The following is a 50,891-nucleotide window of genomic DNA, read 5'->3' as shown; positions in this document are numbered from 1 at the left end:
GGTGTTATCATCGCCATCGAAACCTTTGGCCGCCTGAAGAGGAGGAGCACTATCAACACCACGAAGACGGTTCCGTAGGTCGAGATGCGGTTTATCTCAACCTTCGTGAGCTGGTCGAGAACGTAGTTCAGGTATATATCCCCCGTGAGGGACAGCCTCGTACCCGGTGGGAATTCAGTATCCTGTGCCCTCTCGGTTTCCTCCTCAAAATAATGCATTATCCGCCTGAAATCATCCATGCTGGCCCCTCCAAAGTCGCCTTTGAACTTGAGGATGGTCATGGAGTAGTCACTTGAGACCATGTTTGCCCCACGATAGTCGTTGAGGGCCTCCTTTATCTTTCCCTCGTCGTTTGGTATGTACCCGTACTCGCGATGGACGACGTCTGCGATGCTATCCGAGTCGAAGACGCCGTTGTAGTATGAGTCCGCCTTTATCTGATTCTCGAAGCGGTAGATGCCCCTGACGATGGCAGGATTTCTGACGTCGTCGGCTTTGATCAGGACGTACAGCTCGTCCTGGCCTCCGAAGTCGCTCCTGATATCCATCAGGGCCTCTATTTCAGGCATCCCCTTGGGAACAAACTTTTCGAGTCTGACCTCAGTGGTTACCTGCGTTATACCGTAGCCGAAGAAAAGGGTTATCAGGAACACAGCGGCCAGGAACGCCACGGGCTTTCTCCTGATGGCCTCTCCGAGGCTGTGGAATGCCCTTCCCACGAATCCGGAGTGTGAACGAACCTCCGGAACCACGTAGTGGCCCTTCAGCCGTTTCATTATGTCCTCCTCAAGGATTATGACGGCGGGAGTTATCACCACGGCGTTGAGGGCCGCGAGACTTAGGCCGAGGACGAGGGCTGTCGCCAGGTGGTGGAGCATTGGCAGGCTTGACAGGTACATCGCCGCGAATCCCGCTATGGTGGTGAGCGCCGCACCGAGGAGGGCTTTTCCGGTTTCAGCGACAGCTTCTTCCGCGGCTTCCTCTATGCTTCTTCCCTTGCCGCGCTCCTCGTAGTAGCGGTTTGTCACGTGGATTCCGTAGTCTATCCCCATCCCGATGAGCATCGCGCCTATGGTGGTCGTGGCCAGGTCGAGGGGGATGTTCATCAACCCCATGAAGCCGAGCGTCATCGTGACGCCGAAGATGAGGGGAATGAGCGGGATGGCGGCCTTAACGGGTGAGCGGTAAAAGTACAGGAGCAGGGCTATGACGAGTATGAAGGAGATGGCCATCGTCTTGTTGAGGTCGCTCTGGAGGAGTTCGAGTATGCGGTAGGTTATGCCAATGTTCCCGGTCTGGATGACCTCGACGTTCTTCGGAAACTTGACGTCGTTTATGTCCTCCTCTATGCCCTTGTAGACCCTCACGAGGGTCTCCGTCTTCTTCTCCCGGCTTATCGTCACGGCTATTATCGTGGTCGTGTAGTCCCTGCTGACGAGCTGGTACCTCTCCTCTGGAGGGAGCATATCGAGGACGAACTTCGCCTCTTCCTCGTTCTTGGGGAGCCTTCCGAGAACCTGCATGTAGATATCGGCGATGCTCATGGTGTCGGTTACGTACTCCCTCTGCCTGAGCCTCTGTTCAAGTTCGTAAACCGCCTCTATGACCTTCGGATCGCGGATGTCATAAACTCCTCCTGGCTCTATCGAGTCCACCTTGACAACTATCAGCGTGCTGTCGCCGCTCTGAAACTCGTTCTGAAGGGTGGTATAGTCTGCTATGGCCGGATGGTTCTCCGGCAGCATGGTTCTGAGGTCGCTCTCAAAGCGGAGGTTCTGGATGCCGTATATCGAAACGACTAACAGGAATATGGCGATTAGGGCAAAGGCCACCCTGTACCTCACGATGACCCTCGCGGCGCCCCTCAGTAGCTTCATGCTTTCTCCCCCAACTTTCGGAAACTTCCGAAAGTTTTAAATATGCGAAACCTTAAAAACCTTTTGTCAGTTGATTGATACACCCCACTTCGGCGATGGTATAAATCGAGGTGTTGGTTATGGGTGTGGAGGAAGCCAAGAGGATAATCATGAATCACTTTGCCCAGGCCGCGAGAAGGTTTGGCTTCAGCGAGCTCTACGGCTACATCTACGGGGTTCTCTTTCTTGCCAGGGAGCCGATGAGCCTGGCCGAAATTGCTGAGGCCACAGGCTATTCTCTCTCCCACGTCAGCACAGCACTCAAATTCATGGAGCGCATAGGGCTGGTAGTGAGGATTAAAAAGCCCGGCGACAAGAAGGCGTATTTCCGCGCCACCAAGCTCCTCAAGGACTGGCGCCAGGCGGCATACTACGGCAAGATAATGGAGGACATACAGCAGACGCGGGCCAACCTTGAAAGGGCCTTGAGGGAGCTGGAAGGCGAGGAAGGTGAGGAGGCTGAGTCAATACGCGAGAGTATAACCTTCGCAATGAAGAGAAATGCCCTCGCCGAGAGGATTCTGAGGTTCCTTATCGAGCACGAGGACGAGGAGGTCATGGAGAGGTTGCTCGATTGCCTTGAATCCGGCGGAAAGCGGTAGCTTTAAAACCGTCCTTCGGTAATCAAATCGGGTGAAATTATGATGGCGTCACTCTCATCTCTCCTGTGGGCTTTCTGGTACATACTGCCAGCCTACGTCGCCAACGGTTCGCCGGTCTTGGTCGGGGGCGGGAGGCCCATAGACGGTGGCAGGAACTGGAGAGACGGGCGTAGACTTCTCGGAGACGGAAAGACCTGGAGGGGCTTCTTTGGAGGCCTTGCCTTTGGCACGCTGACGGGGGTCGTGCAGTACTTTCTCACCCCGGGGTTTTACGGAGACCTGAGGACGGCGGCCCTTCTTGCGTTTCTCTTGTCTCTCGGTGCCCTCCTCGGGGACCTCATCGGGAGCTTCCTCAAGAGGCGCGCGAACCTGCCGCGCGGGGCCCCGGCAATAGGCCTGGATCAGCTGGGTTTCCTCATAGCCGCCCTTGCACTGGCGTACCCCGTCAAAACCCTGAGCTCCGGTCAGATAATCCTTCTTCTAATCGTCTCGCCGTTTATTCACTGGGGGGCAAACTACTTCGCCTATAAGATGGGCTGGAAGAGCGTGCCGTGGTAGCAGAACCGTCCAGCAACCCTTTTTAACTCCCCCTCCAACTCTTTTCGGTGGTGGGCATGAGGATTAAGGTTCGCTATTTCGCCAGGTTCCGCTCCATCGTTGGTACCGGCGAGGAGGAGCTGGAGGTTCCCGAGGGCATAACTGTCAGGGAGCTCATAGAACTGCTGAAGGAGAGGCATCCGGTTCTGAAAACTGAGGTCTTCGCCGAGGACGATGATCTGGCCGATGTCAACGTCTCCAGAAACGGCCGCTACGTGGGGTTTGATGACGTGCTGCAGGATGGAGACGTGGTGGCCCTGTTCCCGCCGGTGAGTGGTGGTTGATATGCTGAGCGATAGGGAGCTTGAGCGCTACGATAGGCAGATAATGATCTTCGGTACGGAAGGGCAGGAGAAGCTTAAAAGCTCAAAAGTGGCCGTCGTTGGAGTCGGCGGCCTCGGAAGCCCTGTGGCCTATTACCTGGCCGCGGCAGGGATAGGCACCATCCTCCTTGTGGACGAACAAACGCCAGAGCTGAGCAACCTCAACAGGCAGATACTTCACTGGGAGGAGGACATCGGAAAGAACCCCAAGCCCCTCTCCGCGAAGTGGAAGCTGGAGCGCTTCAACCCTGACATAAAGATAGAGACCTTTGTAGGGCGGCTGACGGAGGAGAACATCGAAGAGGTTCTGGAGGGTGTTGATGTAATCGTGGACTGCCTCGACAACTTTGAAACGAGGTTTCTGCTCGATGACTACGCGCAAAAGGCCAGGATACCCCTGGTTCACGGAGCGGTCGAGGGAACATTCGGACAGGTCACCACGGTGGTGCCGGGGTTCACAAAGAGCCTGAGGGGGATATTTCCAAACGTGAGGGGAAAAAGCGGAAAGTTCCCGATACTCGGGGCGACCGCCGGGGTCATCGGAGCGATTCAGGCGATGGAGGTCGTGAAGCTCCTCACCGGAATCGGCGAGCCGCTCCTCAACAGGCTGCTCATAGTCGACCTCGCCTTCAACACCTTCGACGTCGTTGAGCTCAGGTAGAGGGCTCCGTGACCTTTCTCTTTTCGTTCACCGAGGTTATGGCTATGGTCTCGCTCCACGAGCCGTCCTGGGTTATCGTCATCTTCCCTATAGTTGGGTCGTCTATCGAGGTCACGGTGCTGACAGAGAAGCTTATCCGCCCCCCGATTAGATTGCCACCGTCGAAGTACAGCTCAAGGAGACCGTTCTCTACGCTCACCTGGGTATCCTGGGTTGCGGCGAAGTACATCATGGCCAGGGGGACAACCTCCTGGTCGCTCAGATAATACCTGAGCACGAGCGTCTTGCCCTCCTCCCTCTCGTCCGGGGTTCTTCGGAGGTACTTCTTCGCCAGGCTCACCAGGTTGTACCTCCACATGAAATCCGCCGTTGCGGGATCGCTGGTCTTTATCCATCCCATAGGAGTTTGGATGTACGTCACGTTGCCGACCACGATGCGGGAGGTGTTGGTGGAGGCGTTGTCCGGAACGCTGATGGTGGTGGTGTTTATCCAGGCACTCCACGATTCGAAGTCCATGTAACCAGTTTCCCTTATTGCGAGCGTTACGTTGTCCCTTTGCGTTAGGTTTGCCTGCTTCACAACAACGAGCATGGAAATCTCAGCGTTGGCCGTGTAGGTGAACTGCTCTATTCCCGAAACTCCAGCGAGGAGCTCGTCCGTTGTGATTTTGGTGGGTGTTTCGGTTGGAGACTGCTCCGTTGTGGTTGAGGAAATGCTTTCCGTCGTGGTCGTGGATGGGGTGTGCTCCGTTTGCTGAGATGTCGTCTGGCTCGACGTCGTCGAGTCATTGCTCCCGATACAGCCGGCCGTAAGTCCAGTGACGAGGATTAGAATGAGAATTACGGAATATTTTTTCATTTCAACCACCCACAGTTTCTGGAGGCCAAATCACTTAAACCTTTTTGTTAACCCGGCATCTTTTAATTTGGTAGGCCGTAGTTTTCATGGGGATGGGAATGAAGGTCCGGATTACCAAAGAGGCGTTCGACCTGAACGAGGCGCTGGGATACATAACCCTCCCGGAGGCCGGTGCCTACGTCTTCTTCCTGGGTAAGGTGCGTAACGAGAGCCATGGCCGGCGGGTTAAGAAGCTCATCTATGAAGCCTACGAGGATATGGCGGAAGCCGAGATGGAAAGAATCAGGAGGGAGGCCCTTGAGAGGTTCCCAATCCTGGACATGCTGATATGGCATCGCCACGGGGAGCTTGAAGTCGGTGAGGACACGATACTCATCATCGCCAGCGGAAGGCACAGGAAGGAGGCGTTTGAGGCATGCATCTGGGCCATAGATGAGGTTAAGAAACGTGTGCCCGTCTGGAAGAGGGAGGTCACGGATGAGGGGACCTTCTGGATAGAGGGGGACAGGCCGGTGCCCGATAGATAACCCGGAAATTTTCCATTTTTTGCAGACTACTTCCAGTAGTGTGCAAAATCGGAATAGAAAAAGTATATATATGATTTCGGCGTTTCTTTCCACGGTGAGGGCCGATGGAGAAGGTAGCTTACGATGCATCTCATGCCGTTGAGGTGGGAACCGCTCTCAACATAGCTTCCATTGGAAAGCCCCCCTGGAGCCACAGGGCCCACAACGGGAAGCTTGAGCGTCTCATCGTTCAGCTCGGTGCAGGGATGGGAAGATTCTCGGAGATTACTGGGATACCCCGTTCTGTGGGCTGCATAGGAAACAACTCGTTCATACTCCGCCGCGAGCCGCTGAGTCTGGAGCGGGTTAAGGAGCTGATACGGGAGTTTAAAGAGCTCGGCGGTGAAGAGCTGTGGCTGACCAACTACGACCGGGTTAAATACATGACCAGCGTTGCCTCGTACGCGGTTGAAATAGGCGTTCCTGAGGTTTATGCCGTCGTTAGGCTTGAGGATGTGGATTCAATCGAACCCATTGACGGTGTTCGCTTCATAGCCGAGTTCGAGTACTCGCCCGAGAACTTCCACCGGCTTGAGGCCCACAGCTGGCTCCATGGTGCACTAGTGGTGGTGCAGGGCTCACACCTGGATGAGCTTAGGGGCCTCAAGACCACCTTTCCCGGGGAAATATACGTTGACGTGCTCTTCCCCGGCTCGGCGAGAAGGCTTGACTTCAACGTCATCGAGGTCAAGAGGATACTCAATCCAAGCGTTGAGAAGTACCACGACTGTCTCGCCGGCACGCTGGCAATAACCGCCGACGGTTACGCCCTTCCCTGCCCGCTCCTGAGGAACTACGTGGTCGGGGACGTGAAGGAACTGGGCATAAAAAAAGTGCTCAGGAAGAAGAGGCTCAAAGCCTTCTGGAAGATGACGAAGGACAGCATTGAGGCCTGTAGCTCCTGTCCTTTCAGGTACATATGCCATGACTGCAGGGCGCTGGAGTACCAGGCCACTGGTGAGATCGATGGTCTCGAATACTGTCAGATAGCCTTTTAGAATTCAAGAATGGAGCGATAGCCGCTTCCATCCTTTTTAACCATTCTGGCGTACCGGGTTCGGGCGTTTTTATCGTTGAGCTCCTTAAAGGTCGGTTCAAAGTACTCTATCAGGAGTTTCTCAACATACCCGCTGAACTCAAGGACTTTGCTCCCCAGGTCTTCCTTGGAGGAGAAGTACCATTCGAAGATGTAGCCGTAACCCGGTAGAACACCGACCATGATTTCATACTCCTTAAACCGTTCAAGAACACTCTCGTCGAGCTCCTTCGTGAGCCCGATAACTGCCCTGTCGTGGACGTTCATGTCTATCATCGGTACGAATTCGAGGAGTATGTCTTCCTCCCTGAGCCGGTTTATCATGTACCTAACCGTGGGCCTGCTTTTTCCAAGCTCCCTGGCTATTTCCGTTATGGGTGTTCTTGCGTTCCACTTGAGTATGTCGAGAAGAGGAGCGTAATCGTAGCTTAGATCCCAGTTCCCAAAGTTGTCATCGCCGTCGTATGGATAAGCCCTGGCCTCGTAGTATTCATAATCGTCCGCATACTGTGAGAGGAACTCGTCTATCTTATCCCTCTGGTCGTCGGGAGTGTAGAAGATTATAGACAGACCGTTCTTGAATCCGTAGCCCGGGTTCATGTAGCCTATGAAGGGGTTCTGACTCATTCGAACCCCGACTTCCAGAAGCCTGTCGGGAGGAACGGTAAGGAATGCAACGTACGTTCGCAGACCAAGGCGCTTGAGACTTATGATTGCCGACACGGTGAGGTACTTTCCGTAGTACTTGTCGTACAGCCTTTTAAGCCTGTAGTAGTCTATCCCTTCCTCCTCGGCTATTTTTTTGAGACTGTCGAGAGGGTGTTTCTCCAGGATTTCAACGAGGAATTCGAGCTCTTCCATGATGGGTTCGCCCATTTCACCTCACCATGCCTCTGCACGAAAAGGTTATATCATCATTGGATATTAAACCCTTCCGGTGGTGAACATGGTAAAGATAGATGTCGTGGACATAGAGAAGCCCGAAGGGGTGGAAGTGATAATCGGCCAGGGGAACTTCTCCATCTTCACCGTGGACGACCTCGCCAAGACCCTTCTCACGACAGTTCCAGGCATAAAGTTTGGTGTGGCTATGAACGAAGCCAAGCCGCAGCTGACGCGCTTCACCGGCAACGACGAGGAGCTTGAGAAGCTGGCCGCCAAAAACGCCCTCAAGATTGGTGCCGGCCACGTCTTCGTGATACTCATGAAGAACGCCTTCCCGATAAACGTCCTCAACGCCGTCAAGAACCACCCAGCCGTTGCGATGGTCTACGGTGCCAGCGAAAATCCGTTCCAGGTGATAGTGGCAGAGACCGACCTCGGGCGAAGCGTTATCGGCATAGTGGATGGAAAGGCCGCCAACAGGATCGAGGACGAGGAGCTCAAGAAGGAGCGCAGGGAGCTGGTCGAGAAGATTGGCTATCGGATAGACTGAAACCTTTTTATTTCCAGTTTCCACTTCTTCCCGGTGGTTCGATGAGGCTGGCCTTTATCACTTCTAACCCAGGGAAGGTCGAGGAGGCGAGGAAATACTTTGAACCCCTCGGCGTTGAGGTTTATCAGCTCAGGATGGAGTATCCGGAGATACAGGCCGATGCGCTGGAGGATGTCGCCCTCTTCGGCGTCGAATGGCTGAGCAGTAAAATCAAGGAACCCTTCTTTCTCGATGACTCTGGGCTTTTCATAGATGCCTTGGGTGGCTTCCCCGGTGTCTATTCCGCCTACGTTTACAGAACGCTCGGGATAGAGGGAATCCTCAAACTGATGAGGGACGTAGCGAACAGGAGGGCCCACTTTAGGAGCGTCATCGCATACTGGGACGGAGATGCCCATCTCTTCACGGGCAGGGTCGATGGTGAGATAACGACCTCTCCCAGGGGGAGTGGCGGCTTCGGCTTTGATCCGATATTCAAACCTCTGGGATTCGGGAAGACTTTCGCCGAAATGACAACGGATGAGAAGAACCTCGTATCCCACAGGGGACGTGCCCTCCGGGCTTTCGCTGAGTGGCTAAAGGAAAACCTTAAATAAGGCTATCGTTCCAAAGTTAACAGTTATAGTTGAACGAATGACGAAGGGGGTCGCGATGGTAGCCTCGCTGGATGGCACAGATTTAAGGTTGTTGAGGGAACTCAAGGAGAACGCCAGGGAAAACATAGCGAGTCTAAGCAAAAAGCTGGGGATACCCAGGACTACCGTTCACTACCGCATCAAGAAGCTGGTTGAGGAGGGCGTGATAGAGAAGTTCACGGTTAAGCCAAACTACAAGAAGCTCAACCTTGGAACCACCGCATTCATACTCGCCCGATACGAGCCGGATTCAGGTTTAAGCCAGAGGGAAGTGGCCGAGAGGATAGCGGCCCTCGAGGGCGTCTATGAGGTCCACATAATAGCCGGTGAATGGGATCTGCTCATAAAGGTCCGCGCCCCAAGCTCCGAGGAGGTCGGAAAGATAGTCGTGGACAGGCTCAGGGAGATAAAGGGTGTCGGACAGACTGTTACGATGGTGTCCTTCGTTACAGTCAAGGAGGAGCTGTGAAGGCCGGGGCGATGATCGGCGTTCTCCTTTCTGATTTTCATGATGACGCGAGGAAAGGTGAGCCCTACATCACGCAGCACTCGTAGATTATCTCGACTTCCTTCACCGTCTTCGCCCATTCGATAACCTTTCTTGGAGGGTTCGTCAGCCTGTCAACACCTGCCAGAACTGCCCCCCTGTCGAAGTCAAGCCTCCACTTCCCCATGGGCCTCATGCAACCTATGCTCAGCTCGCCGTCGAAGCGCTCGCGTGCGTATTCAACTACCCTCAGGCTCTCCTCAACTGAAGGCTTCGAAACGTTCTCCATCTCGGTTCCCTTCGTTGGAATGAGAACGTCCAGAACGAGGACGTCTATTGGGTATTCCGTGAGCAGGTCTATCGCCCTGTACTCCCAGCCGATTCTGCCGAAGTCAAGGCCTATCGTTATGTGAGGCGCCACCCTCACCCCGGTTTCTGTGAGCAGGTCGAGGATTCGAAGGTAGTCCCTGACGGTCTTGTCTATCCTGTAAACGCGCCTTATCACGTCATCGTCGCCCACGAAGTCGAGGGAAACAACGTCAACGTATCTCAGCCACTCTAAATCGCTCTCGTCTATGAAGCCGACGTGGGCGTTGAGCTTTAGGTTCGTCCGTTTCTTTATCTCCCTCAGTTCGTCGAGGTACTTATCAATGGGAACCTTGAGCCTGGAGTCCATCCCTCCGCTGAGGAGACATCCCAGTCCACCCGAGCGCTCCAGGTTAACGCAGAAATCCAGGAGTTCCCTCTTGGTCGGCTTTTTCATTCCCTCAAGGTAGTGTCTTCCGCAGTGGGCGCAGTTCAGCGCGCAGTAGTTGCCCGTGAGTGAGATAGAGGGGAATTTGATGCCCGGGATGTAGATTTTGAGTTTTTTGGGCATTCAGTTCCCTCCCTGGGGGTTGTAGGGGGCCGAGATTTTGAGCTTTTTTCGTTCTGTCATTCAGTCTCACTCCCGCCTTGGAAGTCCGCCCTCCCTCTTAAAACCCTGACTGGACGTTTCTGTTTCATCGAAGGTCAGGAGGAACCTGAGGTAGAACAGCTTCCCAAGTATCGCGAGAACCGTGAAGGAACCCAGTATGGGCATGGCCAGAATTGCCAGAAGCCACGTTAGCTCCCCGGCGTTTGCGAGGGCCGGTAGAAACGGCACGGCCGCCATGAGGAACAGCACGATGGAGTTAAGCCTTGACATCCAGAGGCTCATCTTCAACCCCCTGATCTTCCAGAGGACGCTGTTCCTTATTCCGACAGCAAGGTAGTTTATCCCGGCCCCAACGAGCGCCACCACGGAGGTTACCACGAACTCCTGCGGGCCGAAGGGGAAGATGTTCTTTATGACGGCGGAATAGGTGTAGAAGGCGGAGGCGAGCATTAGAACCCACGAAAGGGCCCTGAGGAGGTAGGCAATGGTGAACCTCTTCACAGCCCACCGTCCCAGCCTCCTGCTCACAAGCTCTGTCATGCCGATGTAATAGAGGATAGTCGAGGCCCCGAGGCAGGCTATGGAGGCGTTGTAGGACTTTGAAGCCAGGAGTACCGCGGGCAGGAGGAACAGCTCCGCCAGAATCAGTAGCGGTCGGGGCCTTAGGAGCTTCTCCAGTCTCATCTGCTCCACCAAAATTAAGGAAAGGGGTCAGAGGAAGGGGTTGCGGAACTTCCTGCCCGGATAGACCGCTATCCCCTCCAGCTCCTCTTCGATCCTGATGAGCTGGTTGTACTTTGCATTTCTGTCGCTCCTCGCCGGGGCGCCGGTCTTTATCTGGCCGGCGTTGATTGCCACTGCGAGGTCCGCTATTGTTGAATCCTCGGTCTCGCCGGAGCGGTGGGAGACGACGACGCCGTAGCCGGCCCTGAAAGCGGTGTAAGCGGCATCTATCGCCTCGCTCAGCGTTCCAATCTGGTTCACCTTGAGGAGCAGAGCGTTGGCCGCGCCCATCTCGATGCCCTTCCTTATCCTCTTCGGGTTGGTGACGAAGAGGTCATCACCGACTATCTGTATCTTGCTTCCCAGCTCCTTTGTTATGAGAACGAATCCTTCCCAGTCCTCCTCGTGGAACGGGTCCTCGATGGAGACTATCGGGTAGCTCGATACCAGCTCGCGGTAGAGTTCGAGGAGCTCACCCCTGTCGTACTCCTTCCCGCCAACGACGTACTTGCCCTTGTCCGGGTGGAAGAACTCGCTGGAGGCGGCATCGAGGGCGAAGGCTATCTCGTCGCCGGGCTTGTAACCGGCCTCCTCAATGGCCTTGATGAGAACCTCGAGCGGCTCGGTGACTTCCTTCATCGGGGGGGCGAAGCCGCCCTCGTCGCCAACGTTGATGGCGTTTTTACCATAGCGCTCGGCAATGACACCCTTGAGGACGTGGTAGGTCTCGCTGACCCACCTTATGGCTTCTCTGAAGGAGTCTGCGCCGACGGGCATTATCATGAACTCCTGGAAGTCGAGCTCGTTGCCGGCGTGAACACCTCCGTTGATGACGTTGCTCATCGGGACCGGCATGACGTAGGCGTTGGTCCCGCCTATGTACTGGTAGAGGGGCAGTCCGAGCGCGTTGGCGGCAGCCTTTGCGACGGCGAGGGAAACACCCAGCATCGCGTTGGCCCCGAGGTTGCTCTTGTTCTCGGTTCCATCCAGCTCAAGCATGAGGCTGTCTATGTCCCTCTGCCAGGTGACGTCCATGCCGACTATTTCGGGCGCGATTATCTTGTTCACGTTTTCAACGGCCCTTCTAACGCCCTTTCCGAGGTAGCGCTTTCCGCCGTCACGGAGCTCAAGGGCCTCGTGGGTGCCCGTTGAAGCGCCGCTCGGAACGGCAGCGCGCCCCATGCTTATCGGTGTGTAGACCTCGACCTCGACCGTCGGGTTCCCCCTGCTGTCCAGTATCTCCCTGGCAACGACCGCGGTTATCTCAAAGGGGTTCTCCATCTCAATCACCTCGGGTGATATTCCCTGCAGGGCATATAAAGGTTTTAGCTTCAATCCGGGCCGAAGCGATGAATAGGCGTATATATCTGGCCGTCGTAGTCCATACGGTGAGAAAATGAAGAGGGTTCTTGGGTTCGTGATCCTTCTGATGCTCACGGTGACTCCCCTCGTGAGAGCCTGCATAACTCCCGCCGATTCCTACGCCGTTGAGGTCGTTCTGAACAAACCGGGGATATCTTATGATCTCTCGCGCTTTAATGCGGCACACAATGTCCTTCCAAAAAACGGGGCCTTTATCTTTCGCTCTCACTACGACGGGAGGCTCTACGTCGTTGTCTGGAACGAAAGCGACGGCCTTCACGTGAGGGTTGGAATTCCCCTTGAGTGGAGGACATACAGTATCTCGCGGGCGGCCTTCAACGCCTCGCTCCTCGTTACCAAGGACGCCATTGAGCGCCTGAAGGCGGAGGGATGGAAGACCTTAGACAATTCCACGTTTACCCGGAACGGGATCACGATAGCACTTGTTCCCGTAGGCGGCGAGTGCACCTCCGACGCCGACTGCGCAACTGGGGGATGTTCCGGCGAAGTTTGTGCTCCCAAAAAGGAGGCCATGGAGATCGTGACGCCCTGCGTCTATCGTGAGTGGTACGACTGTCTCTCGCTGACGAACTGTGGCTGCGTCAACGGCATCTGCACGTGGAAACCGAACGATGATTTTGAGTCCTGCCTGAGGGAACACGGGGTTGAGCCTTCGAGGGTCATCAGGGCGGGCACTATAAGGGTGGAAGTCGTGGCGGTGAATAAGGACAGGGAAGAAGTTGAGGGGGCGGTTAAGGACTTCCTTGGGGCTTTTGGAATATCCTGCGATACCGTCCTGTCCTTTGTTGAGGATACCGGCAGGGAACCCGTCCCCAGGGTTGATCCCGGTACAGTGAACGCCTCCGCCGCTGTAAGGACGGAGCTGGAGTGGCTGAAGGAGGGCGACATCGTTAGGATAGATGAAAACGATATCGCCAGGATAGCCGTGCTTGCTCGGTGGGGATTCGCAGGCCACAACTCAAAGATAGGCTGGTACGAGACGAAGGACGGAACCCAGGCCTGGATACCGTATCACAGGAGCAGAAACCCGGAGCTGGTGAGGTGCTTCTCCAGGGTATCAGCGACCTACGATATCCCCAACGGAACCGCGTACTTTGGCCCGACGGCGACGGCTCCCCCATCTGCCTCCGAAACTGCCCAGGGAGAGTCGGGCGGTGTCTGCGGACCAGGTGCTGTGGTTCTGCTGACGTTGCTGGTTGCCCTCACAAGGAGGAGGTGAACTTTTAAACCTCCCCTCCAACTCCATTCCATGGACTGGAAGAAGAGCCTTCGGGAGGAGGGCTTCGTCGAGGTTGATGGCTTTCGAATAGAGCTCAGCCTGGACAACACATTCATGGACATTGACTACATTCCGAGGGTTCTGTTCTATGACCCGCCAACTGGTAGGTGGCACGTTCTCAGGAACCCGATTCCGAAGGGAAAAACGCTTGAGGAGAGCTGGGACCGGGCCGTGGAGGTTCTTGAAAGAATACTGGCCGGTGACGAGCGGCCCATCCTGGACGATGACGCTGTTGCGGAGAGGTTCGTCGAGTTTCTCAAACGACTTGAAGATTCTACACGATAATGTTGTTTCCCCATTTTGTGGCGAGATTTGCCAATAAATCAACGAAGATTCAATGAAACTCTGCAGATTTTCCGATAAGTTGCCCATTTTTGAGGAGAAAAAGTCTAAATACCTTCAGGAAAAGTAGTTATTGGTGATGATTATGGATGATCACATCGATGTTGCCAGGTATATCGACCATACGAACCTCAAACCCTATGCTACCGCTGATGACATCAGGAAGCTCTGCGATGAGGCCATAGAGTACAACTTCTACGCCGTCTGTGTGAACCCATACCGCGTCAAGCTCGCCAGGGACTACCTGAGGGAGAAAGGGGCGGACGTCAAGGTTGCCAGCGTCATCGGCTTCCCCCTTGGGGCGACGCCGACAGAGGTGAAGGTCTTCGAGGCGAAGAGGGCACTTGAGGACGGTGCCGACGAGCTGGACATGGTCATCAACATCGGCGCACTGAAGGATAAGGACTACGACTACGTCAGGAAAGACATAGCCGAGGTCGTTAAGGTGGCGCACGAGAAGGGCGCCAAGGTCAAGGTCATAATCGAGACCTGCTACCTCACCGAAGAGGAGAAGGTGAAGGCCTGCGAGCTGGCGAAGGAGGCCGGGGCGGACTTCGTGAAAACTTCAACCGGCTTTGGAACCGGCGGGGCAACTGTTGAGGACGTCAGGCTCATGAGAAATGTTGTCGGTCCAGAGATGGGCGTTAAAGCCGCCGGCGGAATCAGGACGTACGAGCAGGCGTTGGCGATGATAGAGGCCGGGGCGACGAGAATAGGAACCTCCAGCGGTGTGAAGATCGTGGAGGGGGCCAGGAATGCAGGGGATTAACGAAATTCGGGACATCCTCGGCAGGGCCATCGAGGAACTCCGGGAGGAAGGGCTTGAACCCGATATACTCCTCGTTGGACCGGGTTTCCTTGAGTACGCCGCGGGGATGCTCCGGGACTGCAGGCTGAAGATATACAAAATCGAAGAGCTTGGCTACGACGCCGTCGTTGCCGATTCAAAGTATCTGGGGCAGATGAAGAGGGCATCGCGGAGAATCTCCGTCGAACCCCTCCTGAAGGAGAGTGAAATGTGGGAAGAATTGAAGAGACTGGAGGTTTAGATTAAGTCCGCAACCTCCGGGTACCTCTTCTTTATTATCGTTGCCAGTCCGGTGCCCACGAGGATGCCCGTTACTGCCTGGAGTATGTTTCCGGGCACCTCGGTGAGCGCCGCCGGAACGCCGAACATGTAGGCTTCGAAGAGGAAGTAGCCCGAGACCATTATGATGCCGCCGACGATGCCCGCTATGACCATCGTCGAGACGTTGTCGCTCCTTCTGGCTATGTAGCCGATGGCGAGGCCTTCGAGGCCCTTAACGACCAGCGTTATGGGGGCCCATCCCGCGTAGCCACCCATGATGTCGCCGAGGGCCGAGCCAACACCGCCGGCGAAGACGCCCACGACCGGGCCGAAGACCATGGCCGAGAACATGACCATGGTGTCCCCGAAGTTTATGTATCCCCCTGTGGCGGGGGTTGGAACCTTCACAAGGTTCGTTGCTATCGCCACAACCGCCGCCAGGATGGCGGAGAGGGCTATTGTCGCCGGTGCCTGGTACTCCCTTCTCTTTGCCCAGACGTACGCGAGGAAAATGACCACAGCACCCCCGAGCACGTAGTGACCGTACGGTTCGAGCATCTCGGTCAGGTCCACCATGTTCACCACCGGAAGAATTTCAAGTTATAACTTTAAAAACTTGACTTTTCCTCTTTCCAAGTCCTGCCCTTCGGGGCGGGGAAGTCGGTTTGTTGAAGTCACAAGTGAGGAGGTGGATAAGAAAAGGGAGAAAATCACTGGAGAGCGGCCTTGAGGCTCTCCTCGAATATCTCCATGGCGACGTCGATTTCCTCCTTCTTGATGGTCAGCGGCGGTATAAAGCGTATGCTGTTGTCGCCGCAGCCGAGGAGTATGAGCCCGCGCTTGACGGCTTCCTTGACTATCCTGTCCCTCAGCTCGGGGTTCTTCTCCTTGGTGTCCTTGCTCTTGACGATCTCGACCGCCTGGGCGAGACCCAGACCGCGTGCATCGCCGATGACCTCGTACTTCTCCTCGAACTCCTTGAGGTACCTGTGGAGGTAGTCTCCAACTTCCTGGACGTGCGGGAGGAGCTCCTTGACTATCTCGACGACCTCTATACCGGCCGCTATGGCAACCGGGTTGCCGCCGAAGGTCGAGGCGTGCCTGCCCGGCTTGTCGAACGCTATATCTGCCCTGTGGACGACACCGGCGAGCGGGATTCCGCCGCCTATGGCCTTACCGAACTGGATGGTGTCGGGTGCAACGTCGAAGTGCTCGATGGCCCAGAACTTTCCGGTTCTTCCGACGCCCATCTGAACCTCGTCGTCGGCGAGGAGGATTCCATAGTTGTCCGCTAACTTCTTCAGCTCCTTGAAGAAGTTCTTCGGCGGGACGACGTAGCCGCCCTCACCCTGTATCGGCTCGAAGACTATGGCTCCAACCTCGTGGGGCGGGACGTGGCGGAATACATACTCCTCGATGAACTCTATGACCCTGTTAACGAGCTCGTCCGGCTCGGCGTAGCCGTCTATGTGCCAGGGGTTCCTGTAGGGGTTCGGATAGGGTATGTGTTCAACTCCCGGCATGGTCGGGAAGAACCTGTCCTGCTGGACCCACTTGCTGGCGGTGAGCGAGAGAACGGCCTGGCTCCTTCCGTGGAAGGCGTGGTAGAAGGCTATGAACCTCTTCCTGCCGGTGCCGTACTTGACGAGCTTCATCATGGCCTCGTTTGCCTCGGCACCGCTGTTCTGGTAGACGACCTTCTTCGGGAAGTCTCCGGGAGCGAGCTCGGCTAACTTCTGGGCAAGAACGACCGCGTTCTCGTAGAAGAAGTCGTTGAGTGCGAAGTGGGTGAACTTCTCGCTCTGCCTCTTTATGGCCTCCACAACCCTCGGGTGGACATGCCCAACGTTCAGAACACCAACGCCGCTCCCGAAGTCGTAGAAGGTGTTTCCGTCAACGTCGTAGACGAGGATTCCATCCCCGTGGTCGATGACTATCGGGAGGGTCTCGGGATCCTGGGTGGTAACGGCTAAAGCCTCGAAGTTCTTCTCAATAACCTCCTTGGCCTTGGGTCCGGGGAGTTCTTTAACGTTCGGTCTAACCACCATGTGCATCACCGATGGGGGATGGGGCTTATCCTATATAACCCTATGTTCATCAATGAACATCTTTGACCGAAGAATTTTCGGGAGAATGCGTGAATGCCTCGATTCTCAAAACAGCAGTCCCGAAAACACCGAGAAAAAAGAACGAGGGGCAGTGGGAATCACTCGATTACCTTCGAGTTCCATTCCTCAAGGAGCTCCTTGGCGGAGTTTGCAGCGATGGCTCCCTGGCCTACAGCTACCGCTATCTGCTTGAAGACGTTGGTTATATCCCCTGCCGCAAAGATGCCCTTGACCTTGGTGCGCATCTGCATGTCCACCGGTATGTACCCGTACTCGTCGGTTATGCCGAGGTGCTTGACGAAATCCGTTTTAGGCTCGTAGCCGATGAATATGAAGACCCCATCGACCTTCATCTCGGTCTCTTCTCCGGTTACGCGGTTCTTCAGCTTGACCGCCTCGACCTTGCCGTTTCCTTTGATCTCTGTGACGACGGTGTTGAGTATCGCCGGAATGCCGCTCTCCTTAAAGCGATCCTGCAGTATCTTGTCGGCCCTGAACTTGTCGCGCCTGTGGACGAGCGTGACGTCAACGCCGATGCTCTTCAGATAGAGCGCCTCCTGCAGGGCGGTGTTTCCGCCACCGACGACAATGACCTTCTTGCCCTTGAAGAGCGGGCCGTCGCAGGTGGCGCAGTAGGAAACGCCCCTTCCTGTGAATTCCTCCTCGCCTGGGACGTGGAGCTTCCTGGGTGCTGCTCCAACGGCTATTATTATCGTCTTCGCCTTGTACTCCTTGCCGTTCTTCGTCTTCACCGCGAACTTACACGGCCCCTCGTAGTAGGCGCACTCGGTCGGGTCTATTCTCTCAACCTCGTCGAAGATGACATCAACTCCGAGGTTCTTAACCTGCTCGTGCATCCTGCTGGTCAGCTCTGAGCCGCTTATTCCCTCGGGAAAGCCGGGGTAGTTCTCTATCAGGTCCGTCAGGGCCATGTTTCCTCCGAGGTCCTTGCTGATGATGATGGTATCGAGGCCGAAGCGCGCCGCGTATATGGCGGCGGTAAAGCCGGCTGGACCAGCGCCGATGATGAGCACATCCCATGTCTTGTTCTCGTACTCCCCTCCACGTGAGAATCCTCCAAGGCTGAACATCTCTCCCACCTCCGGGCTTTCCTAACGTGGACTATTTAAAAGCATTATTGCCCGGGAATGTGTATTCGGCTCACAACCCTGGTCCGGGTTTCTAGAGCAGCGAGACCTCCCGGTCGAGTATCAGGTGGAGCGTGTAGCCGCTGAATGCCGCGAAACCCGCGAAGAGTGCCTCGCCCCTGCCCAGTCCGAGGCCGAACTCGACGAGTGCGTAGCCCAGCAGGCCGTAAACCGCCGCGAAGAGCAGGGAGTGGACTATTCCCCGGTGCTTCGGCATAACCCATGTGAACGCGAACCAGGCCATTAAAGCCGCCAGCGCCCCAAACCCCCAGGCCGCGGTGACGTTGAGCCAGGGTTCGCCGATGTTTATGGAACCAAAGCTCTGTATGAAAACCGCGCTTCCGACCGCGACGCTCACTATCGGCTTCGTCCCCCGGTGTATCAGCGCGTTGGGATGGTCCATGTCCGGTAAATCGCTGCCAAGGACGTAGAGGGCGTAGCCTATGACCATTGCCGTCGTGCTGAGGACGAAGGGTACGCCAGCGTGGTCCCGGAGCATGAAGGCGATAAAGATGGCGAGCGGATAGGTAACTATGCCGCTCAGGAGATGGACGTCGTAGTTGGGCATGGGCTATCACTCTTCGCCTTTCTCGGCCCCTTCCTCTTCAAGGAACTTCCTCACGTACTCCGGAACCTTGTAGTTGCCCTTGGGGTCGCCCACCAGGAAGCCAAGCCTTATGAGCTCGTTGAGCTGGTCATAGACCTGTATCCCCGGTCTCTTGACGACCTTCGCGACCTGGATGTAGCTCACCGGCCCGCCGTTGAACTCGAAGACTATCGCCTCCACAAGGTCCTTATACTCCTTCGGAATCCTCGTGAGATACTCCTCAAGGCTCTTCGGCTCCTCGAGTATGGTGGTAACGACGTAGTCGTCTATCGGGTCAAACTTGTGCTTCGCCGCCTCGCTCAGAACGTAGTGGAGCAGCCTCAAAATCTGTCTGGGGTTGCCCTTCCCAAGCTCGTGGATTAGTTTCACCGCCTCCTCTGTGAAGGGGTAGAGCGGATTGTCCGTGTCCTTTATCCTTACCCTGTTGAGCCTCTTCTTCACCAGCTCGTAGGCCTCGTCTATGCTCATCGGTCTGAGCTTGAACTCGTAGTGGAGGCGCATGAAGAAGGCCGGGAATATCTTGGTGTACTCCTCGTAGGCCTCCGGAACGCAGGCGAAGGCGACCACACAGCCCTGCGGCATGTTGCTTATGAAGTGCCTGAGCATCTCAAAGAACTGTATCTTCTCCCTCTCGCTCGCGGTTTGCATGTTCTCAAGCTCGTCGAGGAGGAGGGCGCAGTAGGGGTATTTTCCCATCTGCTCTGTCAGAAGCTCGGCTATGTCCCTGCTCTTGTACTCGTCCCTGCTACTCAGCATCTTCTCCAGCCTGTCTATGAACCCGAGCTTCCTTGAGAGGTTTTCGAGGAATATGTTTGTCCTGCTCTTCGGCGGCTTGAGGGCGTAGAATATGTCCCTTGTGAGCTTGAGGATGTCGTTGGTGTCCACCTTGACGTATATCGCCTTCCCCCGGTTCTCCTCTATGGCCTTGGCTATTGTCTTGAGCCTCTGGGTCTTGCCCATTCCGAGGGGGCCGACGATGCTCATGGCTATCGAGCTCTTGTTTCCTATGACCTCGGAGATTATCATCTGAAGGCGCATGTCTATCTCCTGATAGACGTGTATGCTCTCGACGTCGGCTATTCCCTCACTCGCGAGCTGCTCAAAGGGGTTCCGAGAAAGACCGTAAACTTCGTATGACTGGTAGGGATAAAGCTTAAGGCCACCGGCTTCCATTTTAACTCACCGCATAGTTTAGGAACGCGAAATATAAAAACTTGTCCATCGGTGAGCGGAGATGACGATTCTTCTCGTTACGGCACCGCAGGGACGCGAGGGGGATGCCATACTGGAACTGGAATGGGCGCTGGAAAAGGTTCGGGTGAGGGGAACCGACTGGAAAGGCGTTCTCCTGGCCGAAACGCCCCTGCCGAAGAGGGAAGCCCTGGAACGGTTGAGGAACTTCGAAACTCAGGCGATACAGAGGGTAGTTCCCCTGGACTTAATCGTGCCAGCGAGGAGGGAGGAGATAGAGAAGGCCGTCCTTGAGTTGGCGGGGAGAATAGAGGGTACCTTCGCGGTGCGCGCCAGGGTTCGGGGAAACAGGAGGCTCTCAGGGAGGGAGCTTGAAATCGGCCTCGGTTCGCTCGTGGTCGGGCGTTTCGGTCTAAAAGTCAACCTTGGCGATCCGGACTACACGCTTGTGGTTGAGGTTCTTGGAAAGAAGGCGGGAATCGGGCTGGTTGGGAGGGGTGAGCTCCTCCGCTTTGATGTGGTCGGGTGAAGCCTAAAATAGGATGAAGCCGAATTCATAAACATGAACATCAAGCGAGTTTCGTATCTGGTTATCGCCCTGGTCGTGGTTTCCTCCGTCCTCCTTTTCGTTAAGCCCTACGTTATCTGGCGTGAAGGGGGTGAGAGAATCTCAGGCGAGGTTGTAGTTCTTCCCGAACCGAGACTGGCCGGAGAGATGAGCGTTGAGGAAGCGATAGCAAGGCGGAGGAGCATTCGCTCGTACAGGAACGAGCCTTTGACTCTTGAGCAGCTCTCCCAGCTCCTGTGGGCGGCGCAGGGGATAACCGACCCCAGGAAGTACCGCTCGGCCCCGAGTGCGGGAGCAACCTATCCCTTTGAGGTTTACGTCGTGGTCGGGAACGTCGAGGCCCTTGAGCCTGGAATCTATCGCTACGACCCCTTCAACCACACCCTGACCCTGGTGAAGAGGGGTGACTGGAGGAAGGCCCTCCAGAAGGCAGCACTGGACCAGTCGTGGGTCGGGAGGGCGGCGGTGGACATCGTCTTGGTGGCATTCTATCGGAGGACAACCTCATACTACGGCGAGCGGGGAGTTAGATACGTCCACATGGAGGCCGGGCACATAGGTCAGAACATCTACCTGCAGGCGACCGCCCTGAAACTGGGAACCGTCGCGGTGGGGGCCTTCTACGACGACCAGGTTGCCGAGATAATAGGAACCGAAGGTGTCCCGCTGTACATATTTCCGGTGGGTGTTCCCGGTGGTTAGCCTGGACCACTACACGCTTGGTTACGCCTCCTTTGCCCTTATGAGCCTGGCCATGCTCAGCGGGGCAATGATATTCCTTTCAAAGCGCAGGGACGTGTGGATAAAGGTTCACATAGTCATCAGTGTGATGGCTTACCTCGTCATGTTCCTCGCAATATGGCTCGTTAGATGAACCTAAAGCTTATTAGCCCCGGCGGCCATTTCTACGGGGGGATTGGAATGTACGACGTTCATGAGGTCGTTGAGGCCCTTTCGAAGCTGAGCTACCGGGACGTCCTGGCGTACTGGATAGAGGGGGAAAGGGAGGAGGCGAAATTCTACCGCGAACTCGCGAGACGTGCCCGCGACCTGGGTCTTGGCGAGGAACTGGTGAAAACCTTTGAAAAGCTGGCGCAGGATTCGCTGAACCACGCCACCGAGCTTGAGGTTGAGTTCAGGAAGACCTACGGCGACGTTCCGAGGAGCAGCCTTCCCCCACTTGAGGTGCTCCCGGTTCTCGATGAGTTCGAGAGGGCCGACCAGCTGGAGGAGATCTTGAAGGCGGCGATGGAGAGCGAGATGATAGCCCACGAATCCTACAGGCTGCTCGCGGAGAAGGTTGACGACGAGAGGCTGAAGGTGCTCTACTCCAAACTGGCCGAGGTTGAGCGCGGACACTACGAGTTGCTCCGGAGAAGGTACGAGGAGTTGGTAAAGGGACGGGGATAAAACTTCGAAATCCGATTCAAAAACGCCCATTCCTTTGATAAATCCTTTGTCAGCTGCCCTTTTCTTCCAGACGACTTTTATAGACGGTTGTGCCAAAGCCCGTATAAAACCTGTCGGGTATGTTATACCGGGTGAGCGGGATGGTCGATCTTGAAGGCCTGTCTTTCCTTGAGGAACTTCCGCTGAGGGAGCTTCTCGCCCATTGGATATTCCTGGAGGGTGACAAGGCCCTGCTCTACGAGAAGCTGGCCGAGAAGGCGAGGGGCATGGAAGTCGAGGGGGCCGTAGGAGACATGTTCAAACTCCTCGGCCAGGAGGCAAGGAGACACGAGAAGAAGCTGAGAACCCTCTACACACGGAAGTTCGGGGCGGAAATTCCAGAAGTCCACGGCCCATCGCTGGAGGAGCTCTCGGATATAAGGGAGCTTGAGAGTGAGAACGACGTTTTTGCCGTTCTTAAATGTGCCCTTGAGCTGGAGGAAGTCGCCGAGAGGGTTTACTCGATTCTGGCCGAGAAGGCCGACGACGAGACCCTGCGGGCCATCTTCTCCTACCTGGCCTCGACGGAGAGGCTTCACGAAAGGGCGGTTGAATCCCTCCTCAGAGACTACGATTACAGAAATGGGATGGGAAAAGAGAGGATGGAGGCTTAGCTCACTGGCCCGCTGACTCCACTGCCTCCTTCACTTCTTCTTTGGGCGGCTCCCTCGCCTCTGGGGGTTCCTCTATGAGGTTGTCGCTGTACTTGTCGTAGTCCGCTATCAGGAACTCTTCGCTCATTCTCAGTGCCTTGACGGCCTTTTCCTCTCCCGGGAACTTCTTTCCAGGGCAGACATCAACGCAGAGGGCACAGAACATGCAGCGCGAGACGTAGTGTCTTATCTTTTTCAGCTCCGGAATCCACTCCATGGCGTCAGCTGGACAGACCATTATGCACAGCCTGCAGCCTATGCACCTCTCCGGGTCGTAGACGAGCTTTCCCCTGAACCCCTCCGGGACGGGAACCGGCGGGTTTATCTGGGCCTCGCCCTTCTGAACCTTCTCTATTAGGGCTGTGACGTTTGCAGGGGCGTGCTTGACTGGGAAGGGATTTGTGGCGGGCTTTTTGACGAGCTGCTTGAGCAGGACGAACATCATCTTGTTAACCATGCTTCACACCCCCAGCCATACCAGCGCGAGCCCGACGAGGGCGATTATGTTGACGTAGACCCAGAACACCTTGGATGCCTGCTCTATCCTGAACCTTGCGAAGGACGTCCTGACGAGGGTTATCGCCAGCAGGTATATCACCAGCACCTTGAAGAGGAACCACAGGGCCTCGACGACGTAGTAGGATGTTCCCGTCAGGTTCAGGTTCAGTATGCCCGTCAGCGTGAACGGGAAGAACAGCACCACCTCCAGTGCCGCCATGGCGAAGCCCCTGACCGCGTCCGAAAGGTAGAACAACGCGAGGTTCCTTCCGCTGTACTCGGCGAGCATTCCCTCACATATCTCCGTCTCTGCCTCGGCTATGTCGAAGGGCAGCTTTGCCAGCTCGGCCGGGGTAACGACGAGCAGGGCAACGAAGAGTAGCAGTATTCCCATGGCTGCGAGCGGGCCCGCGACGCTCCACACGGGTGTGCTGGCTATTGTCGTGAGTGAGAAGCTCTTGTATAGGACGGCGAAGCCGACTATAACCGTCGCCAGCGGCATCTCGTAGCTCATCATGAGTACCATTTCCCTCTGCGCGCCCACCGAGGAGAAGGGGCTTCCGGAGGCGAAGCCGCCGATGGCCATTGCCAGCGACTGGAGGGTCAGCAGGTAGAGGATGACTATTAAGTCGCCGTAGCCTTCGAGGGGCGCCTTGAGCACTCCAAAGGGTATGTACAGCAGGAGCGTCATCGAGGCCGCGAAGGAAACTATCGGCATGGCGTTGAATATCCACGCCACCGCGTTCTCAGGAACGACCGTCTCCTTGAGGAGCAGCTTCCCTACGTCCCAGAAGGGCTGCCTTATCGGCGGGCCTATTCTGGAAGTCAGCCTCGCCGAGAAGCGCCTGTCTATACCCTTGTAGACCAGCCCGAGGAAGACCCCCAGCACCGGGAAGGTGAACGCGTAGATTAGGGTCTCGGGGGTCATTCTCTCACCCCCAGCTCTTCCCTGAGCTTCCGTGTTTTTTCAACCGCCTTCAGGTGCAGAGTAGCGGGGTCGATTAACCTGCCGTTCTCGTCCCTCACAACTGCGACCCTGTCGTTGCAGCACATGCACGGGTCTATGTACGCGACGACTATCGGGATGTCCGCCACCTCCGCACCCAGGAGGAGTGGACCCCACGTGTTGATGTTGTTGTAGCTCGGCGCTATGACCTTCCAGACGAGAGGACCGTCGCGCTTGTTGCCGTACTTGAAGTAGTGGATGACCTCACCGCGCGGAGCCTCGTGCATGCCGATTCCTTCACCTTCGCTCCTCCTGATTTTGGCCAGGAGCGCCACGTAGTTGGGGATGGCCATTATCTTGCCCTCTGGCATGTTGTCGAGGCAGAACTCGATTATGTCGAGGCTCTGCTCTATCTCGTATATCCTGACCAGGGTGATGTCGTACGCGTCCCCCCTAGCCTCGCCGACTATGTCCTGGGGAACCACTGCTCTAACCCCGATGTCCGCGTAGGCGTCGTAGGGGTTGTCCTGCCTGACGTCCATCCTCAGTCCTGCCGCCCTGGCGACGGGTCCGACGGCGTTGAGCTTCTTCGCCATATCCTTCGAGAGCTGGGCCACTCCCCTTGTCCTTGCCTTGTACACGGGATCCGAAAGGAAGACGTCCTTCATCTCCTCCGTGAATATCCTGTAGTAGTTTATCATGTCCCTCACGGCTTTTGCCTGGCTTTCCGTTATGTCCCTCCTGACACCGCCTATCATGAACACGGAGTAGTTTATCCTGTTCCCCGTGAGGAGTTCCAGGATGTCAAGGACCTTCTCCCTGCCCTTCCACGTCCAGAACAGGAGGGAGTCAAAGCCCATCTCGTGCGCAACGACACCGAGCCAGAGTATGTGGCTGTGAATTCTCTCCAGCTCGGCTATTATCGTCCTTATGTACTGGGCCCTCGGCGGGGCCTCTATTCCCAGGGCCTTTTCGCTTCCTATGACGAAGGAGTAGGGGTGCGATATCGAGCAGATTCCGCATATCCTCTCCGAGAGGTAGAGGGTCTGTATGGCGTTCCTCTTCATGCCCATGTACTCGATTCCCCTGTGGGCGAAGCCCCTCTTGACGTCCACCTCGACTATCCTCTCCCCCTCGACCTTGGCCTCGACCCTTATCGGCTCCTTCAGGGCGGGATGAATCGGGCCGACCGGGACGTAGTACTGGGTCTTCGCCATCACTCACCCCTCCTTATCTCGTTCACGCTCTTGTGGGTGTGCTTCACCATGTCCTCCACACCGTACTCGTCCTTCCTCCAGGGGTACTTGCCCTCCGGCCAGTCGTCGGGGAGGAAGAGATGCCTCTTGTTCTTCAGCCCCTCGAACTCAACGCCGAGCATCTCCCTGATTTCCCTCTCGTTGGTCTCCGCCCCGGGCATCAGGTCGGTTATCGTGGGCAGGACGAGGTTATCCTTCGGAAGGTTGAAGCGCATGGTGACGCTGAGCTCTCCCCAGGGGGCGGCCCAGAACAGGCCGAAGGAGTAAACCATCCTCAGGGAGTCGCCTCCATCGTCCTCCCCGGTTATGAAGTGCAGGTGCGGGTAGTCGAGTTCGAACATGACCTCGACGGCTCTTCTGAAGGCCTTCGGGTCTATCTCTATCCATAGCTCCTGATAAGTCCTCTTCCTCCTGACGCCCATCGTGTACTCCATTACCTCGTGAGACAGCAGGGCCTCACCGAGTGCATCCTGGAGCCTCTTGAGGACCTCTTCCGCGCTCATTGATTCCCTCATTCTTTCTTCCCCTCCAGCTCCTTTTCCAGCTTCTCCAGTTTGAGCCAGGCCTTCACAACGCCGTCTATTATCGCCTCGGGCCTCGGGGGGCAGCCGGGAACGTAGACGTCCACCGGGATTATCTCGTCTATCGGGCCGGCTATGTTGTAGGAGTCGTAGAACACTCCCCCTGTGGTTCCGCAGTTGCCTACCACAACGACAGCCTTCGGGTCGGGCATCTGCTCGTATATGCGCCTCAGCTTATCGGCGAAGTCCCTTGGAATCGCCCCCGTCACGAGGAGAACATCCGCGTGCCTCGGGCTTCCGACGAGTTTGATTCCAAAGCGCTCCACGTCGTAGCGAGGCGTCAGCGCGGCTATAATCTCGATATCGCAGGCGTTACAGCTCCCTCCGGAGGCATGGAAAACCCAGAGGGAGCGCTTAAAGTTGGTCAGCTTCCCCATTCACACACCCCCCACGAGGATGAACAGGATTATGGCGCCGAGTCCCAGATACCAGAGGATGTAGTCCCTGATGTCCCCCATGTGCATTCTCATGAGCACGTTGTAGTAGCCCTTCAGCGCCTCTATGAAGCCCCAGTAAATGTCTCCTGCCCTTACGCGGATTTCCTCCACGTCCTCGACCTCGTTGCCGCTCAGGTAGGGCTTTACCTGGTCTGTGTTCGGCTTGTAGCTCCTGTTTCCGCGCGAGTAGATGATGTAGCCTATGACCGCGAAGACGATGAGGAGGGCCAGCCAGACTATCGGGTTCCAGAATCCCGACGGGGAGTTCAGCGTAAGGCTCTCAAGCCAGCTCATAGTATACCACCCCACGTCTGGTAGTTGCTCAGCTTCAGCAGCGCGTCAACGGCCGGATAGACGAGCTTGTCCAGCACAACGTTCGGGAACAGACCGAACAGCAGGCACAGTGCCGCTAAGATTAGCATTGCCACAACCATGCTCCTTGGAACCTCCTTCACATTCTCGTACTTCTTCACCGGCGGTCCGAGGAAGGCTGAGGCAAAGACCTTGACGAAGGAAGCCAGCGTCAGTACACTGGTGACCATTGCGAATATCGCGAATATCGGGCTCAGCTGGTACGATGTTTCGTAGATGAGGAACTTGCTCGCGAAGCCGTTGAAGGGCGGGATTCCGGATATTGCCGCGGCGCCGACTATGAATGCCACCGTCGTGTAGGGCATCCTTCTGGCGAGACCGCCCATCTCGTTGAGGTTCCTCGTCCCGGTGACGTAGAACAGCGCTCCTGCCGTCATCAAGAGGAGGCTCTTGTAGATGATGTGGTTGATGATGTGGAATATTCCTCCCGCCATCGCGTCCCTTCCGAAGGCTGCGAGCTTTGCCGGGTCGTTGAGAACCGCCAGGCCAACGCCGACGCCGAGGAGCATGTAGCCGGTCTGGGAAATAGCGTGGTAGCTCATCAGCCTCTTGACGTCCTTCTGGACGAGGGCCATTGTAACGCCTATGAACATTGTGAGCACTCCGAGGACGCACATTATCCAGCCGACGCTGCTCATTCCCGAGCTGACCTTGCCAAAGAGGCTGAAACTCACCCTGAAGAGGGCGTAGAGGCTCGCGTAGGTCGCCACGAGGAGGGTGGGGTTGATTCCTGACGGGACCTCGGTGTATGCATCAGGAACCCAGTGGTGGGTTGGCACCGAGCCGCACTTCATCGCGAAGGACGTGAAGAGTATTCCCAGGGCGATTATGTCAACTGTGTTGAACCCTATCTGGGTGCTCAGGTAGGCTATGTTGAGGTTCCCGTACTCGCCGTAGAGCAGGCCTATTGAGAACAGCACCATCAGCGATGCCACCGCGCTGACTATGAGGTACTTGATTCCTGCCTCGCTTGCCTCGCCGCGGTAGTTCCTGAAGCCAACCAGCGCTGAACCGGCTATTCCGGCTATCTCCAGGAACACGAAGAGGTTGAACAGGTCTCCGGTGAGTACCATACCGAGGATTCCAACCTCAAGGAGGAGGAGCAGCGCGTAGTACTTCTCAAGGCCGGTTTCGTTCCTCACGTGGCTGTATGAATACATCGCTCCGATGAAGCTCATGAGCGCTGCCGAGAGCGCCATGAAGGCCCCTATCGCGTCGACCTCGAATATTATCCTTATCGGGACCCTGTACCCTGAGGGCAGGACGAGGTGCGGGTTGTCGGCTCCGAAGACGTACACCATCATCCCCTGGATGAGCACCTGCCTGACCAGGAGGAGTGCCATGCCCAGCGTCACGCCGGTGATTATCATCGCCCAGACTGCCGGGGCACTGCCCTTCTTCTTCAGCAGGGGAGCCACGAACGCCCCGAAGAGGGGCACGGCTATCATGAGAGCGGGTAGGTGCTCGATCATCCTTTCAGCCTCCTGACCTTTGTAACGTCAAGGGTTCCGTAGTGCTCGTAGATGTTGACGGCGAAGGCGAGCATGAGCGCCGAAACTGCAACGCCTATGACGATGCTCGTCAGGGTAAGCGCCTGGGGCGTCGGCAGAACCATGTTGTTGGTGGCATTCTGAGGCGCCATGGTGTATATCGGGGCATAGGCACCTTTAACGTAGCCGAGTGCTATTAGGAACAGGTTGACGGCCCCTTCAAGGATCTCAATTCCGATGACGATCTTGATGAGGTTCCTCTTGAATCCTATCGTGTAGAACCCCACCGCCAGCAGGAGCGCCACGACTATGAACGGGAGGTTGACCAGAATCACGTTATTCATCCTTCCTCACCCCCAGGAGGAGGTAGAACACCAGGATTATGCTGGTTAATCCGGCCAGAACCTTCGTTCCGACGAATATGTTCATGTAGGGCAGCGTTCCGCCGGTGTTAAGGTAGCCTGGGTTTATTCCGAGCGGCGTCGGCTCTCCGAAGAGCGGGAACCCGCTGTTGGCTATGACGTTTTTGAAGAACGTGTATCCCATGAAGCCGAGGGCTGCCACCCCAAGAAAGCCGAGGGCTCCGATGCTCTCGAAGGCGCTCAGGGGTACCTTCTTGAACCTCTCTTTGATCACCCTGTCCTCGCACGCGACTATGAGAAGCGCCAGGCCGCTGGCAAAGACGGCCCCTCCCTGGAAGCCGCCTCCGGGCGTGAGATGCCCGTGGAGGATTATGTAGGCTCCAAACGTCAGTATGAGCGCCGTCAGGTACCTCGTTGTCGTCTTAATTATTACCGTGGTCATGCCTTCACCTCCCTCCTTCTGAGGGCCATAAGCACGCCAGCCACCGCGGTGAACAGTACCGTGGCCTCACCGAGGGTATCGAAACCCCTGTAGTCGAAGACTATGCTGGTGACGACGTTGTTGGAGGAGGCCTCCGCCTGCGCGTGTTCTATGAAGTACGAGTCCATCTCCGTGTGAACCGGCTCGCCGAAGGGCCTGAGGCTCGCCACAGCCACGAGGAGGAACAGCGTGAAGCCTATGAACGCGAAGAGACCGAGGGCCTTTCTCATTCTATCACCTCCTCGTCGGTGGTCTTCTTGATGGCCAGCAGGTACATCGCCGTCGTGAGGCACGCCCCAACTCCCGCCTCCGCTATCGCGACGTCGGGTGCCTGCAGTATGTAGAACTCCAGCGACAGTATCAGGCTGAACACTGCCATCGCGATGACCGCTGAGACCAGGTTCTTGAACCTCACCGCCGCTATTGCCGCTATCAGGAGTCCCAGCCCCGCCATGACCTGAAGTGCCCAGAATAGCTCCTCGAAATTCATAGGCGACCCTCCAGCTCGTCTATAACCGCCCCGTAGGGCAGTATTCCCGATTTCCTGGCGGCCCTTCCAAGGGCGTGAGCTCCAACGGGGTTGGTCAGCACCAGGAATATCACAACCAGCGCCGAGTGGATTCCTATGGTTATCCATGAGGGGTCCCTCTCGATCCAGAAGTAGCTGTATATCGCGTAGGTAACAGTGGCCAGCACTATGAATATCGTCCCAAAGGTTGTGCACTTGGTTGCCGCGTGTATTCTCGTGTAGACGTCTGGGAAGCGAAGGATCCCCACGCTGGCCAGCAGGTTGAAGATGACGCCTATCGCCAGGAATATTCCGATGAGCCACCCTATCATGGTCCCTCCCCCTCGCACTCACAGGCGATGCCAACCCTCTTCTTGACCAGGTAGCGGGCTATGTAGAGGGTCGCGATGTAGCTGAGAACCGCGTAGACAAGTGCGACGTCTATGAAAACCGCCTGTCTGGTTATGACGCCGTAGACAACCATTGCTCCCGCCGTGGTGGTGGTCATGGAATCCAGGGCTACGGCCCTGTCCGGTATCGTTGGTCCGGCAAGGAGCCTTATCAGCGTCAGAGTCGCCGAAAACAGCAGCAGTATCAGGGCCCACATGAACATTCCATCTATCGTCATTCCGCAATCCTCCTTGCCCATTTTGGAAGGTACCCGCACAGCTCCTCCGGTGTGGGCTTCTCCTTTCCGGGCGGCACGTTTATCCAGTGGACGTAGAAGTTGCCCTCTTCGTCTATCTCCAGGGTGAAGGTTCCCGGTGTGAGGGTTATTGAGTTGGCCAGAATGGTTCTGCTCTCGTCCCTCGTTAGGTCGGGGGATATCTTGACTATCCCTGGTCTTATCTTGCCGGTTATGACTCGGTAAGCGACGTCAAGGTTCGCCTTGGCCATGGCAAAGAAGAACGGCCCTATGGCGTATATTATGAACAGCAGCCACCTCTTCGGGTTGAAGAAGTAGCCCAGCTTTTCGTCCATTATGTCCTTTGTGGCGTAGCCTATGATGGCCGCTATTACAATCCCTGCAACCAGCTCCCCTGGACTCCAGGCGATGATGTCCCCGGAGCCCGCGGTGAGGAGCAGATACACGATAAGGGACCACAGGAACGTTGCGGCAAACCCCATTTTCCCACCTCAACTTTAGGTTTTAAACCCTTATCGGGCGTATTTTCCCGAAATCTCAATTGAGCATTGGCTAAATCGTTATAAATGGATTTCTAAAACAAATGGTTAACAACCTGAAATTTGACAAACAGAAACGGCACAATGCTTTACATAAGTACAAAAAACGGCTCTTCGTAGTATGTTCTTGGATACTAATGTTCAGAAAAGAACATCGGAAAGACGGGAGAAAATACAAAAAGCAATTTGGACTACTTGGAACTTCCTTCCTTTGATGCCCCCTTGGCCCTCTTTTGCTCCTCCAGTTTCTTTTTGAGCTCCTCTATCTCATCCTCCTTGAACCAGCGCAGGTTGTCGTCGTACTTGTCGTCCGTCGCCAGCAGGAACTCGTCGCTCATCTCCAGGGCCTTGACCGGGCAGACGTCCACGCACTGCTGGCAGAAGACGCACCTTCCGAGCCAGAAGGTTACCTTCCTGACCTCAGGGACGTACTCTATGACCCCAGCAGGGCATACCATGACGCAGAGCCTGCAGCCGACGCACTTGTCGGGATAGTAGACGAGCTTGCCCCTGAAGCCCTCCGGAACCGGAACCGGCTCGCTGGCTGGAAACGGGTTGGTTGCTGGCTTCCTGAACAGGTTGCTCAGCACCGTCGATAGCGTCGGTGGAACCTTCATGCTATCACCCCCAGCGTGTCTATAGCCAGTAGCAGTGCTCCCACTATCGCCGCCGGAAGCATCCTGGTCCAGAAAAGACCCACAGCCTGGTTTATCCTGAGCCTTCCAGTCACGGCCCTGAAGACGCTCATGCTGACGAAGAGCACGGCAAAGACCTTGAGGGTGTGGAAGAGCAGGTCTACGACTACCGCCGTGGCCCCGCTCAGTCCGAGGTAGCTTGAAATGCCCCACGGGAAGAATATCGCCACGACGAGGCTCGCGCTCACGAAGGCCTTTATCGCGTTGGCCAGCTCGAAGAGGGCTAAATGCCTTCCGCTGTATTCCGCCATCGTTCCCTCGGCGAGCTCGGTCTCGGCCTCCGGTATGTCGAAGTAGCCGACCTCAATCTCGCTGGCCAGCCAGGTCATGAAGACGAAGAGCAGTATGAGTGTCCCTATGAGGCTCAGCGGCGTTCCGAGCTCCCAGACGTTGTGCTCGTAGAAGGTGCCCATGCTGAAGGGCTTTGTAACGCCGAGGTCGCTGAGGCGCCAGAGTATCGTGAAGAGGGCCAGCATCATCGGCCCCTCCCTGGAGACGAGGATTATCATCTCCCTCTGGGCGCCTATCTGGGCGTAGGGGGAGCCCGAGCTAACCGCACCGAGTACCCTGAGGAAGCCTATGAGGGTCAGCAGGTAGATGAAGAGTATCACGTCGCCCTTGGTTCCGAAGAGCGGCTCGAAGCCCAGGGGGGTATACGCCAGAAGGGTGATGGAAGTCGCTAGCGCCAGCACGGGGGCCAGTTCGAAGAACCTGTTGGCGTCCCTTGGGATTATGGACTCCTTGCTGACGAGCTTGAGGAAGTCGTAGAAGGGCTGGAACAGCGGCGGGCCCATTCTGCGCTGCATCCTTGCAACGAGCTTCCTGTCTATTCCTCCCCAGAGCAGTGAGGCGAAGGATACGTAAGCGTAAATTCCCAGGAATCCGAGAGTAGCGTATAGGACGTTCATAGGACACCACCCCTCGGGCAGCCTACCCCAACAACTTCCGGCTTCGCCCTAACGTTCGGGTTCAGCTCCCTGGTTTTCTCTATCGAGAGTCTGAGGAGGTCCCTCTCAGTCAGGACAGTTCTCTTTCCGGTCTCTGCATCGATAACCGCTACCCTGTCGGTACAGCTCAGGCACGGGTCGATGGATGCTATCGCGACCGGAACATCCGCCACCTGCTCGCCCACCAGTGCCCTGGCTATCGCGAACAGGTTCGGGAAGGTCGGCTCGCGCATCTTCCACTTCGCCGGGACGTCCTTGCCCTTCTGGGCCATGACGTAGTGGATTAGTTCACCGCGCGGGGCCTCGTACCTGCCTATCCCCTCCCCCTCGGCTTTCTTGAGCTGGAACAGGAGGGTGTTGTCCTTTGGAACCGCCTTTATCTTGCCCTCCGGCATCTGGTCTATGGCCCTCTCTATGAGCTCCATGCTCTGCCAGAGCTCGCCAACCCTGACCACCATCCTGTCGAAGACGTCGCCCTTGACAACGCCTGTGAACTCCTTGGGAGTTATCGGCTTCACACCGAGGTCTGGATAGACACTCAGCTTTTCGTTGTAGCGGACGTCCTTCTTTACACCGCTTCCCCTCGCGGTCGGCCCCTGAGCGCTGTACTCTATGGCTATCCTCTTTGGAATGACTCCGGCGTCCCTCAGGCGGGCCTCTACCGTGGGGTCGTAGAGGAATATCTCCTCTATCTTCGGCATGACCTCGTTGCGGTAGTACTCTATCATGTCGAGTATGGCCCTGACGTGCTTCTCTTCAAGGTCTCTCCTGACTCCTCCTATGGTGTTGATGGAGTAGTTGACCCTGTTGCCCCCAATCGCCTCCAAGATGTCCATTACGCGCTCTCTCGCGAGCCAGCTGAGGTGTAGAATCGTATCGTAGCCTATCGCGTGTCCAACGACTCCAAGGTTGAGCAGGTGGGAGTGTATCCTCTCCAGCTCGCCCACTATCACACGGATGTACTCGGCCCTCTCGGGGACCTCTATACCGGCCATCTCCTCGACGGCCCTGGAATAGGTGTGATTGTGCGAGAAGGAGCATATCCCGCATATCCTCTCGGCGAGGTAGAGTATCTGGATGTAGTTCCTTCTCATGGCTATCCATTCGAGGCCCCTGAGGTTGTAGCCCAGCTTGACGTCAACGTTTATGATGCGCTCTCCGTCCAGCGTGATTATGAACTTCTCGGGCTCCTCCAGTGCGGGGTGAATGGGTCCGATGGGTATCTTAACCCAGTACTCAAGCCTTCCGTTCATTTCGAGCCCTCCTTTTTGATTTTGTACGGGTGCCCTGCGTTCTTTACCATCTCGGGCCTGATTCCCGTCTCGTCGAGCCTCAGCGGGTAGATTCCCTCAGGGAAGTCGTCGGGCAGGAAGAGTCTTCTCGGGTCGGGGATTCCCTCGAAGAACAGCCCGAGGAATTCCTGGTTCTCCCTCTCGTAGGGCAGCGCGCTCGGGAAGACGTCGGTAACCGTTGGCAGTTTGGGATCGTCCTTGGGGACGCTCGTGCCTATGACGAGCGACAGACTCTCCCCCTCCTCCCAGAACATCTCCATGTGGTACTTGGCGAGCAGCCTGTCACCGGCGTCTATTCCGATTATGATGGAGAACTGCGCCCTCGGATCGAGCTCCTTGATGAACTTCATGGCGTCGTGGAACTTCTCCCTGTCTATCTCGACCCAGACGCGCCTCTTCGGGTGGGGCATCTTGTTCTCGCTCACCCTTATCTCGGCCCCGGGGAACCTCTCGCTGAAAACCTTAACGAACTCGTCGACGTTCATCTCTTACCCCCCTCAATTCTCTCTATCAGCTTCTGCAGACCGAGCACGACTCCGTAGAGTATCGCCTCGGGCCTCGGCGGGCAGCCGGGTACGAAGACGTCCACCGGTATGTGCCTGTCCAGCGGTGCGTTGGTGAAGGGGCTCTCGAAGAACACGCTTCCACCGGTGGGGCAGGCCCCGACTGCTATGACAACCTTTGGATCGGGCGTCTGCTCGTAGACCAGCTTGACCCTCTCAAGGCTCTGGTCGGTCACCGGCCCGGTTACGAGCAGTATGTCGGCGTGTCTCGGCGTTCCAACGAGCTTCACACCGAAGCGCTCGGCGTCGTACCTCGGCGTCAGTGCGGCTATTATCTCGATGTCGCAGCCGTTGCAGCTGCCGCTGTTCACGTGGAACACCCAGGGTGAGCGCCCTATGTACCTGCAGAGCTTTGATATCTCCCTCTCAAGCCTCTCGCGCTCCGATGAATTTGAACCTTTGGCGGGAACCTTAATGGTCATTCATCTCACCCCCACACTATCAGCGCTCCCACAATTATCGCGGTCGTGACGAGCAGGTAGCTGATGTAGTCGCCCAGCAGTCCGGTGTGCTCCCTGCGGAAGATGAGGAACATCCTGTGAATTCCTCTTATGAGGCCCCACATGACGTGTCTTCCGGTGACGTAGCCCTGGAAGTGCTCGAACTGGGGAATGACCTCGTCCTGGTCCTCACCGCTGAGGAATATCTTCGTTCCATCGCCGGTTCTCCTCGTCCCGGTGCTGGAGCGCTCGGCCCACTTGTAGAGCACGTACGAGATGAGCAGGCCTATGGCGAAAACGTAGATGAAGTAAAGCGCATCCCAGTAGCCAAACATTTCATGCACCCCCCAGCACGGCTGAAACGTAAGTCCCTATGTTCTCCAGAGTCTTTGCCGCCGGAAGCATGACCTTGTCGCTGATAGCCCAGGGGAAGAGCCCCATGACGATTATTGCCACCACCAGTATGAGCATCGGCACGAGCATGGCCTTTCCTGGCTCCTCCGCGTTCATGACCCTCTCGCTCGGCCTTCCGAAGAACGTGAAGAGCACCCTGATGTAGGCGGCGGTACAGAAGGCTGTGCCTATGACGGCTATTGCCGCGAGGAACGGGTTGAAGAGCGCCGAGCTCTCGTAGATGAGCCACTTGCTCGCGAAGCCGTTGAGCGGCGGAAGGCCGATTATCGCGGCCGCACCGACCAGGAAGGCGAAGCTCGTGACCGGCATCTTCCTGGCTATTCCGCTCAGCTCGTTGAGGTTCTTGGTTCCGAGCCCGTGTATGACCGCTCCCGCGACGAGGAACAGGAGGGCCTTCATTATCGCGTGGTTCACGGTGTGGTATATCGCACCCGCCAGAGCGACCTGGCCGACGTCGCTTCCATACGCGGCAAGGCCAATTCCGATTCCCAGGAGGATGTAGCCGATCTGGCCGACGCTGGAGAAGGCGAAGAGCCTCTTCATGTCGGTCTGTATCACCGCCATCGCGTTTCCGACTATGAGGGTCACGCAGGCGAAGAATATGATTATCCAGCCGACCGTTCTGGTGCTGATTCCGGCGCTGAAGACGCTGAAGGCGAGCCTAGTCAGGGCGTAGGTGCCGCCTATCTTGATTACCAGGCCGGAAAGCATGGCGCTGATCGAGCTCGGAGCGGCCGGGTGTGCATCCGCGAGCCACATGTGCACCGGAACGGCACCGCTCTTGAAGAGCAGTCCGCCCGCGAGGAGGCCGAGGGCCACCTTGGCGGTGAAGGTTGGGCTCTCGGCTATCATCTTGGCCAGGTAGGCCATCGTCAGCGTTCCGTACTGGCCGTAGAGGAGCACTATGCCGAGGAGGATGAACGAGCTGGCAAGGGAGCCGGCGAACATGTACTTTATGCCCGCCTCGATGCCCTCCCAGGTGTCGTTCCTGAAGGCAACCAGCGCGTAGCTGGCTATGCTCATAATCTCCAGGAAGACGTAGAAGTTGAACAGGTCGCCGGTTATGGCTATGCCGAGCATGCCGACCTCGAGGACGAGGACTAGGGCATAGTACTTCTCAAGCCCCGTATCGTGCCTCATGTACTCGCTGGAGTACAGAACCGCCACGAAGGCTATGAAGGTCACCATCAGGGCGAAGAGCGCGCTGAGCAGGTCCACCTCCCAGACTATCCTTACAGGGAATGGAACGCCCTTCCCGAGGGGGCTCTTCGCTCCGAGGGTGTAGACGAGTATCTCTCCGCTCTTCCAGACTTCTTTGAACAGTCCGGCCGCGACACCGAGGGTGATGCCGGTTATGAGTATCGCCCACAGCTCCCTGGCCTTCCTTCCCGCGAGGCCCACTATGGGCAGTGCGAATGCTCCGAGGAGCGGGACTATGATGAGGTACGGCAGGACGTTCATCCTCTCAACCTCCTGAGCTTGTTAACGTCTAGGCTTCCGTAGTGCCTGTAGGCGTTTATCGTGAGGGCCATTGCCAGCGAGAGAACGCAGACCCCGATGACTATGCTGGTGAGCGTGAGCGCCTGCGGAATCGGGGCGACCATGGCGCTCTTTACCGTCTCGTAGCCCGTGTAGATTGGCGCGGTTGGTATCTGGCCTGCCTCTATGCGGTATCCGAAGCTTATGAGGAGCAGGTGTATGCCGGCATCTATGATGTTGAGGGCCAGTATGAGCTTGATGAGGTTCCTCTTGTAGAGCAGGGCGTAGATGCCCATGGCTATGAGCAGGAACGCGGTGATGAACTGGAACGGTATCATTCCTCCCACCTCCGGAAGGCCGCTATTGCAACCATCGCGCTGACCAGTCCCGCGAAGACCTTCAGCCCAACCGCGAGGTTCATCAGGGGCAGGTAACCCGCTGAGAGCAGCGTTCCAGGCTGGCCGTTGAAGACCGGCCCGTTGTGCCACAGCGTGTTGTAGAAGAACGCAACTCCCAGGCCGAGCATCGCCGCTCCGAGGAAGACAAGGCCTCCGAGGCCCTCAAGGGCCGAGTAGAGGTGGTGGTTGTAGCGCCTCTTCATCTCACCCAGTCCGAAGGCGATGAGGAACAGTATCCCGGCTCCCGCTATGGTCGCCCCTCCTTGGAAGCCGCCTCCCGGCGTGAGGTGACCGTGGGAAACAACGTAGGCACCGAAGATTCCTATGAGCGGGATTGTTGCCCTCGCGGTGGTCTTAACTATAAGACCCATGTCACTCCTCATGCTCATCCCTCCTCCAGGGCCTGAGGAGCGCAACCGCCCCCGCGATGGCCGTAAAAAGAACGGTGGCCTCTCCGAGGGTATCGTAGCCACGGTAGTCGAACACTATGTCCGTGACTATGTTGGTTCCCCCGACTTCCTGAACGCCGTGGTCTATGTAGTACTGGTCGGTGTAGCGGTAGGCCTTCCAGTCGGCGCCGCCGAGGCCGAACTTTATCCCGGTTGAGGGGCTCGCAACGACGAGGAGCACTCCGAGCAGGAACAGCAGTGCGAGAGCTCCGAAAGTCCTCTTCATGGTCCCTCACGCTCCCATCTCTCCGTTTTGGCTATTCCATATACAACTATGGCTGTAACGACACCGGCTCCGACGGCGGCCTCGGCTATCGCCACGTCCGGCGCATGGAGCATGTAGAACTCAAGGCTGAGGAGCAGGCTCATCGCCGCCGATGCTATCGCCGCACTGAGCAGGTCCCTCATGGTTATCGTGATGTAGGCCGCCACAAGCACACCCATGAGTATTCCGAACTGTATGGCCATGTCCACCGAGAGAACGTTCATTCTGCACCACCCCTGAGCTTGTTTTCATAGGCATCTATGACCGCCTTGGCTGGCTTATAGCCGCTCAGATGGGCCGCCTTGGCTATTGCGTGCGCTCCGGTCGGGTTCGTGAGGAGGAGCGCCACGAGCGCAACGATGCTGTGCAATGCCATCTGGAGGTACTTGGGATCGCCGGTGATGTGTAGCTGGTTGAGCGCGTGTACCACCACCGCCAGAACCGCGAATATCGTTCCGAAGGTCGTGCACTTGGTCGCCCCGTGGAGTCTGGTGTAGACATCGGGGAACCTGTGGAGCGAGAAGCTGCCCAGCAGGTTGAACGTGATGTTTATCGCAAGGAATGCGTAGATGACGTAGATGATCGCGCTCATTCCAATCCCCCCTGGAGGTACTTCGCTATGGCCAGGGTTCCCACGTAGCTCAAAAGGGCGTAAACTATCGCTATGTCGATGTATATCGTCCTGTCGTAGGCCGCTCCGAGGAGAACCATTCCGGCAACGATGAGCGTGTTTAGGGTGTCAACTCCCACGACTCTATCCGGCACGCTCGGTCCGAAGAACACCCTGAGCAGCGCCAGGAACGCGCCGATCATGACTATGATTGCGGCATAGAAGAACTCCGGTGCTATCATCTTCCCAGCCTCCTCGCCCATTTTTCAAACGAGCCCGCTATCACTTCCGAGCTTTTCGGCTCCTTCTCGGTAACGTTTATCCAGTGGACGTAGAGGGCCTTCTCCTCCGGGCAGGCGTCTATCGTGAGCGTTCCGGGCGTGAGGGTTATCGAGTTGCTCAGAATGGTGTACTGGGCGTCGTTCTCCAGATCGACAGGAACGCGGACTATTCCGGGCTTTATCCTTCCCGTTATGACGCGGTAGGCGACGTCTAGGTTGGCCTTGACCATGCCCCAGAAGAGGGGGCCGATGGCGTATACGATGAAACCCACCCACTTCGCAGGGTTCAGGAAGCGGCCTGCCCTCTCGCCTGTAATGTTCCTGGTTGTTAACGCTATTACTCCTGAGAATATCAGTCCCGCGATGAGTTCTTCCGGGCTCCAGAGTAATCCTTTACTGCCCGCAGTTAGTACTAGCCAGAGCACGAATGACCAAATGAATACAGCGATGAAACTCATTGTTCCTCCCTCCTCTCACCTGTTACGGGTTCAACAGGCTCGTATTTCGTCATTTTTCAATTGAAATTTCGTTATTTGTTTTAAAAGGGTTTTTTGAAGCTTAGAATTGAAAACAAAGGTCTGTAACCTCTTGTTATTAACCAAAGGTTAAATACTCCAGAGCCGATGTGGAAGCGCGGCCTTTGGTGGCTTTTTTAGCCATATGTCACGTCCATGAACTCTTGTGGGCCGGAAAAGCCTTTTAGTGACTTTAAGAGCCTAAAAATCACCCAAAGCTTTATATACCCTCGGGCCGACCCATCATTGGGACTCTTCTCGGAGTTTTCCCTGAAGGGCCCTGAAAGTTGAAAGAGTTGGTGTTGGATATGTATGGAGATGGATTTGGCGGTGGCTACGAAGCCCCTGTTAAGGTTGGAGAAAGGTATAGAGTTAGGATCGAGAGCCTTGGAAAGGGTGGCGATGGTATCGCCAAGATAAAGGGCTTCGTTATCTTCGTCCCGAACACTCAGGTCGGCGACGAGGTCGAGATCGTCATTAACTCGGTCAAGAGGAAGTTCGCTTTCGCGGAAGTCATCTGATTTCCTTTCCTCTTATTCTCAATTCTGACCTGTTTTCTAAGGTTCAAAACGTAAGCTTGAGCCTCTTGTCCTGAAACTGAGCGCATTTCATCATACTACTCTAAATGAAAATATTGATTGCAATGTAAATCGTAGAAAATTTTATAAAAATCACTGAGTAACATTACAACGAGAAATTCGCATAGGAGAGACTCTACAATGTGGGGAAGCCCCTGGGTTTCACGAGTCTACTACGCCAACTGGGCAGGGACTGAAGGGGGATAACCATGAACACGAAGGTCCTTTTCCTTCTTTTTCTGGTGGTTTTTGGGTTCTTGGCTTACTCAAAGCATATTCAGCACGAGAGGGCAATAAGGGCGGAGGTAGAGCTCAACAACACCCTTAACTTGGTTCAAACGGACCTTGAGACGTTTAAACTGAGCTACAATTCCACCCATTGGGCCTATCTGAATCAAAAGGTGGATGACGAAGACGTTGGACGTGCCATTGAGCGAGTCCTGGAGCTTAGGGAGATGCTTCTCAAGCTGAATGTCTCGGATGACGAAATAGGAGACATCGATGCCTGCCTTAACAGGACCTATTCGTATCAACGCAGGGCTCAGTTTTACGCCGCCCTCACAGAGGGCAGGAGCTGTGCAGTGCTTGCCGCTGACTACTTGGGCTCAACCCTTGCACTCGCAAACCGCACGGAGTTCCTTAAGTACGTCCGTGGGCAGTTTCGGAGTGTGGAAGCTTTACAGAACAAAACGGCTGAAAAGTGGAAACAAACGTTGGGGAGCGGGATTAACTTCACGGACTATCTTATAACCGGCTTTGTGGTGGAGGACAACATAATCAAGGCGGAAATCTCTCTGAACCAGTCCCGTAACTTCCTGGAAAAGCTTGATAGGATACCAAACCCAACAACGTCTCAGGAGATTGAAAACGTGAGTATACTTGGAAGCTGGGTGACGAGTTATCTGGAATTCGCCAGGGGCTTTTTGATGGACTCAACGGTGCTTATCAGCCATGTAACCCCCGGTACCTTCAATCCCAGTGGGCAAAGAACTAACGTGCACGCGCTCGTGGATAATCTCTCAGGGGTTGATGTTCCGTGCGAATTCGAGGAAACGATGCTCAAGGTGGCGTGTGACTGGAAGGAGTACCATAAAAAGTGGGGTCTCCTTGGAGTCGAGAACGGCTACTATTCAGCGGCCACTTACCACCTGCTGTACGCAATCGCAATAGACGGGCATCTTGACGAATTTGAGGCCCTCAATTCGACTTTTGCTGCCCTGAGAACCCCAACAGAGAAAGTCAGGATGGTTCTTCGTCTGAGGCATGAGGCTCTGGAGTCCATTAACGATTGTTCCCAGGACCCGTTAACGTCCCTCTACATCCAGGACGCCGTGGGATGGTACTTCAAGCACGGGGATGCGGCCTTGGAGATGATGGTCAGACTGCGCACAGATGACCCAACGGCTCAACCCCTCTATAACTATGAGATGGCGAAGATCATCGCTAAAAACATGTGTCCATACGTTGTAATGCTCTCTCAAACAACGGAGCGATGAGTTTTTATCGTTTTCTCGAAATTTTTGGGTGCTAACGTGGACGAGGACTCCATAATGATTGGGGTTGCAGTTGGGATTCCGGTTTTTCTCTCACATGTCATGCTCTACTGGACGGTGGCGCTTCTCGACGCATATTGCGTCGACCTCTACCTCCCCGGTGCGCTTTTCATAGCGGTATCGTCATTGATTCCGGTCCTGATAGTCTGCTCCCTTTCCTTCCTCCCCATGAGACACTACAACAGGCCTCGGGAGTGGATAAAAAGGAGGTTGCCTTCGTGGCAGTTTTTCTTTTCCTGGGGCTCTCCGTGCTCCTGAGCATGATGGGTCTCGCTTGGGTTCCCGAACTTGAACCGCACCCTTTTTAAACTCCTTAGTCCAGCCGGCACCGATGGTTAGGGTTCACGTCGAGACATACGGCTGCACGAGGAACAAAGCGGACGCCGAGATAATGGAGGCAATCCTTCTTAGAGCTGGCTATGAGCTGGTGGAGACCCCAGAAAGTGCTGACTACGTTGTTGTGAACACCTGCGCGGTTAAAGACCCCACCGAGAAGCACATGCGCGAGCGCATAAAGGAGCTCCTTGATACCGGCAAGAGGGTAATCGTCACCGGCTGTCTTCCCCACGTCAATCCCGACGCGATTGACTCCCGCGTTTCTGGAATCCTCGGCGTCAAGAGCATAGACAGGATAGCTGAGGCGATAAGCGTCGCCGAGAGCGGCGGAAAGCTGGTGAGTGTGGAAGGCTGGCGCGAGAGGAGCATAGACAAGCTCGAACTCCCAAGGCTCTGGAAGAGTGGCGTCGCCTTCGTCGTCCCGATAAGCGAGGGCTGCCTCAACGCCTGCACCTACTGTGCCACGCGCTTCGCCAGGGGAGTTCTGAAGAGCTACAAGCCGGAGCTCGTCGTCAGGTGGGTTAAAGAGGCCGTCGAGAGGGGTTACAAAGAGATTCAGCTGTCGAGCGAGGATACAGGCTGTTACGGCTTCGACATCGGGACTAACCTGGCCGAGCTACTCGACGAGATAACGGCCATCGAGGGCGATTTCAGGGTCAGGGTCGGCATGATGAACCCGAACCATGCAATAAAGTTCCTCGACGAGCTGGTGGAGGCTTACGGGGACGAGAAAATCTATAAGTTCCTCCACCTCCCGGTTCAGAGCGGCGACGATGAGATTCTCAGAAAGATGGGCAGAACGTACACCGTGGAGGAGTTCGAGGAGATAGTGCGGACCTTCAGGAGGAGAATTTCCCACTTGAACCTCAACACGGATATCATCGTCGGCTTCCCCGGGGAGACTGATGAGGCCTTTGAGAACACTGTCGGGCTGGTAAAGAGGGTCAGGCCAGATAAAATAAACGTTTCGCGCTACTCCCCGCGCCCCGGAACCATAGCGGCCAGATGGAAGGGACTCCCGGGCTGGAAGGTCAAGGAGCGGTCGAGACTGCTCCACCGGCTCAGGCTGGAGATAGCCTACGAGATAAACAGTGCCTACCTCGGGAAAACAGTTGAGGTTCTCGTCCACGGTGAGGGCAAGAAAGGTGGGATTGAGGGCAGGACGTTCAACTACAAGGAGATAATCCTCGACTCCGGCGAGCCCGGCGACTTCGTGCGGGTTAAGGTTGGGTGGGCAGGCTCGACGTATCTCAAAGGATTCGTTCTTTCGTAGCATTGGATTTTCTCCAATAATGGCAGGAAGTCTTAGTGGATTTTCCAAACCATATTGTTGACTTTTCAAAATATTAAGATTCGTAGTTTGGCCGGATATTTTCCAAGTTCTCATTCCAAAGGTTTGTGGAGTGTCTGCTTAAATTTGAAGAGCAAACCTTAAATATGACTTGATTCCTTAACAAACTTTGATATAACTCTCAAGGGGTGAAACCTCATGAGGAGGAACAATAAGAAGAGGTTAATTCCGCTGGCACTCGCCCTTGTGCTGGCACTTGTCGGTGCTGCACTGGCCGTGCCTACGATAACCCTTACTGTTCAGGAACTTGGACAGGGACAGAAGGTAATTAGTAGTACAATTACCGATGCAACTATCACGTGGACCCTTGACAGCACTAATCCCGACTACGTCACAGGCGGTGAAATCTCAGTAACCACGGATCCGGGTTCAGGAACAGTTTATATCAAGCTCTACGATGGTTCGACCCTAGTTACGTATACTAGTGTTAACCTCGACGGTAGTGGCACCTACACGTTCTCCTTTGCAAGTTCGGTGGATCTTGGAAGTTTCGATACAGTCTATGTTGTCTACCAGGGCCCGAACCCGTGACCCCTTAGCGGGTCTCTTTTACCCACTTTTTCCTGTTTTGAAGCTTCTTAAGTCACATGCCACGCCACCCCATCGTCGGCAAACTCAAAATCATGGGTCTGGTTTTCATCCTGGTGTTCGCCTTAGCCCTGGTGCCGGCGTTTTCGGTGCCATCCATCGAGCTGAACGTTCAGCCCATAGGTTCCTGCACCGCTGAGAAATACTACATCGACGTCAACGTGACGAACCTTGAGGGCTCTGACCTCGTCAACTACACCTTTAACATTACCATACCCGCCAGCAGGGTTCTCTTCTATCCCAGCCTCACCTACGGCAACGTTTACGTCGTGGACGGGGACGGGAATCCGCTCTACTACTGGGTGATGAGGAGAACCCGGAAGGTGCTCACGGTCTTCTTCAGGGTTCCCTATCTCCCGGCCAACGGCTGGAGGGTTGTGAGGATATACTATGGCTCTGACAATCCTTACCGACGTTACAGAAAGCCGAAAAAGCTGTTCGTTTACTTTGAGCCTTTCAACCGACTCGGAACTTACGAGCACGTGGACACAGGAATATTCCTGAATTCCCAGGTCTTTGGAGACGGTGAGCTCAGCGTCTCAAGGGGTAAGCTGAAGGTGAACTCCACCATATCGACATGGATTTTCTCGGAGGCCAAAGAAGCCCGGTTGACTACCCTTGTGGTTGATGATGAATATCGGATAGTTTTCAAGTTCAGAAGGGCATCCAACTCCCAAGGTGCCGAGAGCTACCCCTTCTACATGTTCATCCATGCGAAAGTAGGAAGGAAAGGACACAGATACGACTACATAGGAATTCACGAGGATCAGAACTCCAAGTTCCATTTTGAGTTTGGAAACGACAACACTGGCACGTATGAATCCAGTTCCAGGGCGGGGAAGCAGTATTACCTGGGTGAAATATTTGTTTCCCCATCAAACAGCACAGGGAGGGTCGAGAAGTTTTCCAGCGGTGCCTTGATAGACTCTTACGTCTTCGAAACCAGAAACCGCTTCAGAAACAGGGAGATTTCCGTCGGCTTTGGTCAGGCTAACGCGGATTTCTTTGCCACCGTCAACCTTTTAGCCTACATAGACTGGGTTTACATAGTGCGTCACGCCGATTACAGTGCCGAAGTGATTGGGATGGGCGCTGAGTGTAGCTTTAATTAGGTGGTGGTTTAATGTCAAAGCGTCGCATCGACGTCCTTTCAATCGCCTCTTACATCCTCCTGTTCTTCGTGGCGTTAGTTGTGGTTCTCCACTTCGTCTTCGGCTTCCAGTACGTCGTCATTCTGACCGACTCGATGGAGCCGAACATCAACCCCAACGACCTGGTAATCACGGTGCCTGTTTCCCCAGAGGAGCTTCACGTGGGGGACGTTGTTCTCTACCGTGTGGAGATAGGTAACACGACCTACAGGATAACCCACCGCATTGTGGGCATGAGGCCTGATTCCAGCGGCAGGTTCTACTACATCACCAAAGGAGACAACAGGAACTACACCGACCCCTGGCAGGTTTATCCTGAGCAGGTTATCGGGCGGGTGGTTTTTGTCATCCCCAAAATCGGCGTCGTCTGGTACTACACCCCGCTCATCGTCTTCGGTCTCTTCCTCATAGTTATAGCTTCCCTCGCCTACGACCTGGCCTGGCTCCTGCTTGAGGAGGAACCTGTACGTCCGAAGTCCAGAAAGGCCGACCTCCTCGTTCTGAGGAGGAAGAAAATAAAGGTTTACCATTACCGGCGCTAAGCCCACTCGTCCTCGGGGATTGCCTCCCTCTTGGCCGGGATTATGCAGAGGAACTCCAGTGTTTCTCCGGTCGCCCTGTAGCCATGGGGCTCGTTGGGCGGGACGTAGAGGAAGTTACCCTCCCTGACGTGGAACTCTTCCTTTCCGTTGGTGATTATCCCCTCTCCCCTCACGATGAATATCTCGTGCTCCCAGTCGTGCTGGTGGATTGGGATCTCTGCCCCCTTCCTGAGGACGAAGTAGCGCATGGCGTAGTTCTTCGCGCCGAGCTTCGGAGAAACGAGCCATCTGATGGTTACTCCATCAAAACCGGTGTCCTTCTCGGGGACATCCTTGTAGTGTCCGACGAACATGGCATCACCGAAGGAGTTTCGGCCTTGAGTTATTTAAACCTGCCGAGTTTGGATTCCCAATGGAAAGTGCTTTAAGCCCTGGTTCCCAACCTTCCTGAAGGTGATTCCATGAAGAAAGCCGTTTTTGCCTTCATTCTGGTTTTGATTGTGCTGGCCTCGGGCTGCATCAGTTCGGGCGGACCGAGCCAGACCTCAACAACCACAAGCTCCACCGGTGGAATAGACTTCGGAAGCTACGAGAAGGGTCAGGTTCTGGCGCAGTGGAAGAGCCTGGCGGACGTTTCGAAGGTCTATGTAAGTGAGGGCTACGAGGATATGGCCAGGCAATACTTTCCGAACGCCCAGATACTCCCGGCGAGCCAGTACGACGGTGGCGTCGCTATACTCTCGCCAGCCGACGCCAGGGAACTGCTGAGGGGCAAACCGATACTCATAACGGTCAGTGACTACTTCGGCTACGTGGTCTACAAGCTTGGCCTCAAGTTCGTCGGCCCTGACAAGGGTGTCTTCGCCGCCTTCAACCAGGATGGCAAGCCCTATTTCGTGTTCACCGGAACGAGCAAGGCCGGCGCAGGTGCGGCCGTGAGGTACGCCCTGGACCTGGCGGCGGGAAAGGCCCCCAACGCGGACGATGTTCTCAGGAGCGGGGAGTTTGAGGGCGTCGTTCTGAAGGTCATAGGGGACAACAACTGGAACGGTGTGCCGGACGACGGAGAGCACTGGTATCTAAGTTCCTTTAAGACGTGGGAGCCCTTTATTTACAACTGGCGGGTCGTTGACAGTGAGAACGTGACTGTTGAAGGAGGCTTCATACGGCTTGTCAACGGCTCAACGGTCTACATTCACGCCCTTGGTTTCAACGTCAGTGTTGACGTTAAAGACCCGAAGAACGTTGAGCTGACCTACGTCATCGAGAACGTTAACCCCTCCGTCCTTGAGCTCCCTGACGGGGCTGAAACGGGGGACACGTGGGTCAGACTGAGCACTTCGGAGACTTCCTTCCACCTTGCCCCGAAGGAGCTGGGGGATTACAGGGTGATAGCCTTCGGCGACCACAGGTCCGACGGCGGGAAGGAGCCGCCGGAGGTCTTCCTGAAGATACGGGACGGAATAAACTCCGAAGATGCTGTCTTCGTAATCGACGGCGGCGACCTCGTCTATTCCGGCAAGGTTGACGAGTGGGCGGCCCTGCTGAAGGAGTGGAAGTGGAACAAGCCGATATTCCTTGCCCCCGGTAACCACGAGTACCGCGGGGAGGGAGTGAACGTCTACCACATGTTCTTCGGCCCGGACGACTATTCCTTCGCCCTCGGGGATTACTACTACATCTTCATAAACGACGTTGAAAACGACTACGGGCTCAGCGATGAGGTCTTTGCTTGGCTTGAAGGGGAGCTGGAGAAGGCGAAGGATGCCGGAAAGAGGCCCGTCCTTGTTCTCCACGCCCCGCCAATAGACCCCAGGCCTGAGGGAGACCACGCCATGAACCCGGAGGACGGCAAGAAGCTCCTGGCCCTCATGAAGGAGTACAACGCCTTCGGAATCTTCAGCCACATTCATATCTACTGGTACGGCGAGGAGGACGGCGTCCAGATGCTCATAACGGGCGGCGGAGGGGCACCGCTCTACGCGCCTCCCGACCAGGGAGGTTTCTACCACTACGTCAGGCTATCGATGGGGGCCGATGGAAACATAGGGGTCGAGCCCGTGAAGGTGAACCCCTGACCCTTTTATTCTATTTATGCCTATATAGCGAAAGGTATCTGGCTATATTCTACTGCGGCAAGATATTTATATACCGTCCCTTATTGGGGGTCGGTGGTAACGGTGGACGTATGGCTGCTGATAACCGTGATCCTTGGATTCTCTATGGCGTGGGCGATAGGTGCCAATGATGCGGCCAACTCTATGAGCACCGCCGTGGGTGCGAAGGCCATAACCCCGAAGCAGGCCGTTATAATAGCCGGCGTCCTTGAGTTTGCCGGTGCCTACTTCTTCGGAAAGAGCGTCACCGAAACGATAAGGAAGGGCATCCTCGACCCCACGATGATAACGGAGCCAAACGTGCTCGTTTACGGCTCGGTTGCGGCCCTTCTCGCGGCTACTATATGGCTGATCATCGCCACTAAATTCGGCCTGCCCGTCTCGACGACCCACTCAATAATCGGAGGCATAGCGGGCTATGGAATAGTGTACGCCGGAACGGCCATAGTCAACTGGGGTAAGATGGGGCAGGTCGTCCTCAGCTGGATTCTCTCCCCCATAATCGGAGCCATAATGGCCTACTTTATTTTCAAAGCCCTGACGAAGAGCATATTCGAGAGAAAGGACCCGGTTAGAAGTGCCCGTATCTGGTCGCCCTTCTGGATCGGCCTGGCGTTTGTTGTCATAGGGACCATGTTCTACATCAAGGTTCTTCACGGGAAGGATCTCAAAACCGGGGTTCTCATGTACGGCATCCCGCTGGGTGTAATCGTGTTCGTGGTGACCTACTTCCTCATAAAGCTCCGCTTTCCGAGCAGCGACCCGTTCATAGGGGTCGAGGCGATATTCAGGAAGGTTCAGGTCATCACCTCCGGCTACGTCGCTCTCGCCCACGGTGCCAACGACGTCGCCAACGCAATCGGCCCGGTCGCGGCGGTCTATGCGGTGGCTACAATGGGACTGGGGGGTCTGCTGGTTCCTGTCCCCAAGTGGATACTCGCCATGGGTGGTCTTGGAATAGCGGTCGGTGTTGCCACCTACGGTTACAAGGTTATGGAAACTGTTGGCAAGAAGATAACCGAACTGACCAACACGAGGGGTTTCACCATAGATTTTTCTGCCGCAACCGTTGTTCTCGCCGCCAGCTGGCTTGGACTTCCAATCTCGACGACCCACACGGTCGTTGGTGCGGTCATAGGAATAGGCCTAGCCAGGGGAGTAAAGGCAATAAACAAGAACATCGTTAGGGACATAATAATCTCCTGGTTCGTCACGGTTCCAGTGGCGGGTCTAATCAGTGCCGCCATATTCAAGTTCCTGATGATGGTGGGGTGATATCATGCAGGTCTGGACGAAGCTCTTCGCGAAGAGCCCCTTCAAGCCCCTCATAAAGCACGCTGATGTGGTGCTCAACACCGTTGAGACCCTGGAGAAGGCCCTCCAGTACTGGTACGAGGGGAACTACGAGGAGATGAAGAAGATAGCCATCGAGGTTGACCGCTTGGAGGACGTTGCCGACAGGATAAAGGAGGAGATAAGGGATTCCCTCAGCTCAAAGCTCATGATGGCAGTGGCGAGGGAGGATGTCCTCATCTATCTCCACATGCAGGATAAGGTTGCCGATGCCGCTGAGGACACCGCGAAGTGGCTGCTCATCAAGAGGCCCGGTGAGCTTCCGGCGGAGATAAAGGACATCATACTCCAGATGGGCACGGAGAGCATCAAGGCGGCAAAACTCGTCCACGAGGCGATAGTTCAGATGGATCGCGTCATTGAGAGTGGCTTTACCGAGGGTGAGATAAAGAGGGAGTACGAGATAATCCGGCAGATAGAGAGCGTTGAGAACAAGATAGACGACCTGGATACAAAGCTGATGCAGCTGGTCTTTGAGAACGCCGATTCGATGAGCTGGGGAGACGGGTTCTACATCCTCAACATCGCCAGAACGCTCAGCAACATCTCGGACAAGGCGAAGGATGCCGCCGAGAGGATAAGGCTCATGATGAACAAGTGAGCCCTCAGCTTTCCCGTTTTTCCTGGAAGAATGGCAAGAGAGAAGAACGAGAGGTTCAGATGGCTATCATCGTCGAGGTCATCTGTATCTCGGACATCTTCCTTATCTTCTCCGTGATGAACTGGTCAAGGTCCTTTAGGGTGTCGGTCTCTACCTTTACGACGAGGTCGTACTCGCCGTAGACCACGTAAGCCTCCTTAACCTCCGGCATGGCGAGAAGCTTCTCCATAACTTCCCTTTCCTTTCCAGCGGCCGTCACCATCAAAATAAAAGCCGTCACCATGGCTATCACCAAAAGTATTTTATCGGCGGAGTATTTAAGCTTATCGAGGCCTATGTTCGACCACCTGATAAGCGGAGCTCAATTAGAGCGATTTTACTCTCACCTGAGAGGGCTTGGATTTGAGGAAATCGGCCCCTACGCCAAGGGCACCACGAGCCTAATCTTCCGGGCCAGATTAGATGAAAAAAACGTCATTATAAAGCTTCAACGGCCTGACTCTCCGAGGCAGAACTTCGCGAGGGAGGCCGGGATTATCCGCGCGGTGGAGCCATTTGGAGTAACCCCACCGCTTGTGACCTACGGCGTCTTCGAGGGCCTTGAGTACCTCGTCCGGGAGTTTGCGGAGGGGGAAATAATCCTCCACGCCGAGATTGAAAAGCGCCACCTCTTCGAGATAGTCGAGAAAACAGCCTTACTCGATAGGCTCAGCCTCGACCACGGTCAGATTCAGGGCGGCAAGCACATAATAATCGGTGAGCGCGTTTACCTAATCGACTTCGAGAAGGCCAACTGGAGGAAGCCGAAGAACCTTACATCCGCGATGGCAATGCTTTTCCTCAGTGACAACTACATCTCGCGCCGCGTTAGGAGAAGATTTGGATTGAGGGAGGATTTTTTGGTTGAGGTGCGGGAGGCCGTTAGAGAGTACAAGAGAACGGGAAAGCTATCGGGCCTTCTGAGCCTTCTTTCTCGCCTTTAGTCTGTCCGCGTAGATGGCCAGCATCGGAATTGCGACGGCCATCGCTATGAGGCCCATCCTCGGGTCCCAGAGGTAGTTAAAGGCCAGTATTACCACAACCGCAATCGCTATCATGAGAAAGAGATCCCTGTCGTAGAGCCTCGACTTCGCCAGTATGTTCTGCTCTCTCGCTATGTAAGCCAGGTAAAGGGGTATTCCAACGGCCGCCACAGCAACTCCCACGTAAGTTCTGAGGATGAGCGAGATCAGGATTCCAGCGGCCAGTATTATTCCAACGGCGTACTCTTCCTTCATACTCTCACCTGGCCGGGTAGTTACGCTTATATACTTTTAAAGCTCTCTACCAAATAGGTGATAGCGTTATGAGCGGTATCGAATGGGACGAGAAGACCTTTTCTCGCTTTGCCTACCTGAACGACCCGAGGATAAGGGGAAACCTCGTAGCCTACACCCTCACCAAGGCCAACCTGAAGGAGGACAAATACGAGAGCACGGTCGTCGTTGAGGACATTGAGACCGGCTCAAGGCGCTTCATCGAGAACGCCTCCATGCCGAGGCTCTCTCCCGATGGAAGGAAGATAGCCTTCACAAGGGCGAACGAGGAGAAAAAGGAAACCGAGGTGTGGGTTGCCGACGTCCAGACCCTCAGCGCCAAAAAGGTTCTCTCAACCAAAAACGTCCGCTCGCTCCAGTGGAATGACGATTCGAGGCGCCTTTTGGT

General features: G+C 55.7%; 72 protein-coding genes (2 of these 72 running past the window's edge). 30 read left to right on the top strand and 42 right to left on the bottom strand.

What is annotated here, in order from left to right:
* A protein-coding gene (locus E3E37_RS06890; RefSeq protein ID WP_167716011.1) for a hydrophobe/amphiphile efflux-3 (HAE3) family transporter crosses the window boundary here: on the bottom strand, positions 1-1,877 show its 5' portion. 391 nt of this gene lie to the left of the window's left edge; only the first 1,877 of its 2,268 coding nucleotides appear in the window; it begins with the start codon at positions 1,875-1,877; its stop codon lies beyond the left edge, outside the window.
* Between the two features lie 119 nt (positions 1,878-1,996).
* Here E3E37_RS06890 and E3E37_RS06885 point away from each other — a divergent pair, with 119 nt between their 5' ends.
* Genes E3E37_RS06885 through E3E37_RS06870 form a run of 4 tightly spaced genes read left to right on the top strand, consistent with a single transcriptional unit; the run spans position 1,997 to position 4,099 of the window.
* A complete protein-coding gene (locus E3E37_RS06885; protein WP_167716010.1) occupies positions 1,997-2,518 on the top strand; it encodes a GbsR/MarR family transcriptional regulator in 522 nt (173 codons plus the stop codon).
* A 42-nt stretch (positions 2,519-2,560) separates the two neighbouring features.
* The gene (locus E3E37_RS06880) at positions 2,561-3,076 is read left to right on the top strand and encodes a CDP-2,3-bis-(O-geranylgeranyl)-sn-glycerol synthase (RefSeq protein WP_167716369.1); all 516 of its coding nucleotides are present in this window, start codon (positions 2,561-2,563) and stop codon (positions 3,074-3,076) included.
* A gap of 56 nt (positions 3,077-3,132) precedes the next feature.
* Entirely contained in the window at positions 3,133-3,399 is a 267-nt protein-coding gene (locus tag E3E37_RS06875) for a ubiquitin-like small modifier protein 1 (protein WP_088865478.1), read from the top strand.
* 1 nt (position 3,400) lies between these two features.
* A complete protein-coding gene (locus E3E37_RS06870) occupies positions 3,401-4,099 on the top strand; it encodes a ThiF family adenylyltransferase (protein WP_167716008.1) in 699 nt (232 codons plus the stop codon).
* Here the strand turns inward: E3E37_RS06870 and E3E37_RS06865 are convergent.
* Complete coding sequence (locus tag E3E37_RS06865; protein ID WP_167716367.1) at positions 4,092-4,958, bottom strand: hypothetical protein; 867 nt, start codon at positions 4,956-4,958, stop codon at positions 4,092-4,094. The two genes, E3E37_RS06870 and E3E37_RS06865, sit on opposite strands and share 8 nt — an antisense overlap.
* A gap of 98 nt (positions 4,959-5,056) precedes the next feature.
* On the opposite strand from E3E37_RS06865, the gene E3E37_RS06860 reads away from it, so the two are divergent.
* Both E3E37_RS06860 and E3E37_RS06855 read left to right on the top strand, forming a co-directional pair.
* Positions 5,057-5,485: a molybdenum cofactor biosynthesis protein MoaE gene (locus E3E37_RS06860; protein ID WP_167716365.1), complete on the top strand. Its 429-nt coding sequence runs from the start codon at positions 5,057-5,059 to the stop codon at positions 5,483-5,485.
* 104 nt (positions 5,486-5,589) lie between these two features.
* On the top strand, positions 5,590-6,522 hold the full coding sequence (locus tag E3E37_RS06855) for an SPASM domain-containing protein (protein WP_167716006.1): 933 nt from the start codon (positions 5,590-5,592) through the stop codon (positions 6,520-6,522).
* Here the strand turns inward: E3E37_RS06855 and E3E37_RS06850 are convergent.
* Positions 6,519-7,436, bottom strand: coding sequence for an Lrp/AsnC family transcriptional regulator (locus E3E37_RS06850; protein WP_167716003.1), 918 nt, complete (start codon positions 7,434-7,436; stop codon positions 6,519-6,521). The two genes, E3E37_RS06855 and E3E37_RS06850, sit on opposite strands and share 4 nt — an antisense overlap.
* Positions 7,437-7,506: 70 nt before the next feature.
* On the opposite strand from E3E37_RS06850, the gene E3E37_RS06845 reads away from it, so the two are divergent.
* The 3 genes from E3E37_RS06845 to E3E37_RS06835 are packed head-to-tail and all read left to right on the top strand — an operon-like array spanning position 7,507 to position 9,099.
* Positions 7,507-7,995, top strand: coding sequence for an adenosine-specific kinase (locus tag E3E37_RS06845; protein ID WP_167716363.1), 489 nt, complete (start codon positions 7,507-7,509; stop codon positions 7,993-7,995).
* Between the two features lie 41 nt (positions 7,996-8,036).
* Complete coding sequence (locus tag E3E37_RS06840) at positions 8,037-8,591, top strand: XTP/dITP diphosphatase (RefSeq protein ID WP_167716002.1); 555 nt, start codon at positions 8,037-8,039, stop codon at positions 8,589-8,591.
* 55 nt (positions 8,592-8,646) lie between these two features.
* On the top strand, positions 8,647-9,099 hold the full coding sequence (locus E3E37_RS06835) for an Lrp/AsnC family transcriptional regulator (protein WP_088181277.1): 453 nt from the start codon (positions 8,647-8,649) through the stop codon (positions 9,097-9,099).
* Positions 9,100-9,163: 64 nt separating this feature from the next.
* On the opposite strand, the gene E3E37_RS06830 is transcribed toward E3E37_RS06835, so the two are convergent.
* From E3E37_RS06830 to eno, 3 genes are all read right to left on the bottom strand, one after another.
* Positions 9,164-9,994, bottom strand: a complete 831-nt coding sequence (locus E3E37_RS06830) for a radical SAM protein (protein ID WP_167716000.1) — start codon at positions 9,992-9,994, stop codon at positions 9,164-9,166.
* A 66-nt stretch (positions 9,995-10,060) separates the two neighbouring features.
* Positions 10,061-10,717 (bottom strand): hypothetical protein, encoded by a 657-nt coding sequence (locus E3E37_RS06825; protein WP_167715997.1) that lies wholly within the window; start codon positions 10,715-10,717, stop codon positions 10,061-10,063.
* A 27-nt stretch (positions 10,718-10,744) separates the two neighbouring features.
* Complete coding sequence (gene eno, locus E3E37_RS06820) at positions 10,745-12,037, bottom strand: phosphopyruvate hydratase (RefSeq protein WP_167716361.1); 1,293 nt, start codon at positions 12,035-12,037, stop codon at positions 10,745-10,747.
* Positions 12,038-12,152: 115 nt separating this feature from the next.
* Between eno and E3E37_RS06815 the strand changes: the two genes are divergently transcribed.
* From E3E37_RS06815 to E3E37_RS06800, 4 genes are all read left to right on the top strand, one after another.
* Positions 12,153-13,358 (top strand): CGP-CTERM-anchored Cys-rich protein, encoded by a 1,206-nt coding sequence (locus tag E3E37_RS06815; protein ID WP_167715995.1) that lies wholly within the window; start codon positions 12,153-12,155, stop codon positions 13,356-13,358.
* 30 nt (positions 13,359-13,388) lie between these two features.
* Complete coding sequence (locus E3E37_RS06810; protein WP_167715993.1) at positions 13,389-13,703, top strand: hypothetical protein; 315 nt, start codon at positions 13,389-13,391, stop codon at positions 13,701-13,703.
* A 142-nt stretch (positions 13,704-13,845) separates the two neighbouring features.
* Positions 13,846-14,529 (top strand): deoxyribose-phosphate aldolase, encoded by a 684-nt coding sequence (gene deoC / locus E3E37_RS06805; RefSeq protein WP_167716359.1) that lies wholly within the window; start codon positions 13,846-13,848, stop codon positions 14,527-14,529.
* A complete protein-coding gene (locus tag E3E37_RS06800) occupies positions 14,516-14,809 on the top strand; it encodes a family 4B encapsulin nanocompartment shell protein (protein WP_088865464.1) in 294 nt (97 codons plus the stop codon). Before deoC ends, E3E37_RS06800 begins: the two co-directional genes overlap by 14 nt.
* Here the strand turns inward: E3E37_RS06800 and E3E37_RS06795 are convergent.
* The 5 genes from E3E37_RS06795 to E3E37_RS06775 form a co-directional block, all read right to left on the bottom strand.
* Complete coding sequence (locus E3E37_RS06795; RefSeq protein ID WP_088865463.1) at positions 14,806-15,405, bottom strand: ECF transporter S component; 600 nt, start codon at positions 15,403-15,405, stop codon at positions 14,806-14,808. The two genes, E3E37_RS06800 and E3E37_RS06795, sit on opposite strands and share 4 nt — an antisense overlap.
* A gap of 134 nt (positions 15,406-15,539) precedes the next feature.
* The gene (locus E3E37_RS06790) at positions 15,540-16,877 is read right to left on the bottom strand and encodes an ornithine aminotransferase (RefSeq protein WP_167716357.1); all 1,338 of its coding nucleotides are present in this window, start codon (positions 16,875-16,877) and stop codon (positions 15,540-15,542) included.
* Between the two features lie 158 nt (positions 16,878-17,035).
* Positions 17,036-18,028, bottom strand: coding sequence for a thioredoxin-disulfide reductase (gene trxB / locus E3E37_RS06785; RefSeq protein WP_088865461.1), 993 nt, complete (start codon positions 18,026-18,028; stop codon positions 17,036-17,038).
* Between the two features lie 91 nt (positions 18,029-18,119).
* Positions 18,120-18,653, bottom strand: a complete 534-nt coding sequence (locus E3E37_RS06780) for a metal-dependent hydrolase (protein WP_167715991.1) — start codon at positions 18,651-18,653, stop codon at positions 18,120-18,122.
* Positions 18,654-18,659: 6 nt separating this feature from the next.
* Entirely contained in the window at positions 18,660-19,865 is a 1,206-nt protein-coding gene (locus E3E37_RS06775; RefSeq protein ID WP_167715989.1) for an AAA family ATPase, read from the bottom strand.
* A gap of 61 nt (positions 19,866-19,926) precedes the next feature.
* Between E3E37_RS06775 and E3E37_RS06770 the strand changes: the two genes are divergently transcribed.
* The 5 genes from E3E37_RS06770 to E3E37_RS06750 all read left to right on the top strand — a co-directional run bounded on the left by E3E37_RS06770 (position 19,927) and on the right by E3E37_RS06750 (position 22,514).
* On the top strand, positions 19,927-20,412 hold the full coding sequence (locus E3E37_RS06770; RefSeq protein ID WP_167715987.1) for a THUMP domain-containing protein: 486 nt from the start codon (positions 19,927-19,929) through the stop codon (positions 20,410-20,412).
* 33 nt (positions 20,413-20,445) lie between these two features.
* Positions 20,446-21,153, top strand: coding sequence for a SagB/ThcOx family dehydrogenase (locus E3E37_RS06765; protein WP_167715985.1), 708 nt, complete (start codon positions 20,446-20,448; stop codon positions 21,151-21,153).
* Positions 21,146-21,325: a hypothetical protein gene (locus E3E37_RS06760; RefSeq protein WP_088865456.1), complete on the top strand. Its 180-nt coding sequence runs from the start codon at positions 21,146-21,148 to the stop codon at positions 21,323-21,325. Before E3E37_RS06765 ends, E3E37_RS06760 begins: the two co-directional genes overlap by 8 nt.
* Before the next feature lie 47 nt (positions 21,326-21,372).
* Entirely contained in the window at positions 21,373-21,861 is a 489-nt protein-coding gene (locus E3E37_RS06755; protein ID WP_088865455.1) for a ferritin family protein, read from the top strand.
* 140 nt (positions 21,862-22,001) lie between these two features.
* A complete protein-coding gene (locus E3E37_RS06750) occupies positions 22,002-22,514 on the top strand; it encodes a ferritin family protein (protein ID WP_240921948.1) in 513 nt (170 codons plus the stop codon).
* A gap of 1 nt (position 22,515) precedes the next feature.
* Here E3E37_RS06750 and E3E37_RS06745 read toward each other — a convergent pair whose 3' ends face one another.
* From E3E37_RS06745 to E3E37_RS06610, 28 genes are all read right to left on the bottom strand, one after another.
* A complete protein-coding gene (locus E3E37_RS06745; protein ID WP_167715981.1) occupies positions 22,516-23,010 on the bottom strand; it encodes a 4Fe-4S dicluster domain-containing protein in 495 nt (164 codons plus the stop codon).
* A 3-nt stretch (positions 23,011-23,013) separates the two neighbouring features.
* Positions 23,014-23,979 (bottom strand): respiratory chain complex I subunit 1 family protein, encoded by a 966-nt coding sequence (locus tag E3E37_RS06740; RefSeq protein WP_167715979.1) that lies wholly within the window; start codon positions 23,977-23,979, stop codon positions 23,014-23,016.
* Positions 23,976-25,214 carry a nickel-dependent hydrogenase large subunit gene (locus E3E37_RS06735; RefSeq protein WP_167715978.1) on the bottom strand — a complete coding sequence of 413 codons (1,239 nt, stop codon included), beginning with the start codon at positions 25,212-25,214 and terminating at the stop codon, positions 23,976-23,978. The genes E3E37_RS06740 and E3E37_RS06735 overlap by 4 nt, the downstream gene beginning before the upstream one ends.
* Positions 25,214-25,768, bottom strand: coding sequence for an NADH-quinone oxidoreductase subunit C (locus E3E37_RS06730; protein ID WP_167715976.1), 555 nt, complete (start codon positions 25,766-25,768; stop codon positions 25,214-25,216). The genes E3E37_RS06735 and E3E37_RS06730 overlap by 1 nt, the downstream gene beginning before the upstream one ends.
* Positions 25,765-26,211, bottom strand: a complete 447-nt coding sequence (locus E3E37_RS06725; protein WP_167715974.1) for an NADH-quinone oxidoreductase subunit B family protein — start codon at positions 26,209-26,211, stop codon at positions 25,765-25,767. The genes E3E37_RS06730 and E3E37_RS06725 overlap by 4 nt, the downstream gene beginning before the upstream one ends.
* The gene (locus tag E3E37_RS06720; protein ID WP_167715972.1) at positions 26,212-26,565 is read right to left on the bottom strand and encodes a hydrogenase; all 354 of its coding nucleotides are present in this window, start codon (positions 26,563-26,565) and stop codon (positions 26,212-26,214) included.
* Positions 26,562-28,115: a proton-conducting transporter membrane subunit gene (locus E3E37_RS06715; RefSeq protein WP_167715970.1), complete on the bottom strand. Its 1,554-nt coding sequence runs from the start codon at positions 28,113-28,115 to the stop codon at positions 26,562-26,564. The genes E3E37_RS06720 and E3E37_RS06715 overlap by 4 nt, the downstream gene beginning before the upstream one ends.
* On the bottom strand, positions 28,112-28,477 hold the full coding sequence (locus E3E37_RS06710) for a sodium:proton antiporter (RefSeq protein WP_167715968.1): 366 nt from the start codon (positions 28,475-28,477) through the stop codon (positions 28,112-28,114). The genes E3E37_RS06715 and E3E37_RS06710 overlap by 4 nt, the downstream gene beginning before the upstream one ends.
* Positions 28,470-28,937, bottom strand: a complete 468-nt coding sequence (locus tag E3E37_RS06705; RefSeq protein WP_088865446.1) for an MnhB domain-containing protein — start codon at positions 28,935-28,937, stop codon at positions 28,470-28,472. The genes E3E37_RS06710 and E3E37_RS06705 overlap by 8 nt, the downstream gene beginning before the upstream one ends.
* Positions 28,934-29,206 carry a hydrogen gas-evolving membrane-bound hydrogenase subunit E gene (gene mbhE, locus E3E37_RS06700; RefSeq protein WP_088865445.1) on the bottom strand — a complete coding sequence of 91 codons (273 nt, stop codon included), beginning with the start codon at positions 29,204-29,206 and terminating at the stop codon, positions 28,934-28,936. The genes E3E37_RS06705 and mbhE (E3E37_RS06700) overlap by 4 nt, the downstream gene beginning before the upstream one ends.
* Positions 29,203-29,466, bottom strand: a complete 264-nt coding sequence (locus E3E37_RS06695; RefSeq protein ID WP_088181248.1) for a hydrogenase subunit MbhD domain-containing protein — start codon at positions 29,464-29,466, stop codon at positions 29,203-29,205. Before E3E37_RS06695 ends, mbhE (E3E37_RS06700) begins: the two co-directional genes overlap by 4 nt.
* Complete coding sequence (gene mnhG / locus E3E37_RS06690; protein ID WP_088865443.1) at positions 29,463-29,816, bottom strand: monovalent cation/H(+) antiporter subunit G; 354 nt, start codon at positions 29,814-29,816, stop codon at positions 29,463-29,465. Before mnhG (E3E37_RS06690) ends, E3E37_RS06695 begins: the two co-directional genes overlap by 4 nt.
* Positions 29,813-30,112: a cation:proton antiporter gene (locus E3E37_RS06685; RefSeq protein WP_088865442.1), complete on the bottom strand. Its 300-nt coding sequence runs from the start codon at positions 30,110-30,112 to the stop codon at positions 29,813-29,815. Before E3E37_RS06685 ends, mnhG (E3E37_RS06690) begins: the two co-directional genes overlap by 4 nt.
* Complete coding sequence (locus tag E3E37_RS06680) at positions 30,109-30,612, bottom strand: Na+/H+ antiporter subunit E (RefSeq protein WP_088865441.1); 504 nt, start codon at positions 30,610-30,612, stop codon at positions 30,109-30,111. The genes E3E37_RS06685 and E3E37_RS06680 overlap by 4 nt, the downstream gene beginning before the upstream one ends.
* Positions 30,613-30,860: 248 nt before the next feature.
* Positions 30,861-31,286 (bottom strand): 4Fe-4S binding protein, encoded by a 426-nt coding sequence (locus E3E37_RS06675; protein ID WP_167715967.1) that lies wholly within the window; start codon positions 31,284-31,286, stop codon positions 30,861-30,863.
* A complete protein-coding gene (locus E3E37_RS06670) occupies positions 31,283-32,272 on the bottom strand; it encodes a respiratory chain complex I subunit 1 family protein (protein ID WP_167715965.1) in 990 nt (329 codons plus the stop codon). Before E3E37_RS06670 ends, E3E37_RS06675 begins: the two co-directional genes overlap by 4 nt.
* Positions 32,269-33,564 carry a nickel-dependent hydrogenase large subunit gene (locus E3E37_RS06665; protein WP_167715963.1) on the bottom strand — a complete coding sequence of 432 codons (1,296 nt, stop codon included), beginning with the start codon at positions 33,562-33,564 and terminating at the stop codon, positions 32,269-32,271. Before E3E37_RS06665 ends, E3E37_RS06670 begins: the two co-directional genes overlap by 4 nt.
* A complete protein-coding gene (locus E3E37_RS06660) occupies positions 33,561-34,088 on the bottom strand; it encodes an NADH-quinone oxidoreductase subunit C (RefSeq protein WP_167715961.1) in 528 nt (175 codons plus the stop codon). The genes E3E37_RS06665 and E3E37_RS06660 overlap by 4 nt, the downstream gene beginning before the upstream one ends.
* On the bottom strand, positions 34,085-34,588 hold the full coding sequence (locus E3E37_RS06655) for an NADH-quinone oxidoreductase subunit B family protein (protein WP_088865436.1): 504 nt from the start codon (positions 34,586-34,588) through the stop codon (positions 34,085-34,087). Before E3E37_RS06655 ends, E3E37_RS06660 begins: the two co-directional genes overlap by 4 nt.
* Before the next feature lie 5 nt (positions 34,589-34,593).
* Positions 34,594-34,941: a hydrogenase gene (locus E3E37_RS06650; protein WP_167715959.1), complete on the bottom strand. Its 348-nt coding sequence runs from the start codon at positions 34,939-34,941 to the stop codon at positions 34,594-34,596.
* A gap of 1 nt (position 34,942) precedes the next feature.
* The gene (locus tag E3E37_RS06645; protein WP_167715957.1) at positions 34,943-36,481 is read right to left on the bottom strand and encodes a proton-conducting transporter membrane subunit; all 1,539 of its coding nucleotides are present in this window, start codon (positions 36,479-36,481) and stop codon (positions 34,943-34,945) included.
* Positions 36,478-36,837, bottom strand: coding sequence for an NADH-quinone oxidoreductase subunit K (locus tag E3E37_RS06640; protein WP_014013091.1), 360 nt, complete (start codon positions 36,835-36,837; stop codon positions 36,478-36,480). Before E3E37_RS06640 ends, E3E37_RS06645 begins: the two co-directional genes overlap by 4 nt.
* Positions 36,834-37,280, bottom strand: a complete 447-nt coding sequence (locus E3E37_RS06635; RefSeq protein ID WP_167716355.1) for a Na(+)/H(+) antiporter subunit B — start codon at positions 37,278-37,280, stop codon at positions 36,834-36,836. Before E3E37_RS06635 ends, E3E37_RS06640 begins: the two co-directional genes overlap by 4 nt.
* Positions 37,270-37,572 carry a hydrogen gas-evolving membrane-bound hydrogenase subunit E gene (gene mbhE, locus E3E37_RS06630; RefSeq protein ID WP_167715955.1) on the bottom strand — a complete coding sequence of 101 codons (303 nt, stop codon included), beginning with the start codon at positions 37,570-37,572 and terminating at the stop codon, positions 37,270-37,272. Before mbhE (E3E37_RS06630) ends, E3E37_RS06635 begins: the two co-directional genes overlap by 11 nt.
* Positions 37,569-37,835 carry a DUF4040 domain-containing protein gene (locus E3E37_RS06625; RefSeq protein WP_088865431.1) on the bottom strand — a complete coding sequence of 89 codons (267 nt, stop codon included), beginning with the start codon at positions 37,833-37,835 and terminating at the stop codon, positions 37,569-37,571. Before E3E37_RS06625 ends, mbhE (E3E37_RS06630) begins: the two co-directional genes overlap by 4 nt.
* A complete protein-coding gene (mnhG, locus tag E3E37_RS06620; protein ID WP_088865430.1) occupies positions 37,832-38,203 on the bottom strand; it encodes a monovalent cation/H(+) antiporter subunit G in 372 nt (123 codons plus the stop codon). The genes E3E37_RS06625 and mnhG (E3E37_RS06620) overlap by 4 nt, the downstream gene beginning before the upstream one ends.
* A complete protein-coding gene (locus E3E37_RS06615; RefSeq protein ID WP_088865429.1) occupies positions 38,200-38,463 on the bottom strand; it encodes a cation:proton antiporter in 264 nt (87 codons plus the stop codon). The genes mnhG (E3E37_RS06620) and E3E37_RS06615 overlap by 4 nt, the downstream gene beginning before the upstream one ends.
* A complete protein-coding gene (locus E3E37_RS06610) occupies positions 38,460-38,960 on the bottom strand; it encodes a monovalent cation/H+ antiporter subunit E (RefSeq protein WP_088865428.1) in 501 nt (166 codons plus the stop codon). Before E3E37_RS06610 ends, E3E37_RS06615 begins: the two co-directional genes overlap by 4 nt.
* Positions 38,961-39,325: 365 nt before the next feature.
* Between E3E37_RS06610 and E3E37_RS06605 the strand changes: the two genes are divergently transcribed.
* From E3E37_RS06605 to E3E37_RS06575, 7 genes are all read left to right on the top strand, one after another.
* Complete coding sequence (locus E3E37_RS06605) at positions 39,326-39,538, top strand: TRAM domain-containing protein (protein WP_055430018.1); 213 nt, start codon at positions 39,326-39,328, stop codon at positions 39,536-39,538.
* Positions 39,539-39,804: 266 nt separating this feature from the next.
* Positions 39,805-41,091 (top strand): 1-deoxy-D-xylulose-5-phosphate synthase, encoded by a 1,287-nt coding sequence (locus E3E37_RS06600; protein WP_167715953.1) that lies wholly within the window; start codon positions 39,805-39,807, stop codon positions 41,089-41,091.
* A gap of 36 nt (positions 41,092-41,127) precedes the next feature.
* A complete protein-coding gene (locus E3E37_RS06595; protein ID WP_167715951.1) occupies positions 41,128-41,406 on the top strand; it encodes a hypothetical protein in 279 nt (92 codons plus the stop codon).
* Positions 41,407-41,479: 73 nt separating this feature from the next.
* Complete coding sequence (locus tag E3E37_RS06590; RefSeq protein ID WP_167715950.1) at positions 41,480-42,757, top strand: tRNA (N(6)-L-threonylcarbamoyladenosine(37)-C(2))-methylthiotransferase; 1,278 nt, start codon at positions 41,480-41,482, stop codon at positions 42,755-42,757.
* A gap of 216 nt (positions 42,758-42,973) precedes the next feature.
* On the top strand, positions 42,974-43,366 hold the full coding sequence (locus E3E37_RS06585; RefSeq protein ID WP_167715948.1) for a hypothetical protein: 393 nt from the start codon (positions 42,974-42,976) through the stop codon (positions 43,364-43,366).
* A 56-nt stretch (positions 43,367-43,422) separates the two neighbouring features.
* Entirely contained in the window at positions 43,423-44,535 is a 1,113-nt protein-coding gene (locus E3E37_RS06580; protein WP_167715946.1) for a DUF2341 domain-containing protein, read from the top strand.
* A gap of 11 nt (positions 44,536-44,546) precedes the next feature.
* On the top strand, positions 44,547-45,116 hold the full coding sequence (locus E3E37_RS06575; RefSeq protein WP_167715944.1) for a signal peptidase I: 570 nt from the start codon (positions 44,547-44,549) through the stop codon (positions 45,114-45,116).
* On the opposite strand, the gene E3E37_RS06570 is transcribed toward E3E37_RS06575, so the two are convergent.
* Entirely contained in the window at positions 45,113-45,469 is a 357-nt protein-coding gene (locus E3E37_RS06570) for a cupin domain-containing protein (RefSeq protein WP_167715942.1), read from the bottom strand. The two genes, E3E37_RS06575 and E3E37_RS06570, sit on opposite strands and share 4 nt — an antisense overlap.
* 108 nt (positions 45,470-45,577) lie before the next feature.
* Between E3E37_RS06570 and E3E37_RS06565 the strand changes: the two genes are divergently transcribed.
* The 3 genes from E3E37_RS06565 (at position 45,578) to E3E37_RS06555 (ending at position 49,187) form a co-directional block, all read left to right on the top strand.
* Positions 45,578-47,194, top strand: coding sequence for a metallophosphoesterase (locus E3E37_RS06565; RefSeq protein ID WP_167715941.1), 1,617 nt, complete (start codon positions 45,578-45,580; stop codon positions 47,192-47,194).
* A gap of 144 nt (positions 47,195-47,338) precedes the next feature.
* Positions 47,339-48,508, top strand: a complete 1,170-nt coding sequence (locus tag E3E37_RS06560) for an inorganic phosphate transporter (protein WP_206204066.1) — start codon at positions 47,339-47,341, stop codon at positions 48,506-48,508.
* A 4-nt stretch (positions 48,509-48,512) separates the two neighbouring features.
* Positions 48,513-49,187, top strand: coding sequence for a TIGR00153 family protein (locus E3E37_RS06555; RefSeq protein WP_167715938.1), 675 nt, complete (start codon positions 48,513-48,515; stop codon positions 49,185-49,187).
* A 55-nt stretch (positions 49,188-49,242) separates the two neighbouring features.
* Here E3E37_RS06555 and E3E37_RS06550 read toward each other — a convergent pair whose 3' ends face one another.
* Complete coding sequence (locus tag E3E37_RS06550) at positions 49,243-49,470, bottom strand: Lrp/AsnC family transcriptional regulator (protein WP_012572508.1); 228 nt, start codon at positions 49,468-49,470, stop codon at positions 49,243-49,245.
* A 52-nt stretch (positions 49,471-49,522) separates the two neighbouring features.
* Between E3E37_RS06550 and E3E37_RS06545 the strand changes: the two genes are divergently transcribed.
* The gene (locus E3E37_RS06545; protein ID WP_167715936.1) at positions 49,523-50,170 is read left to right on the top strand and encodes a serine/threonine protein kinase; all 648 of its coding nucleotides are present in this window, start codon (positions 49,523-49,525) and stop codon (positions 50,168-50,170) included.
* Here E3E37_RS06545 and E3E37_RS06540 read toward each other — a convergent pair.
* Entirely contained in the window at positions 50,135-50,464 is a 330-nt protein-coding gene (locus tag E3E37_RS06540; protein WP_167715934.1) for a hypothetical protein, read from the bottom strand. The genes E3E37_RS06545 and E3E37_RS06540 overlap by 36 nt on opposite strands.
* Positions 50,465-50,532: 68 nt before the next feature.
* On the opposite strand from E3E37_RS06540, the gene E3E37_RS06535 reads away from it, so the two are divergent.
* Positions 50,533-50,891 carry the 5' portion of a S9 family peptidase gene (locus E3E37_RS06535; RefSeq protein ID WP_167715931.1) on the top strand. The gene runs 1,507 nt beyond the window's last position, so the window shows 359 of its 1,866 coding nt (coding positions 1-359); its start codon is at positions 50,533-50,535; the stop codon falls past the right edge of the window.

Source organism: Thermococcus sp. ES12 (assembly GCF_012027515.1).
Classification (GTDB): Archaea; Methanobacteriota_B; Thermococci; order Thermococcales; family Thermococcaceae; genus Thermococcus; species Thermococcus barossii.
The sequence above is the reverse complement of the archived record's forward strand: the minus strand, read 5'-3'. Positions and strand labels throughout refer to the sequence as shown.

What these genes read in the sequence shown, in the direction of transcription:
- E3E37_RS06885 (WP_167716010.1), top strand. Translation starts at nt 1,997, where the DNA reads ATGGGTGTGGAGGAAGCCAAGAGGATAATCATGAATCACTTTGCCCAG.
- E3E37_RS06880 (WP_167716369.1), top strand. Translation starts at nt 2,561, where the DNA reads ATGGCGTCACTCTCATCTCTCCTGTGGGCTTTCTGGTACATACTGCCA.
- E3E37_RS06875 (WP_088865478.1), top strand. Translation starts at nt 3,133, where the DNA reads ATGAGGATTAAGGTTCGCTATTTCGCCAGGTTCCGCTCCATCGTTGGT.
- E3E37_RS06870 (WP_167716008.1), top strand. Translation starts at nt 3,401, where the DNA reads ATGCTGAGCGATAGGGAGCTTGAGCGCTACGATAGGCAGATAATGATC.
- E3E37_RS06865 (WP_167716367.1), bottom strand. Translation starts at nt 4,958, where the DNA reads ATGAAAAAATATTCCGTAATTCTCATTCTAATCCTCGTCACTGGACTT.
- E3E37_RS06860 (WP_167716365.1), top strand. Translation starts at nt 5,057, where the DNA reads ATGAAGGTCCGGATTACCAAAGAGGCGTTCGACCTGAACGAGGCGCTG.
- E3E37_RS06855 (WP_167716006.1), top strand. Translation starts at nt 5,590, where the DNA reads ATGGAGAAGGTAGCTTACGATGCATCTCATGCCGTTGAGGTGGGAACC.
- E3E37_RS06850 (WP_167716003.1), bottom strand. Translation starts at nt 7,436, where the DNA reads ATGGGCGAACCCATCATGGAAGAGCTCGAATTCCTCGTTGAAATCCTG.
- E3E37_RS06845 (WP_167716363.1), top strand. Translation starts at nt 7,507, where the DNA reads ATGGTAAAGATAGATGTCGTGGACATAGAGAAGCCCGAAGGGGTGGAA.
- E3E37_RS06840 (WP_167716002.1), top strand. Translation starts at nt 8,037, where the DNA reads ATGAGGCTGGCCTTTATCACTTCTAACCCAGGGAAGGTCGAGGAGGCG.
- E3E37_RS06835 (WP_088181277.1), top strand. Translation starts at nt 8,647, where the DNA reads ATGGTAGCCTCGCTGGATGGCACAGATTTAAGGTTGTTGAGGGAACTC.
- E3E37_RS06830 (WP_167716000.1), bottom strand. Translation starts at nt 9,994, where the DNA reads ATGCCCAAAAAACTCAAAATCTACATCCCGGGCATCAAATTCCCCTCT.
- E3E37_RS06825 (WP_167715997.1), bottom strand. Translation starts at nt 10,717, where the DNA reads ATGAGACTGGAGAAGCTCCTAAGGCCCCGACCGCTACTGATTCTGGCG.
- eno (WP_167716361.1), bottom strand. Translation starts at nt 12,037, where the DNA reads ATGGAGAACCCCTTTGAGATAACCGCGGTCGTTGCCAGGGAGATACTG.
- E3E37_RS06815 (WP_167715995.1), top strand. Translation starts at nt 12,153, where the DNA reads ATGAAGAGGGTTCTTGGGTTCGTGATCCTTCTGATGCTCACGGTGACT.
- E3E37_RS06810 (WP_167715993.1), top strand. Translation starts at nt 13,389, where the DNA reads ATGGACTGGAAGAAGAGCCTTCGGGAGGAGGGCTTCGTCGAGGTTGAT.
- deoC (WP_167716359.1), top strand. Translation starts at nt 13,846, where the DNA reads ATGGATGATCACATCGATGTTGCCAGGTATATCGACCATACGAACCTC.
- E3E37_RS06800 (WP_088865464.1), top strand. Translation starts at nt 14,516, where the DNA reads ATGCAGGGGATTAACGAAATTCGGGACATCCTCGGCAGGGCCATCGAG.
- E3E37_RS06795 (WP_088865463.1), bottom strand. Translation starts at nt 15,405, where the DNA reads ATGGTGGACCTGACCGAGATGCTCGAACCGTACGGTCACTACGTGCTC.
- E3E37_RS06790 (WP_167716357.1), bottom strand. Translation starts at nt 16,877, where the DNA reads ATGGTGGTTAGACCGAACGTTAAAGAACTCCCCGGACCCAAGGCCAAG.
- trxB (WP_088865461.1), bottom strand. Translation starts at nt 18,028, where the DNA reads ATGTTCAGCCTTGGAGGATTCTCACGTGGAGGGGAGTACGAGAACAAG.
- E3E37_RS06780 (WP_167715991.1), bottom strand. Translation starts at nt 18,653, where the DNA reads ATGCCCAACTACGACGTCCATCTCCTGAGCGGCATAGTTACCTATCCG.
- E3E37_RS06775 (WP_167715989.1), bottom strand. Translation starts at nt 19,865, where the DNA reads ATGGAAGCCGGTGGCCTTAAGCTTTATCCCTACCAGTCATACGAAGTT.
- E3E37_RS06770 (WP_167715987.1), top strand. Translation starts at nt 19,927, where the DNA reads ATGACGATTCTTCTCGTTACGGCACCGCAGGGACGCGAGGGGGATGCC.
- E3E37_RS06765 (WP_167715985.1), top strand. Translation starts at nt 20,446, where the DNA reads ATGAACATCAAGCGAGTTTCGTATCTGGTTATCGCCCTGGTCGTGGTT.
- E3E37_RS06755 (WP_088865455.1), top strand. Translation starts at nt 21,373, where the DNA reads ATGTACGACGTTCATGAGGTCGTTGAGGCCCTTTCGAAGCTGAGCTAC.
- E3E37_RS06750 (WP_240921948.1), top strand. Translation starts at nt 22,002, where the DNA reads ATGGTCGATCTTGAAGGCCTGTCTTTCCTTGAGGAACTTCCGCTGAGG.
- E3E37_RS06745 (WP_167715981.1), bottom strand. Translation starts at nt 23,010, where the DNA reads ATGGTTAACAAGATGATGTTCGTCCTGCTCAAGCAGCTCGTCAAAAAG.
- E3E37_RS06740 (WP_167715979.1), bottom strand. Translation starts at nt 23,979, where the DNA reads ATGACCCCCGAGACCCTAATCTACGCGTTCACCTTCCCGGTGCTGGGG.
- E3E37_RS06735 (WP_167715978.1), bottom strand. Translation starts at nt 25,214, where the DNA reads ATGGCGAAGACCCAGTACTACGTCCCGGTCGGCCCGATTCATCCCGCC.
- E3E37_RS06730 (WP_167715976.1), bottom strand. Translation starts at nt 25,768, where the DNA reads ATGAGGGAATCAATGAGCGCGGAAGAGGTCCTCAAGAGGCTCCAGGAT.
- E3E37_RS06725 (WP_167715974.1), bottom strand. Translation starts at nt 26,211, where the DNA reads ATGGGGAAGCTGACCAACTTTAAGCGCTCCCTCTGGGTTTTCCATGCC.
- E3E37_RS06720 (WP_167715972.1), bottom strand. Translation starts at nt 26,565, where the DNA reads ATGAGCTGGCTTGAGAGCCTTACGCTGAACTCCCCGTCGGGATTCTGG.
- E3E37_RS06715 (WP_167715970.1), bottom strand. Translation starts at nt 28,115, where the DNA reads ATGATCGAGCACCTACCCGCTCTCATGATAGCCGTGCCCCTCTTCGGG.
- E3E37_RS06710 (WP_167715968.1), bottom strand. Translation starts at nt 28,477, where the DNA reads ATGAATAACGTGATTCTGGTCAACCTCCCGTTCATAGTCGTGGCGCTC.
- E3E37_RS06705 (WP_088865446.1), bottom strand. Translation starts at nt 28,937, where the DNA reads ATGACCACGGTAATAATTAAGACGACAACGAGGTACCTGACGGCGCTC.
- mbhE (WP_088865445.1), bottom strand. Translation starts at nt 29,206, where the DNA reads ATGAGAAAGGCCCTCGGTCTCTTCGCGTTCATAGGCTTCACGCTGTTC.
- E3E37_RS06695 (WP_088181248.1), bottom strand. Translation starts at nt 29,466, where the DNA reads ATGAATTTCGAGGAGCTATTCTGGGCACTTCAGGTCATGGCGGGGCTG.
- mnhG (WP_088865443.1), bottom strand. Translation starts at nt 29,816, where the DNA reads ATGATAGGGTGGCTCATCGGAATATTCCTGGCGATAGGCGTCATCTTC.
- E3E37_RS06685 (WP_088865442.1), bottom strand. Translation starts at nt 30,112, where the DNA reads ATGACGATAGATGGAATGTTCATGTGGGCCCTGATACTGCTGCTGTTT.
- E3E37_RS06680 (WP_088865441.1), bottom strand. Translation starts at nt 30,612, where the DNA reads ATGGGGTTTGCCGCAACGTTCCTGTGGTCCCTTATCGTGTATCTGCTC.
- E3E37_RS06675 (WP_167715967.1), bottom strand. Translation starts at nt 31,286, where the DNA reads ATGAAGGTTCCACCGACGCTATCGACGGTGCTGAGCAACCTGTTCAGG.
- E3E37_RS06670 (WP_167715965.1), bottom strand. Translation starts at nt 32,272, where the DNA reads ATGAACGTCCTATACGCTACTCTCGGATTCCTGGGAATTTACGCTTAC.
- E3E37_RS06665 (WP_167715963.1), bottom strand. Translation starts at nt 33,564, where the DNA reads ATGAACGGAAGGCTTGAGTACTGGGTTAAGATACCCATCGGACCCATT.
- E3E37_RS06660 (WP_167715961.1), bottom strand. Translation starts at nt 34,088, where the DNA reads ATGAACGTCGACGAGTTCGTTAAGGTTTTCAGCGAGAGGTTCCCCGGG.
- E3E37_RS06655 (WP_088865436.1), bottom strand. Translation starts at nt 34,588, where the DNA reads ATGACCATTAAGGTTCCCGCCAAAGGTTCAAATTCATCGGAGCGCGAG.
- E3E37_RS06650 (WP_167715959.1), bottom strand. Translation starts at nt 34,941, where the DNA reads ATGTTTGGCTACTGGGATGCGCTTTACTTCATCTACGTTTTCGCCATA.
- E3E37_RS06645 (WP_167715957.1), bottom strand. Translation starts at nt 36,481, where the DNA reads ATGAACGTCCTGCCGTACCTCATCATAGTCCCGCTCCTCGGAGCATTC.
- E3E37_RS06640 (WP_014013091.1), bottom strand. Translation starts at nt 36,837, where the DNA reads ATGATACCGTTCCAGTTCATCACCGCGTTCCTGCTCATAGCCATGGGC.
- E3E37_RS06635 (WP_167716355.1), bottom strand. Translation starts at nt 37,280, where the DNA reads ATGAGGAGTGACATGGGTCTTATAGTTAAGACCACCGCGAGGGCAACA.
- mbhE (WP_167715955.1), bottom strand. Translation starts at nt 37,572, where the DNA reads ATGAAGAGGACTTTCGGAGCTCTCGCACTGCTGTTCCTGCTCGGAGTG.
- E3E37_RS06625 (WP_088865431.1), bottom strand. Translation starts at nt 37,835, where the DNA reads ATGAACGTTCTCTCGGTGGACATGGCCATACAGTTCGGAATACTCATG.
- mnhG (WP_088865430.1), bottom strand. Translation starts at nt 38,203, where the DNA reads ATGAGCGCGATCATCTACGTCATCTACGCATTCCTTGCGATAAACATC.
- E3E37_RS06615 (WP_088865429.1), bottom strand. Translation starts at nt 38,463, where the DNA reads ATGATAGCACCGGAGTTCTTCTATGCCGCAATCATAGTCATGATCGGC.
- E3E37_RS06610 (WP_088865428.1), bottom strand. Translation starts at nt 38,960, where the DNA reads ATGAGTTTCATCGCTGTATTCATTTGGTCATTCGTGCTCTGGCTAGTA.
- E3E37_RS06605 (WP_055430018.1), top strand. Translation starts at nt 39,326, where the DNA reads ATGTATGGAGATGGATTTGGCGGTGGCTACGAAGCCCCTGTTAAGGTT.
- E3E37_RS06600 (WP_167715953.1), top strand. Translation starts at nt 39,805, where the DNA reads ATGAACACGAAGGTCCTTTTCCTTCTTTTTCTGGTGGTTTTTGGGTTC.
- E3E37_RS06590 (WP_167715950.1), top strand. Translation starts at nt 41,480, where the DNA reads ATGGTTAGGGTTCACGTCGAGACATACGGCTGCACGAGGAACAAAGCG.
- E3E37_RS06585 (WP_167715948.1), top strand. Translation starts at nt 42,974, where the DNA reads ATGAGGAGGAACAATAAGAAGAGGTTAATTCCGCTGGCACTCGCCCTT.
- E3E37_RS06580 (WP_167715946.1), top strand. Translation starts at nt 43,423, where the DNA reads ATGCCACGCCACCCCATCGTCGGCAAACTCAAAATCATGGGTCTGGTT.
- E3E37_RS06575 (WP_167715944.1), top strand. Translation starts at nt 44,547, where the DNA reads ATGTCAAAGCGTCGCATCGACGTCCTTTCAATCGCCTCTTACATCCTC.
- E3E37_RS06570 (WP_167715942.1), bottom strand. Translation starts at nt 45,469, where the DNA reads ATGTTCGTCGGACACTACAAGGATGTCCCCGAGAAGGACACCGGTTTT.
- E3E37_RS06565 (WP_167715941.1), top strand. Translation starts at nt 45,578, where the DNA reads ATGAAGAAAGCCGTTTTTGCCTTCATTCTGGTTTTGATTGTGCTGGCC.
- E3E37_RS06560 (WP_206204066.1), top strand. Translation starts at nt 47,339, where the DNA reads ATGGCGTGGGCGATAGGTGCCAATGATGCGGCCAACTCTATGAGCACC.
- E3E37_RS06555 (WP_167715938.1), top strand. Translation starts at nt 48,513, where the DNA reads ATGCAGGTCTGGACGAAGCTCTTCGCGAAGAGCCCCTTCAAGCCCCTC.
- E3E37_RS06550 (WP_012572508.1), bottom strand. Translation starts at nt 49,470, where the DNA reads ATGGTGACGGCTTTTATTTTGATGGTGACGGCCGCTGGAAAGGAAAGG.
- E3E37_RS06545 (WP_167715936.1), top strand. Translation starts at nt 49,523, where the DNA reads ATGTTCGACCACCTGATAAGCGGAGCTCAATTAGAGCGATTTTACTCT.
- E3E37_RS06540 (WP_167715934.1), bottom strand. Translation starts at nt 50,464, where the DNA reads ATGAAGGAAGAGTACGCCGTTGGAATAATACTGGCCGCTGGAATCCTG.